Here is a 53879-nt window from a genome sequence, read left to right as displayed (position 1 = left end):
ACTGTTTTTCAGTCAGGTCGGTTGGATACTGTGTCATAACTTTATTGTTTGGTACCTTTAAAGATATAACATTTTTCCAATTGACCGGCTGATTCTGAATTGTATGTAGTCCTATAACATTATTCTTAAATCAATTCAAAACAGTTTCTGAAGAATTTTCTCTAACTTTAAAAATGAAGCAACCCTAACAACTATGAGTGCACATACTTTACAACTGATGATTGTCCTCACGGTTTTATCTTTTACAGGAAACAATATGAACCGACCGGATAAAGAAAAACAACACTACTATTGCGAATATTGCGGAAAGAAATTCCCTGATGTCCGCCAGCTCACCTCCGCCACGTGCCCCCGTCATCCCGACGGCTCGAACAAAGGTCGTCACAAGCTGTACGAAGGAAGCGAAAAGCAGGAATACACCTGCAAGTATTGTGGAAAGAAGTTCCCCAACATCATGGTGATGGTTGGCGGACAGTGCGTCAACCACCCCAAAAGCACAAACAAAGGCCCCCACGCCCCTGCATTATAACCCCTATTACCTATTATATAAAAAGGAGTAAAACTATGTTCAGAGGAATAAGCCTGTTCAAGTGCACCCGATGTGGCGAGAAGTTCAAAGCCCCCGACATCGAGTATTGCGCCACTGCATATTCGATGCCTCAACCCTGCCCGAAGTGCGGAAGCATCCGCACACGGCCAGTCAGCTTGTTCGGGAAGTTGACGGAAGAGGTTTATCGGGGGATTTGGGAGAGGATGGAAGAAAAGAAATAAATGTTTTAAAGATTTAGATATATGAATAATGTAGCAATAACACCTACCAAAGTATTGGAAATGGCAAAAAATGGCTGGGATGCCATTGTAGAAATGTATAAGCAGTCTACTCCTGAACAAAGAGAAAAAATTCTGAAGATTTTAGGAGGATTAGCCGGATTTAGTGCTCTACTGAAATATTTGAAAAGCCTATAGAATTGTTGAATATTACTATACATCATTCTTCTTTTCCTATAAATAATTCTATTTGATGAAATGTCTATACATATTTAGAATGTAGGATTTCTGTGGAAAAAGAGGAAGGAATTTGAAAAAACAAGTAAAAAAACAGTGTATTTAATAAAGAATAAATTATGGCAGTCAATTCTATTTCTACAACAAAAATTCTGAAACTTATTGCTTTAGGAATTGCGGCATTAGCTAAATGGTACAATAGCCTTTCCCCCGAAGAAAAGGCTAAAGTGATAGAGCTTCTAAAAAACTTGGGTAGCAAAGGACTCATTCCAAATGCTGCAGGAATCATTCAACAATTGAAAAAGTAATTCAATTATGAATGCTTCTTCCAATTAACAAAACAAACAACATCATGAAAGCAAATGTTACTCTTACATCGGCTAAAGTTCTAAAGAAACGGGGAAAATGGCTGGGATGCCATAGTTAAGATGCATAAGCATTCCTCTTCTGAACAAAGAACGCTAATTCCTTAAAATCTTAGCGGTATTGACTCTTTTGGTGCTTTATTAAAGTATTTGAAAAGTTTATAGTTCGATGTCAAACTAATTAAGCAGAATAAATTATGGTCACGGTTTGTACCCAAAATGAATTGCAAAATGCTTTGAAAGCAAAAGAAAGTCGCATCTTGATTAAAGGTGCATTGGCTGAAAAAATGAAATCTAAAGTAAAAAAACAGAAAACGGCCAAAAAAGTTGGACAGGCAGCAGCAGGAATTGGTATCGCAGCCATTGCAGCTGCTCCATTTACAGGCGGCACTTCATTGGCAGTTAGTACAGCAAGTATAATGGGACTAACAGCTGGTGGAGTTACTATTTCTATAGCTGAACTTGCTATTCTTACAGGATTTGGATTAGGCATAATAGGCTTGTTTAAAGGCTACAATGTGAAGTTCAATTCTGATGGCAGCATAGAACTTAACAGATAAATTCATACATCAATGAAAATACTATTTCTATCAACTGCAATTTTAATTGTTGCAATTATTATAGTAGTTATTATCTACAAGAAATCTCATACTAAGGGAAAAAATTTCTTCATGAGATTTTATCGCAGGAAACAAAGAGAATTTTATCCTGACAAAAAGCTTAAGCGGGAATATTATCTCCTAAAAGGAGTCCTTGATGGCGAAGACATCATCTATTATCCCACAGGAGAAATTAATAAACGACGATTTTGGAAAGATGGCACATTGGAAGGACCATTTACTATCTTTTTTAAAAACGGTAACGAATATATCACTGGCACATATCACAAAGGCAAATATGAAGGTGAATATGTCGTCAAATATTTAAACGGAAATATTAAAGAGAAAAAAGTCTTTTGATAATGGGAATAGGAAATTTTTTAAAGAAAATGTCAGGCATACAAGCTTATCAGGATAGGAAAAAGGCTAAAAGTACGAAAGCTGAGGCTGATGAGTTGCTGGCATATTTGCAAGAAGAAAATGAAAAAAGACGCAGTAAGTCTAATGAAATTCTCGATAAATTTGCAAGAGTAAGACTTGAAGCACTGAAAGAAACAATAGGTCCATTTCTACATTTTCTTGACTTCATGGGTCAGAACTATAAAGACAAAGAATATGAAATTTATAGTCAGATAGATATAAAGCCTGAAAAAATACAAGAATTGAAGACTCTTGATATGAATGCAGGTACGGCGTTGGGAACTGTCGCCGCATCAGGCTCTTTGGCTCTTGCTGCATTAAGCGGTGTGCCATCAGCGGTGACGTGGGGCGTAAGCACATTTGCAGCAGCAAGCACAGGCACAGCGATAAGTTCGCTTTCAGGCGCGGCCGCATGGAATGCAACATTGGCATGGCTTGGTGGAGGTTCACTTGCTGCAGGCGGTGGTGGCATGGCGGCAGGTGCAGCCGTACTAACAGGCATAACATGGGCTTCTACAGGGCTTGTAGCATTGGCATCTGCAGGTCTGATAGCTAGTGCATATTATTCAAAAAAATATACACAGGCTGTAACATACTTGGAAGAGGTGAAAGAATACAAGGCCAAACTCGAATTAGGTTGGCAACTTATGAATAACATAAACCAACGCGCGCTGGAGTTGCAGAATTTGACGTTGCAGTTGAAAGATCATATCGTTACTGCCTTGCAATATCTTGAACCTTTGGTTTACGATTTTCAGACAGACGATGAATATCAAGTTCTAACATTTCAGCAGGCGGCGTTGCTTGTAAAAGGTATGAGTGATATTGCCCAAGTTTCACTGATGGATTCTGATGGAAACCTCAATGACAATACTCTAATTGTAGCAAATAATACAAAAAAGATACTTAACAGGAATTTGTGATGAAAATAGATTATAAGAAATTGTGGTCTTTTGTCAAACCAATAGGTAAAAGAGCTACTGTTGTAATCACAACGCAAAAAGTCTCAAAATATTTAGATTCTCTTTGCAAGAAATATCAAGTACGACCAGACTATGCGCAAGAACTTGTGGACAGATTCTCATCATTGACAGACTATTTGTTAAGCGTAAAGATGAACAACAACCATATAGATTCAAACTATGTGGAGAAAACTTTGCGTGGTCCTATAGCTGAATCATTGTTGAGAGTTGTATCTTCAGCCAAGAATTCGGACAACATGATTGCTGATTTGTTAAGTAAAATCAAGGGCGAAGATATTGATAATATTGAAAATTTCTTTATAGGAATTGGTGTCAATGGTATATCAGAATATGCTGATACCCTAAGGAATGTTTTAGAACAAATTAACAGCGCCATGAATGATTGTAACAAAAGGGACTTGGATGAAATTCCTTATGTGGAAGAAGTTGATGATTGTCCACAAGTAAAAGAAAAGCCGATAAAAAAAAGAGAAGAAACTTATGTGTCTGTCTCAAATAATATGACGGCTCTGGAAGAAGACGAATTTATTAATGATTTGTCAAGTCGACTGATGAATCCTAAAGGAAGGAAAGTCTCTCCATTGGAGATGGTAGACTTAATTAACAAGTTCGTTGACGCTTCTAGGGATGTTGCAAAATTTACCGAAGTGCAAAAGACGAAAAGAGTTGCAATACGGTCTGCGGCTGAAGTCAAGATAAAAGAAATAGACACAATGCGAAATATCATTCAACTTTATTTGGAAAAGACATTCGACGAACGTAGACTTATCTTTGAAAAGCAGTTTCAATGTGTAGATAAAGCCTTAGAAACAGGTGATATTAAACTGCTTGCAATAAGTTTGAACAACATTACAGACTTGGCAAAATCTAGCCCTTTCAAAGCTTTGTCAGATATAGGGCAGGTAAAAAATATACTAGAAGATAAGAATGCTGTGTTTGATATTTAATCCCAATTGGTCCGTTCAGTCATGAGCAAGGAAAAGGCAAAAAGTGGAAATCCAAAAGCACAATATCAAATAGGGATTTGCTCCTTCAACAATTACATATAAATATTTAAAACAAATAGAGGAATTAGCTTCATAGGGCACCTTGACAGACCGTGCCAAACGTCTGTTGGAACGTGAGCGGGAGTCCCTGGGCATTTCGAAAGAAAGGGCTGCGGAGATAGAGAAATTAATGTCAAACGAATAAATAAGAAAGTTATGTCGAAAGTATTCCAAATCACCCCGAAGCGCATCAAGCGCACGAATGGTACGGTACTCACACCGGAGATGGTAGTCACCGTCACTACCCAGTCGCACACCATAACTCCATTTTATAATGGAGCCAAGGAAGTGCAGGAAGCCTACATGCGACTCTACAACTTCGATTACAAGAAAGCATGCTGCTCAGCAAATGATTTTGAGTTTAAAAAGTTAGATTAAAATTGGCTTCTCATCTGACTCTCAAAAGCCAGTATATCTTACTTTGCCGATGAAGATATACTTCATCAGTCAACGCAGTATATCTTCATTGGCAGTTGAAGTATATCTTCTTTCAGAAACCTGTTTTTTTTCATTCACTTGTGCAATGTTTTGGCACTTCCCCACCCTAACTTTGCACAAGTAAACAATAACCAAAGATGATTATATGGAAACATTCAGAAAGAAAATCCAGCAAATGACCGGTTGGTCAGACACTGTGGTCAATGCCATTCAATGTGAAGCCGAAGCACGTATCTACATCGGTGCAGGATTGAAAGAAACAACTGTCAACGGAAAACCAGCCTTAATCCAACCCCGGATAGACCCAAACTATCAGATGCCGGAATGGTGGATAAAGGAACATGGGGAAAAGTGGCGTGGATGGACAAACAGCGACTTAATGGGCGAAGGTTATCCTCCACACGATGAAAACGGAGACCCATACGAGCTGCACCATATCGGGCAACTGACCGATTCGCCTCTTGCCGAACTGACCTGGTCGCAACACCGGGAAGGGGAAAACTATGCGGTGCTGCATACTACCGAAGACTACTCGGACATTGACCGCAGAGCATTCGAGAAAGAGAAAGCTGCACACTGGAGAGCAAGATATCAAGCAAATATGTGACAATGGAAAGAAAACAACATACATTTCCGGGTGAAGAGCTGGACAAACGGGAACGGGTGTGGCGTTTTGCCGACTATGCGGCAGGAGCCTGCGTATCGCTGTTGGAAGGATTCATGCGTCACGCACAAATCCCCAACCAATTGAAACCTACGTATGAAGAAGCCGCATTTGCCTTGCACTACATACTCGACAACCAACAGGAAGAGGAAAATGTAAATCTGGAAACCTGTGCCCGTGTCTTGTTCGGGTTACATCATTTTGCCATCTGCCTGCCTTTTCTCAATGCCGAATACATAGCTGTAGACGATGAAGACTATGCTCAAACAAACCTACTGATAGCCAAGCGGATACTCCCTGTACTGAAAGACTTTGCAGCACACACCCAGTGTCCACCCAGCTACTTTAACCGCATCTACACAGACATCAAAGACCAGTGTGCCCACTGGGATGCCACCCTGCAAGAGATGATATTTGCTTTCGAGTATTTGACCGAACCTGCCAAGTACCATAACGAAAGAGACATCAAACGGATGCAGACAGGACTACACCTGTTTGCCGAATACTTACAAGAAATGTATAATTGAACCCCATGCGAAAAAGGAACACGCACATGAAATACAGAGACGGGTATTTATGCGAATACGATGACCTTACACAACTGCCGGTAGACATACTGGAAGACATCATCATCCGCATCTACCAAGATGGTTTGCACTGCACTTGGAAATCTGGGACAGGGAAGATACGGAAGAAAGATGTTATTCGGACGAAGAGTGCGATTTATGGGGAGTGCTTTGCGGAGAAGAGCGCAGATATACTCCTTTTTGGGGTGTGATGAGAGACCATGTCTACGTCAACGAAAAAGAACCGGAAGACAATAGTCAGCCCCAACAACGCCTGTACAATCCCATCTTGGAAGACAGATTAAAAGAAAAACAAGCAAACGGGTTGGGAAAAGACTTCTGCTACATGAAAGAAACATACAAGCTTTCGTGGCAGGACATGATGCAGATTTCACGCTTCAACCTGACCGTCAAGATGTATTACGATTAAATTAAACGACCAAAAACCATGACAAAAGACCTGTTTGACAAATATATATGGCTGGTAGATACTATCTACCGTGCCGGAAAAATCACTCTCGAAGAAATCAACAAACGGTGGATGCGTTCCCAGTTAAGTGAAGGGACCAGCCTGCCACACCGCACGTTCCACAACTGGCGCAACGCTATCGAGCAAGTGTTCGACATCAATATCGAATGCGACCGCAAAGCTGGTTATTATTACTACATCGAGAATGCCGACGACATGGAAAAGGGAGGCGTACGCAACTGGCTGCTCAACACGTTTGCCGTAAACAATCTCATCAATGAAAGCCATCACCTGAAACGTCGCATCTTATTCGAAAACATACCGTCAGGCAGGCAATTCCTGACTCCCATTATCGAATCGATGCGCGACGGACTGGAAGTGAACATGCTGCATCAAAGTTATTGGCGCGACACCCCCACTCTATACACCGTACAGCCCTATTGCATCAAAGTGTTCAGGCAACGCTGGTATGTCGTAGGCTTTTGCAAAGAGCGTAACGCCCTGCGTACGTTTTCGTTAGACCGGATACACCAGCTGACTACTTCAGACATACATTTCACTTACCCAAAAACTTTCGACCCGGAAGGATATTTTGCCGATTGTTTCGGCATCATTGTAGACGATGAGGATGTCGAGACTGTACGGATAAAAGTATCTGCCACACACCGGCAATACGTGCGTGCCCTGCCACTACATTCCTCCCAAACAGAAGTAGAGACAACGGATGAATACTCCATTTTCGAATACCGTATCAAACCGACTTTCGATTTCAAACAAGAAATCCTTTCGAGAGGAACCAACATGGAAGTCCTTACTCCCGAATACTTCAGAAAAGATATTGCAGACACCATTCGGGAGATGTCTGCCCATTACCTATAATCCCAAAACTTTGTCATCTGTATTCGAAACAGGGGGACGATAAAAAGAAAATTTGAATCTAACCCGATTATGAAACAGAAATTTTACCATAAATAATTATTGGTGTCCAATAAAACTTTAGAATCATAGCTGGAAATAATCCATGGCGTATTCAGTCGTGGCTTACTTCCTTTACTTTTTATCCATCCCTTCTATGTGAAAATTTCCAACGGTGTCGGTCCTTCCGATGCTGCTTTCTGTATGACCTCCCAGTCCCTTTCCGGATGGTTGAACAGGCGGTAGAAAATTAACATAATCCGGACCATCGTTGCCAGTCCGGAGAAGCTCCATGAGCGTATCAGCACTTTCCGCATGAGTGTCAGCAGAAGATTGGCGATGAGTGTCACCCAAATCTGTATTTTAATGGCATTCACGCTTTCCCCGTAAAAGAATTTGAGGGGGAATTCTGTTTATCTGCTTGAAGAGCAATTCTATTTCCAACGTTTGCGGCAAATGGCAATAATCTCCGAAACCGCAAAGTAACCACATGGGGCTGAATCTACCAAATAGAAAACAGCCTTTTTTTGACAGATTATAGTTTCATCGGACACCAATAGTTTGATAAACTAAGAGCCTGTTTAAATTTTCCAATAAAGTAATATTCTATCAGGTTCTTTTGCGTTTGTTTCCGGTCTATTTTCCCGATTTTATTCGTCAGATAGCCCGCTATCCTCCTCATAAAATCAGAAAAACATCCTCGAAAACAATTCGCAATATTAACCTGAGCAAAATTTAAACGCTCTAATTTTATAGATACTTCTTTACAGGTGGCACTATATAAGTAGACATGTCCTTAAAAATTATGCTGTTTTAGTAGTCAGATGCCCGGATATGCAAAATCCGCTCCTGTTGTTTGGCAAGACCGGATACCTGTATTGTGACGGCATATACAACATACCACACATATAGAATCAGGAAAAGCTGATGTATGGCTATGTTATACTATGGTTACAAAACAAAAAAATACCACCTTGAAAGGAAAGGACTTTCAAGGTGGCAAATGTTTATTTTAAATCTAAAAGCTATGAACGGTCTCTGTTTAACCCCAATAAAAGGGACTCATCATGCATTACGTCCATGGCAGTTCTTATACTTCAGCCCGCTACCGCAAGGACATGGATCATTACGCCCTACAGTCTTCTCTGCACGATAAGGTTCCTTTTTAGCCTCACGTGTATCTTTTTCAGCTGCCGCTTGCTGATTCGGGTCATTCAAATCTTGCTTTTCCTCACGATACTGTTGGCGGGGTTGTTGAGGTTCTGGAGCTGCCTGACGCACTTGCTGCGGTTCCTGTACCGGAATCTGTCCACGCATCAAAACAGAAATGGTATTATTATTGATTTTGTTAACCATCGAGTCAAACAAGTTCACCGATTCCAACTTAAAGATCAACAAAGGATCCTTATGTTCATAACTTGCATTTTGAACAGAATGCTTCAATTCATCCAATTCACGAAGATTCTCCTTCCATGCATCATCAATCACATGTAACAAGATTGCTTTTTCAAAAGCCTTGACGATAGCTTTGCCTTCGGTCTCGTATGCTTCTTTCAAGTTTACCGAAATGTTGTACATCCGTTTTCCATCTGTAATCGGAATCAAAATATTCTGGTAAACTTGTCCTTGATTCTCATAAACCTGCTTTATAACAGGAGTAGCAATTTGTGCCATACGGTCTGTCTTACGACGGAACAAATCCATTGCGCTTTGGAAAGTCTGCTCAGCAAGTTCATCCTTACGCTTATTACGGAAATCGTCTGAAGTGAATGGAGTATCCATAGCCAAGGTCTGCAAAATTTCCATCTTCGCATCATCGTATGTCGGTTGGTCAACCGCATTATAGCAACGATCCCAAATCATGTCAGCAATATCCATACCGATGCGTTCTCCCATCAGGGCATGACGACGTTTCGTATAGACAACTGTACGTTGCTTATTCATCACGTCATCGTATTCCAACAGACGCTTACGGATACCGAAGTTGTTTTCTTCTACCTTCTTCTGAGCACGCTCAATAGATTTCGAAATCATGCTATGCTCAATCATTTCGCCTTCCTTGAAGCCCATCTTATCCATCCAGTGAGCCAAACGGTCGGATGCAAACAGACGCATCAAATCGTCTTCCAACGAAACGAAGAACACAGAAGAGCCCGGGTCACCCTGACGTCCTGCACGACCACGCAACTGACGGTCTACACGACGCGACTCATGACGTTCTGTACCGATAATCGCCAAACCGCCTGCTGCCTTCACTTCCGGACTCAACTTGATATCGGTACCACGACCCGCCATGTTGGTAGCAATGGTCACCGTACTGCTCTGACCGGCTTTCGCAACGATTTCAGCTTCCTTCTGGTGCAATTTCGCATTCAATACATTGTGAGGAATCTTACGCAAGGTAAGCATCTTGCTCAGCATTTCGGAGATTTCTACCGATGTCGTACCCACCAATACCGGACGGCCTGCATTGACCATCTTCTCGATTTCCTCGATAACCGCCTTGTACTTTTCACGTTTGGTCTTATAGACACGGTCGTTCATATCAATACGGGCAATCGGACGATTGGTCGGGATAACCACTACATCCAGTTTATAGATGTCCCAGAACTCGCCCGCTTCGGTTTCCGCCGTACCGGTCATACCGGAGAGCTTATGATACATACGGAAATAGTTCTGCAAAGTGATTGTAGCAAATGTCTGCGTAGCGGCTTCAATCTTCACGCCTTCCTTGGCTTCTACCGCCTGATGCAATCCGTCACTCCAACGGCGTCCTTCCATGATACGTCCGGTCTGCTCATCGACAATCTTCACCTGACCGTCCATAACGACATAGTCGGTATCCTTTTCGAACATCGTATAAGCCTTCAGCAACTGGTTGATGGTGTGTACACGTTCTGCTTTAATAGCATAGTTGGTCATGAACTCGTCTTTCTTGGCAAGCCGGTCTTCATCGCTCAGCCCTTCTTCGTTTTCCAATGCGGAAAGCTGTGCGGCGATATCAGGCAATACAAACAAAGTCGGGTCTTGTGATTTACCGGTAATCAGGTCGATACCTTTATCGGTCAAATCTACACTCTTCAATTTCTCATCAATTACGAAATACAGAGGCTCTACCGCTTCGGGCATACGCTTGTTGTTCTGCTCCATGTAGATTTCCTCGGTCTTCAGCATACCAGCCTTAATACCCGGCTCGCTCAAGAACTTAATCAACGGCTTATTCTTCGGCAATGCCTTGTGGCTACGGTACAATGCCAAGAAACCTGCCTCCTGGTCTTCTTTCTTATCCGAAGCAATCAGACGCTTGGCATCCGCCAGGAATTGAGTAGCCAATTTGCGTTGTGCTTCTACCAGTCTTTCTACCAACGGGCGGAGCACTTCAAACAATTGTTCATCGCCCTTGGGTACCGGACCGGAGATAATCAACGGAGTACGCGCATCGTCAATCAAGACCGAGTCGACCTCATCGACAATGGCATAATTATGCTGGCGTTGTACCAAATCCTTCGGACTGACCGCCATGTTATCACGCAGGTAATCGAAACCAAATTCATTGTTAGTACCGAACGTAATGTCTGCCATATACGCACGGCGACGGGCTTCCGAGTTGGGCTGATGCTTATCAATGCAATCTACACTCAAACCGTGGAACATATAGAGCGGTCCCATCCATTCCGAGTCACGCTTAGCCAAATAATCGTTGACCGTTACGACATGTACACCGTTTCCGGTCAAAGCGTTAAGGAATACCGGAAGTGTTGCTACTAAGGTTTTACCTTCACCGGTCGCCATTTCGGCAATCTTACCTTGATGCAATACTACACCACCGAACAACTGTACATCGTAATGTACCATGTTCCAAGTAATTTCATTACCACCGGCTACCCAATGGTTCTTCCAAATCGCCTTATCACCTTCTACACGTACGAAGTCTCTTCCTTGTGCAGCAAGGTTACGGTCCATATCCGTAGCTGTAACCTCTATTTCTTCACTTTCGGCAAAACGGCGTGCCGTATCTTTTACAATTGAGAAAGCCGTAGGCAATACATCATTCAATGCCTTCTCATATTTTTCGAGGACTTCTTTCTCCAGCTTATCTATCTGATTGAAAATCGGCTCACGCTTTTCGATATCAGTTTCTTCGATAGTTGCTTTCAAGTCTGCGATTTTCTGAGTTTCTTCCAAAGCAGAGTCCTTAATATATTTCTTCAATTCTTCCGTTTTGGCACGCAACTCATCATTCGTCAACTTTTGGATTTCCGGATAGACTTCTTTTACCTTATTCACCCATGGCTGTATTTCCTTCATGTCGCGGGTTGCCTTGTTCCCGAAAACCTTACTTATAAATTCATTAAATCCCATTATGTTGTTGTTTTTATTATTTCTACTAATGATTAATTGATTAATTCGGTTGCAAAGATAAGAAATTCGCAAAGTATCTGAAACACCTTCCGATACAAATTTACTTGCGAATGCCCGTAAGAGGGGCTGACATGGCGGCATTAGGTGCCCTAATACGCATGAAATGAGCTACGGTAGGAGCGATTGTAGCCATCTTTACCGGTGCATATAAAATTTCCGGCTTTATATTATTACCTATGAAAACAAGCGGCACCGAAGCATACGTATCACGTACCACATGAGTCGAATGGGACGCTTCATCCACCACCGACCAGCCCGGCATGACTTCTACATAAATGTCGCCCGAGCAATTCGGATTGAATGTATTACGGATTTTATCGATGCGGGGAGTCCATGCGCCTAATAACAAGCGTTGCGATGAATAAGCCGTCCGCACACCGCTCATCTGCACAATGAAGTCGGAAGACACATTCAATATCTCCGTCAAGTTCAGTTTGCGGTCTTCTATCAGCTTATGGTTCAGATAAATCTGGCGGTCATAATACGTTTCTACATATTGTCCCGGACCATAGATTGCCATCAGATACATGTTCAGCAATGCCGCACACCGTTCGATGTGGAACTCTCCGCTGGGTATGCGGTATTGTTCCGGGTCTTTAGGGTCAGAGTCGGCATACCCCGTCGAGGTGATAAAGAACAACGTGTTGCTCAAACCCACTTTCTGGTCTATCAATTCCAATAACTCCCCTATCGCATGGTCCAGACGCACGTACACATCCTGAATTTCCATAGCATATTCCGTGTTCGGCTTATGGTCGTAGTTTCCTGCATAATAAGAGAGGGTCAGCAAATCAGGGATATTGTCTTTCCCCACCTGAGAATGAAGCAGGCAGGCACGAACCAGCCGATTCACTTCATCATTTACGTAGGGGCTGGTCTTAAACTTCCGGTATTTTGTCGCACGTTCATCCGAGAAATCATGCTTGAATGTCAATTGTTTGACATCCGAAGTCACATACCGATACGAAGTTACAGGGAGATACGGTCCCCACGTCAGGCTTCCGATACGGAAATCCAGCCCTTCACGGTCATTATACGTAGTCACCCATTCGGGGAAAGTGCCATAATAAGTAGACCCGCACCATTTACCCGTCTCATCGTTCAGCCAAAGCGCACACTTAGCCGCATGCCCAGCCGAAAATACAGCCATTTCGCGTGTAGGAGCTATCGAATAGACTTCTGCCGCCCCATGCGTCGCCACCATCAGTTCATCCGATAAGGTAGAAACTAACAGATGCTGGGGCGAAGTGCTTTCCGAGGTATAGATGCCCATATAAGCAGGGTCGTCTACGCTCTTCACCATCCGCAACGTGCTGCGGTCCATCCAGCGGTTTCCTACGATACCATTATAATAAGGTGTAGTTCCGGTATAAATAGATGCCACCGCCGAAGAGCGGTCCATATTGATAAAATCGTATTCCGCATTGCAATACACCCGCCCTTCTTTCATCAGCCGCTTGAATCCCTTCTCGCCATACAGGGCAGAGAAAGCCTCGATGTAATCGGAACGGAGCTGGTCGATAGTCAAGCCCACCACCAAACGGGGTACGGGTGACGCGGTCTGCGCCTGCAAACCGGTCAAAACTATTGCCGCTATTAAAGATGTCAAAATACGTTCTTTCATGCCTTCTTTTTCCTAATAAATATACGGCTTGCCGAATTCACAAACAAACCGAGCGCCAAAGGTAATACTGTTAAGTTAAATTCTTGCCCACAAATCGGAACTATCACCATAAATAATGTTAAATACATCACATTTATAACATGATAAGGCTCCGGCAAGCCTTTTTTCTCGTGCCAAATGAGGAAAGGAAGATAAAACAAGGGTATCGGATTGAAGAGCCCAAGCAACCAATTCGACCCTACCGTAGGATGCGTGGAGAAGAAAAAGAGGAAAGCAATCAAGCATCCGGCAAGCCCTTGCAAAAGGAGCAAGAACAAGTCCCATCCCCACCAAATGCGGCGTTTCTTCCATTGCACCCATCCCATTACGACGCATATCACCAAGAAGAGAATGCCGCACGCCATGGGCGACAAAGGGAAACCAGGCTCGAAAGGTTCAGGGTCTACATCTACAATCGTGGTTTTCTCCAATACGAGCGGACGTTTTTCTCCATTCGCTTCAAGAATATAAGCATCATCCGCATAATGCAGCATATAGAACGGGGCGAACATCTGCAAACGCTTTCCAATCGGCTTATCCGCTTCCGCGCCCAAGCACATATCAATGCCCAACTCGTCCCATTTGGCTTCGGAAGTAAACTCATGTACAATGCTACGGAACGTTTTATTCGGTATCGAGTCGGGATAAACCACCTTTCCGCGGATAGCCTCTTCTATCTTGTCGCGCGCACGGGTCGTACAATTATCATAAAAGTAATTATACCGGTAAATCCGGTTCTCCGGACGGTAATTCTCTTCGAGCAAAGCTACAAGCCTCTCCTTTTCCGCCTGAGTCAGGTTCAGCACTTGCTGGTATACCGAAGAGCCACGCATGGCATATTCCGCCCTAAAATATATATAAGGTGTAATGCCCAACTGGTAATCGGTCTCCCCTTTCACGAAACGCCATACGAAATGCGGCGCGCGGAAGTTGAACATCCCGTAATTGAAAACCAAGTCAATCTTCCGGGTATAATTCTCATAGCGGATAGCCGTATGGCCGAAGTGCGCATAGATTTCACTTCCGGGGGCGCAGGTCAGCAGACTCAAGCGTATGCTATCGGGCTTGGAGCTATATGCATTGGCAAAGCCACATAGGAGCAACGCCAAGAGCAAGTATTTGAGTTTGTATTTCATCATTCATGCCTATTTTATGCCTATTCGGGCGCAAAAATACATGGAATAATTGAAAAGTTCGAAAGAATTTCCCGTTTTTATTGCCCGACCTATTCTTTTTTTAGTTTACTTTGCATCCCAAAAAACGAGAAAAAGTGAATTTAGTTATTGACATAGGCAATACCGTAGCCAAGCTAGCGGTGTTCGACAACGAAGACATCGTAGAAATCATCCGCGGGTCAAACCACTCGCTCGATTGCTTGCCCATGCTATGCAACAAATATCCGATTGAACGGATTATCATTGCATCGGTCATCACGCTCAGCAATACGATTAAAAGACAATTAAAGAAGATAGAAATCCCTATCCTGGAGCTTACCTACAAGACTCCGGTCCCTATCCAAAACATGTACAAGACCCCTGAAACATTGGGCATGGACCGATTAGCGGCAGTAGTAGGCGCCAACTATTTATCTCCGGGCAAGAATTTGTTGGTCATAGATGCCGGTACGGCATTGACCTACGAATTTATCGATGCGCAAGGACGCTATTGGGGAGGAAACATCTCTCCGGGCATTTACATCCGGTTCAAAACCCTGAACGCATGTTGCGATAAGCTTCCTTTGATTGAAAAAGGAGGCGACTTGCCCGAATTCGGATACAGTACCGAAACGGCTATCCGGGCAGGTGTCATCAAAGGCATCGAGTTCGAAATAACAGGTTATATCCACCTGATGCAAAAAAAATATCCCGACCTTTTGGTTTTTTTAACCGGAGGAGATAAATTTTCTTTTGATACAAACTTAAAAAGTATCATCTTTGCAGACAGATTTTTAGTATTGAAAGGTTTAAACAGAATTTTGAATTATAATGTTAAGAAATAAAGCATTCATTAGCATCTTAATGCTCATAAGCGGCTACTTATCCGTAGCTGCCCAATCTAGCACTAATTCTCCTTATACACGATACGGATTGGGCGATTTGTCCGACCGAGGTTTTGCCAACAATGCCGCTATGGGAGGCATAGGTTACGGTATCCGTAACAACGGATATATCAACATGACTAATCCTGCCGCATTTTCGTCAGTCGACTCCCTCTCGTTCATGTTTGATTTGGGCATGAGCCTGAAAAGTTCTAATTTTAAGGAAAACGGTATCTCTGCCAATGCCAAGAACTCCAGTTTTGACTACATAGCAATACAGTTCCGGTTACACAAACGTTTAGGTATCGCCGTTGGATTCACTCCGTATTCAACTGTAGGATACAACTTCTCGACTACAAATTCCGTAGAAGGGAACAATGATTATACAGCTACCAACAACTTTTATGGCGATGGCGGACTGCAACAGATTACTGCCGGATTGGGTTTTAAAGTATTAGACAACTTATCGATAGGAGTAAGTGCCGGATATATGTACGGCTCGCTCAACTATCAGACAAGCATCGGATTTAATGTCGAAAGCGACCAGACATACGTATATAACAAACTGAATGTAAAAAGCTACGTTGCCGACTTCGGTTTGCAATATACACAACCGATTGGCAAAACGGATAATCTGACCTTAGGTCTGGTCTATGGCTTAGGACATACCTTAAACTCTACCGATACAGAAGGTATTCAGGTTACAGACAATCCAACTAATCCAAGCTATTCGTCAGTAAACGAAAAAGTTATCAACGACTCGTATGGCATTCCTCATACATTCGGCATTGGTTTAGCGTATTTGCACAAGAATAACCTGACTGTAGGAGCAGACTACACGTTGCAAAAATGGTCTTCGGTGAAATACCAAAATAAGACCAATATGTATGAAGACCGTCATAAGATTGCCGTAGGTGCCGAATACATTCCGAATCCCATCGGAAGAAATTATCTGCAACGCATCTGTTACCGTGTGGGAGTCAATTACACTACGCCTTATTTGAATTTGCCTCAATATGAGGGTCCGTCTGAATATAGCATCAATGCCGGATTCGGATTCCCGCTTTATTTGTTTCAGCGGAGAACAATCCTGAATTTGACCGGACAATATGTTCGTGTACGTCCTTCTGTAACCAATATGCTATCGGAGAACCGATTCGTCATCAAACTAGGACTGACCTTCAACGAACATTGGTTCATGAAATGGAAAGTCAATTAATCCGGTTATTCAAGAATACCTAAATATAAATGCCATGAAGATGAATTGGTTTACTATGCTGGTTGCGATTTCATTATGTCCAATATCTGTATTTGCTCAAAAAGGAGTGGAAGACGGATCTCGTTTTGGACATGGAGAAGACAGCATCCGTTGCCTGCAAAACATCAGCATTTATACCAAATATGTAAAAACGAATAATTTGAAAGATGCTTATACCCCATGGAAAGCAGTGTTTACTGAAGCACCATGGGCACAAACCGGCATTTATACTAACGGAGCGAAAATATTGCGTGCTTTGATTGCTGAATCAAAAGACGAGGCACAGCAAAAAGTTTATGTAGACGAACTTATGGCTGTACATGACCAATGTATTAACTATTTGGATAAACTGAATACATTGGTAAAAACTCCTAGAAGCAAAGGTGCTATTTTAGGTATGAAAACCCATGACTATATTATATTTACCGGAAGAGACTTCGATGTAAACAAAGCATACGAAATGGGGAAAGAAGCCATCGGTCTGGAAAAAGCAAACTCCAACTATTTCATGTTACAAGACATGATGGATATTTCATTACGCAAACTGAAAGCGGATGAAAATCATAAAGAACAATTCATTCAAGATTACCTGACTGTATCTGAATATGCAGATGCCGCTTTCAAAGCCGCAACCAACGAAAGAGACAAAAAACTGCTGAAAACAGCTAAAGACATCATAGACGCTTATTTCATTAATAGCGGAACAGCTACTTGCGAAAACCTTCAGGCTATCTATGGTCCGAAAGTTGAACAAAACAAAACCAATCTAGAATACCTGAAACAAGTCATTTCTGTAATGCAAATGCTGAAATGCACCAATGAAGATGTCTATTTCGCTGCTTCTGAAGCCGCTCATGCCATAGAGCCTACCTCGGAAACCGCTGCTGGATGTGGTTATATGTGTTATAAAAAAGGTGACATGGACAAGAGTATGCAATACTTTAATGAAGCAATTGAACGGGCACAAGATAATGGCAAAAAAGCGGATTATTACTATAATGCTGCGATTGTATTATTCAGCCAAAAACAATTGGCACGCGCTAAACAATATGCTTTAGAATCCATTCAAGCCAATGGCAATAACGGAAAGCCTTACATCCTGATTGCACAAATGTATGCATCAAATCCTAACTGGAACGATGAACAGGCATTGAACCAGTGTACTTACTTTGCTGTAATCGACAAATTACAAAAAGCCAAATCCGTAGACCCCAGTGTAACAGAAGAAGCCGACAAGTTGATTCATACTTATACAGCCCATACCCCGAAAGACAAAGACTTATTCTTCTTAGGATTGAAAGAAGGCGATACAGTTACTATCAACGGATGGATTGACGAAAAGACAATAATCAGATAAACAACACCTTATGTCACACAGACAAAAAAACAAACGATATATACTTTCTTTAAGCATAACAGTTTCCGTATGGATAGCGGTTATGTTTATTCTATTTCCTTCGTGCAAAAAGAAAGAAAATTTGGCAGATGCAATCACCGAAAATGATTCATTGCCCGATATGCGCACGACAGGAGTAACCACCTACATATCCGACTCAGGCATGATCCGTTATAAAGTCATTACAGCTGAATGGTTGATTTTTAGCGAAGTAGACACTCCTTATTGGGCATTTAAGAAAGGCATTTATCTAGAAAAATTTGATACATTATTCCGTATCGATGCAAGCATCAAAGCTGATACAGCATTTTATTACGAACCTAAAAAGTTATGGGAATTACGAGGGAATGTCCATATCCGTAGCCAACGGGGAGACAAATTCGATACCCAGTTAATGTTTTGGGACCAAGGCAAAGAAAAAATCTATTCCGACCAATATATCCGGATTGAACAGCCAGACAAAATCCTGACCGGATACGGATTTGAATCAAACCAGCAAATGACTGAATACCAAATATTCAACAACACAGGAATTTTTACAGTTGAAGATACGGCACCAGCAGATACGGTCAACCAACAACCTTCCAACTGATTATAAGTCCCAAAGTATGATGACAGAACTTATCCTATATTTAGTGCTATGCATGATGCTTTCCATATTCTTTTCCGGCATGGAAACTGCATTTCTTTCATCCAGCAAGCTACACTTTGAAATGAAAAGAGACAATAGCCTGTCTGCTAGGATATTATCAACATACTACCGGAATCCTAATCACTTTATTTCGACTATGCTTGTCGGAAACAGCATTTCATTGGTCATGTTCTGTATCGGAACCGCATTACTGATCGAACAATACTTCCCTTTTCCAAGCATGACAAATGATTTCCTGCTGATTGCCATTAAAATCATAGCAGCATCCTTTTTCATCATCATTACGTCCGAATTTATTCCCAAAACCATTTTTAAAATATTCCCAAGCCATACTTTGCGGTTATTTGCAATTCCGGCATTCATTTTCTATATACTGCTCTACCCCATCAGTTGGCTCGTATCATCACTCTCAGCAGGAATATTGCGCATATCCGGACATAAAGTAACCCCAAAAGATACAGACAAAGCTTTCTCTAAAGTCGATTTGGACATGTTTATCCAAAACAGCTTGAAAAATTCAAACAACCAGGAAAATGCCAATACCGAAATTGAGTTATTCCGTAACGCATTGGACTTTTCTAATATTAAAGTACGCGATTGTATGATTCCGCGAACTGAAATCATCGCCGTAGAACAGAATACTTCCTTGGAAAAGCTGAAAGAAGAATTTATAGCAAACGGAATCAGCAAAATCATCGTATATAAAGAAAATATTGACAACATTATAGGATACATCCATTCTTCTGAGATGTTCAAGCCACTGACCGACTGGCATAAAAACATACGCCGCATTCCCATTGTACCCGAATCAATGAGTACTCATAAACTCATGCAACTACTTATGCAACAAAAACGGTCGTTAGCTGTAGTGGTAGATGAATTCGGAGGAACATCGGGCATCGTAGCCATGGAAGACCTGGTAGAAGAAATCTTAGGAGACATCGAAGACGAACACGACACCAATTCTACCATAGGGAAAGCCATAGGAGACCATGAATACATCTTCTCCGGAAGGTTCAAAATAGAAAAAGCCAATGAGGAATTCGGTCTTGAATTGCCCGAAAACGATGAATACCAAACCATAGGCGGACTCATTCTTCATGAATACCAAAGCATCCCCAAAGCATGTGAAACAATAGTTATCGACCGGTTCCATTTTAAGATTATCAAGGTCACAGCGACCAAAATTGAGCTGGTAAAACTGAAAGTTATGACATAAACACAAGGAAAACATCATTTTTTTGCTGAAAAACAACACGGCTAAGCACATTTTTTGTATCTTCGTGCGCTAAAAGAAAAACAATAAACAAAATAATAACATTAAAGAATGGCAACTTTACAATCAATCAGAAGCAAAGGACCACTTTTGGTCATTGTTATCGGTCTTGCCCTTTTTGCTTTTATAGCAGGTGACGCTTGGAAAGTACTCCAACCGCACCAAGGTAGACAAGACGTGGGAGAAGTAAACGGAGAAAAGCTCTCCGCACAAGAGTATCAGCAAATGGTAGATGAATTCAGCGAAGTCATCAAACTGACAAACGGTCTGAATTCATTGGGTGAAGACGACCTGAATAGAATTAAAGATCAGGTATGGAACACCTATGTCACCAACCAGCTGATAGCAAATGAAGCCGAAAAATTAGGTTTGAAAGTAACAGATAAAGAACTTCAAGCCATTATCGACGAAGGTACAAACCCGTTGCTGATGCAGACTCCGTTCCGCAATCCGCAAACCGGTGCGTTCGATAAGGATATGCTGAAAAAGTTCTTGGTGGAATATGCAAACCTGAGTTCTTCACAGATGCCTGCGCAATATGTAGAATATTACCAAAAAATGGGTAATTTCTGGAAATTTGTAGAAAAGACACTGAAAGAATCAACCTTGGCTTCCAAATACCAAAACCTAATAGCTAAATCATTGATTTCAAATCCTGTCGCTGCAGAAGATGCATTCAAAGGCCGTACGGCACAATCAGACTTGCTCTTGGCTGGAGTTCCTTATGCCAGCATCAGCGATTCGACCATTACCGTATCGGATAGCGAAATCAAAGATTTATACAACGAACGGAAAGAATCTTATAAACAACCCGTAGAAACACGTGACATCCAATTCATTGATGTACATGTGGTTCCGTCTGATGCAGACCGTGCTGCCGTTTTGCAAGAAGCAACGGAATACAGCAACCAATTGGATAAGACCACCAGTGATTATGCTGCATTCATCCGTTCAACCGGCTCGGCTGTCAATTATGCCGATTTTGCTATCAACAAGACATCATTGCCACAAGATGTTGTAGCCCGTTTGGATTCTACTTCTATCAATGAAGTATATGGACCTTACTACAACCAAAGCGATGATTCATACAATGCATTCAAAATTCTTGCCAAAGCAACAGCTCCCGATTCTATCCAGTTCCGCCAAATTCAAGTAATGGCAGATACCGAAGATAAGAGAATCGCTCTTGCAGACAGTATTTTCGATGCTATCAAAGGAGGTGCAGATTTTGCAGAAATAGCTAAAGCATACGGACAAACCGGAGAAGCTGCATGGGTAGACGCTAGAAGCTGGGAAGGTGCAGCACTTGATGCAGAAAACACCACTTACATCAAAACTCTCATCAACCAGCCTGTTAACGAACTGAAGAACCTGCAATTGGGACAAGTGAACTTGATTCTTCAAGTGATGAACAAAAAAGCAATGAAACCTAAATATCAGGTAGCTATTATCAAATTGCCGATTGAATTCAGCAAAGAAACTTATAGCGATGCATATAACAAGTTCAGCCAATTCGTTGCTCAAAATACAACACTGGAAGACATGAAGAAAAATGCAGAAGAAGCAGGCTATACCGTAATTCCGCGCAGCGATTTCCGTAGCGATGAACATTATGTAGGCGGTATACGTTCTACACAAGACGCATTAAGATGGATTTTCGATGCTAAAGAAGGTGAAGTTTCCCCTCTCTACGAATGTGGAGAAAATGACCACATGATGGTAGTAGGGCTGGAAGCAATCAACAAAAAAGGTTATGTCAACATCAACAAAGTAGCCAATGTTTTGAAAGCAGAAATCATCCGTGATAAGAAAGCTGAACAACTGATGAGCCAAATGCAAGGATTTAACAGCTTAGACCAAGTAAAGGGCATGAATGATGCAGTCAGCGATAGCGTAAAACACGTAACATTCGGTGCTCCGGCTTATATTTCGGTTACTCATGCCAGCGAACCGGCTATCAGCGCATACGCTTCTAAGGCTGAAGTAAACAAAATATCAGCTCCTATCAAAGGCAATGCAGGTGTTTACATGATTCAGGCATACGCAAAAGACAACGGTACCGAAGAATTTGATGCAAAGAAAGAAGAAACAAGCCTTTCTTCCATGGCTCCGCGCTATGCAGACCAATGCATTTACGAATTGCGTGAAAAAGCAAAGGTTACCGACCAACGCTACTTATATTTCTAAAGATTCATAATAGAAAATTAGAAAAAGAGGCTGCATCAAAATGAAAGTGAATTTTTATTTTGATACAGCCTCTTTTTTCCTTTCAGCTTGCATCAATTAATGCATACGGCTTAAATCAGAATCTCATCCAGATAAAAATGCAATTTCATTAGGCTAAAACTGCAATTTCATCTAGATGCAATTACAACATCATTATTCAATCAGCACATACACTTGATAACGGGTATTTTCCCGCACAGGCGTAAGCGATAAATAACCGTTTGTTAATTTTCCGTCTTTTAACATGACCGGATTCGCTTCCCGCATTTTCCGATGAAACAATAAAGCCTCATCAGATACAGAATAATGTTCGACACAAAAACGGCCTTCCGAAACAGGATGCACATAACGGTCGAAAAAAATACGGGAAAGCACTCCCATATTCATCCGCAAATTTACTTCCACACACGGCTGAATGCAATAATCCGACTCCCGACAAACCATCATATCCACACCTAAATATCCAATGTAATGTCCCCCTAGCCATTGGGGTAAAAACTCAAGTAAATGCCGGCGGATTTCATGCAAGATTTCAAGCGGGACATAGCTGCAAATCCGTTGCTCTATCCGCACATCAGAAAGAAGAAGATTCGATTTATAATTACCAAAAACATCTGTTTCAAAAAGAGAATAACCTACAAAACTGACATTTCCGCCCTCTTCTGCATGAAACTCCATAGCAAAATCACACACCTTATTATATATAGGCTCTGCCATTACGCCTCCTTGAACACGAAAAACACGTGACGTCCATCCTACAACTGAATCCGTCCACGTTGTCCGGTTTACGAAAACCAATCCTCTCCCACTCCCCGACCACGGAGCTTTCAAAACACATCTTCCCCATAGTTCCAGTTGCGTCTTGACCTCTTCCAAACTACGGCAAATACATGCTTCACCACATATTCTTTTCATACCTGCAAAACTTCTCAAGACCTCAATGCCGCTCATCCTTCCCGATAAACGTCTTAACTCAGCCATCGCTTCCGCAGAGGGGAAAGAAGACGCTTTTATTCCTGCTTGAACCAATGTATGAATAAATGCCGGATTCCACCCCCACGGAACATAAACGCCAGGCATCCAATGTACAGTCCATTCCACATCCGGGAAAGGAATCTCCCCCCGACACAAGTCGGTCCAACACGGAATATCCGTATCCTGTTCTACTTTAATTGTACTTCCTTTCGGCGCATACCAAGCAGGCAATGCAGCCAAATCGTTTGCCATGCGCACAATCTCAGCTGGAGCTTTGTAATAAGGAGTAAAATTGGCTAATGCCATATCGTTCTCCGGATTGAAATAGTAAATTGTTCTCTTCATACATTATCGTGATTAAAACACAAAGAACTTTTAAAAAAGAGGCCGCAAAGTCTTTTTCGCATTCCCTATTCGCATTCTCTGTCTTCTTAAAATAAAAACTTTGCGTTTTTGCGTCTCTGCATTTGACAATCTCCACACAAAGTTACAAGAAAAAATAATATTTTGATAACTCCAGTTTGCAAATTAATGAACTATTAGTATATTTGCACCGAAGAAATCGAAATTCATGGAAGCATTTTACAGAACACATAATTACTTGGTCGAACACACAGATGCACCTGTGCGCCGTGACTTGATGGATGAAATAGACTGGAGCAACCGCCTTATCGGAATCAAAGGCACACGCGGTGTAGGAAAAACCACTTTTCTTCTGCAATATGCAAAAGAAAAATTCGGTTATGACCGTTCATGTTTGTTTGTGAACATGAATAATTTCTATTTCTCTCAATATAGTTTGGTTGATTTCGCCGGTGAATTCGTCAAACGAGGCGGAAAAGTGCTGCTAATTGACCAAGTCTTCAAATTGCCGAACTGGAGCCATGACCTCCGCACGTGCTATGAACGTTATCCCAATTTGAAAATTGTTTTCACCGGTTCGTCGGTTATGCGTCTGAAAGATGAAAATCCAGAACTGAACGGCATTGTACAATCGTATAACTTACGCGGTTTCTCTTTCCGTGAGTTCCTGAATCTCCAGACAGGAAATCACTTTTCTCCTTACACCTTGGATGAAATCTTAACGAACCACGAACATATTGCGAAGACCATCCTCCCGCACATTAATCCGCTCAATTACCTTCAAGACTACATCCATCATGGCTTTTATCCTTTCTTCCTCGAAAAACGCAATTTTTCGGAAAACTTGCTGAAGACCATGAACATGATGATTGAAGTAGATATTCTTTTGATTAAACAAATTGAGCTGAAATATCTCTCGAAAATAAAAAAATTATTATATTTGTTGGCAGTTGACGGACCTGTTGCACCCAACATCAGCCAATTGGCTTCTGATATACAGACTTCACGTGCTACGGTTATGAATTACATCAAATATCTTGCCGATGCACGCTTGATAAATATGGTATATCCCAAAGGAGAAGTATTCCCTAAAAAGCCAGCGAAAATCATGATGCACAACACCAACCTGATGTATAGCATCTATCCGGTAAAAGTGGAAGAACAAGATGTATTGGAAACATTTTTCGTCAATTCTTTATGGAAAGACCATAAAGTGAACAAAGGAGAAAAAGGCACATCCTTTTTAGTCGATGGGCATTTGAACTTCCGTATTTGCAACGAAGGATATAAAATAAAAAGCAATCCGGAAGTTTATTACGCCTTACACCGGACTGAATTAGGACATGGAAACCAAATTCCATTGTGGCTGTTCGGATTTTTGTATTAAATAAGGAAACGATATTTTATTACCTAATATAATGAGTAATTGTATGACTAAACAAAAAAAATTCATCACGTGTGATGGTAACGAAGCTGCTGCTCATATCTCGTATATGTTTACAGAAGTAGCTGCTATCTACCCTATCACTCCGTCGTCTACTATGGCTGAACACGTAGACGAATGGGCTGCCGCAGGTCGTAAAAACATCTTCGGCGAAACAGTTTTGGTTCAAGAAATGCAATCTGAAGGCGGTGCTGCAGGTGCAGTACACGGCTCACTTCAGGCTGGTGCATTGACTACTACTTATACTGCATCTCAGGGTCTGTTGCTGATGATCCCGAACATGTACAAAATCGCAGGTGAATTGTTGCCTTGCGTATTCCATGTATCGGCACGTACATTGGCTTCTCACGCTCTGTGTATCTTCGGCGACCACCAAGATGTGATGTCTACCCGTCAGACCGGTTTCGCTATGTTGTGCGAAGGTTCTGTACAGGAAGTAATGGACTTGGCAGGTGTAGCTCACTTGGCTACTATCAAAGCACGTGTTCCGTTCGTTAACTTCTTCGACGGTTTCCGTACTTCTCACGAAATCCAGAAGATTGAAAAGCTGGACAACGAAGACCTTGCTCCGCTTATCGACCGTGAAGCTTTGGCCGAATTCCGCAACCGTGCGCTGACTCCGAACAAACCGGTGGCACGCGGTATGGCTGAGAACCCCGACCACTTCTTCCAACACAGAGAATCATGCAATCCTTACTATGAAGCTGTTCCGGCTATCGTAGAAGAATACATGAACGAAATCAACAAGATTACGGGACGTAACTACGGCCTGTTCGATTACTATGGTGCTGAAGATGCAGAAAACATCATCATCGCCATGGGTTCGGTAACAGAAGCTACACGTGAAGCTATCGACTACCTGACCGCTCAAGGCAAGAAGGTAGGTATGATTGCCGTTCACTTGTATCGTCCGTTCTCGGCTAAACACTTCCTGGCAAAGATGCCTAAGACGGTGAAACGTATCGCTGTGCTCGACCGTACCAAAGAACCGGGCTCAAACGGCGAACCGTTGTATCTGGACATCAAGGACGTATTCTACGGACAGGAAAATGCCCCGCTTATCGTAGGCGGACGCTACGGTCTGGGTTCAAAAGACACTACTCCGGCTCAAATCTTGTCGGTATACGAAAATCTGGAACTCCCGATGCCGAAAGACCACTTCACTATCGGTATTGTGGATGACGTTACCTTTACTTCTCTGCCTCAGAAAGAAGAAATCGCTCTCGGTGCAGAAGGCGTATTCGAAGCTAAATTCTACGGTTTGGGTGCAGACGGTACGGTAGGTGCCAACAAGAACTCTGTAAAGATTATCGGTGACAATACCGACAAGTATTGCCAGGCTTACTTCTCTTACGACTCGAAGAAGTCGGGAGGTTTCACCTGCTCTCACCTGCGTTTCGGCGACCACCCGATTCACTCTACTTACCTGGTAACTACCCCGAACTTCGTAGCTTGCCACGTTCAGGCTTACCTGCACATGTATGACGTGACCCGCGGTCTGCGCAAGAACGGAACCTTCTTGCTGAACACCATTTGGGAAGGCGAAGAACTGGCTAAGAACTTGCCGAACAAAGTAAAGAAATACTTTGCTGAAAACAACATCACCGTTTACTATATCAACGCAACCCAGATTGCACAGGAAATCGGATTGGGCAACCGTACCAATACCATCCTTCAGTCTGCATTCTTCCGTATCACAGGCGTTATCCCTGTAGACTTGGCTGTAGAACAAATGAAGAAATTCATCGTGAAGTCTTACGGTAAGAAGGGTGAAGACGTTGTCAACAAGAACTATGCAGCTGTTGACCGTGGCGGTGAATACAAACAATTGACTATCGACCCGGCATGGGCTAACTTAGAAGTTGAACCGGCTGCCGCTAACAACGACCCGGCATTCATCAACGAAGTTGTTCGTCCGATTAATGCACAAGACGGCGACTTGTTGCCGGTATCTGCATTCAAGGGCATCGAAGACGGTACTTGGTATCAGGGAACAGCCAAATACGAAAAACGTGGTGTGGCTGCTTTCGTTCCGGAATGGAATGCTGAAAACTGTATCCAGTGTAACAAGTGTGCATACGTTTGTCCTCACGCTGCTATCCGTCCGTTCGTTCTCGATGCAGAAGAACAGAAGGGTGCAAACTTCACTACCCTGAAGGCTGTAGGCAAGCAATTCGACGGCATGACCTTCCGTATGCAGGTTGACGTACTCGACTGCTTGGGCTGTGGTAACTGTGCCGATGTTTGTCCGGGCAACCCGAAGAAGGGTGGCAAGGCACTGACCATGAAACACCTGGAAAGCCAATTGGCAGAAGCAGACAACTGGACTTACTGCACGGAAAACGTGAAGAGCAAACAAGACTTGGTAGACATCAAGTCGAACGTGAAGAACTCTCAGTTCGCTACTCCGCTCTTCGAGTTCTCTGGTGCTTGCTCAGGTTGTGGCGAAACTCCGTATGTAAAACTGATTTCTCAGTTGTTTGGCGACCGCGAAATGGTATCTAACGCTACCGGATGTTCTTCAATCTACTCAGGTTCTGTACCTTCTACTCCGTACACAACTAACGAAAAGGGTCAGGGTCCGGCATGGGCTAACTCCTTGTTCGAAGACTTCTGCGAATTCGGTTTGGGTATGGAATTGGCTAACAAGAAACTGCGCAACCGCATCGAAGACGCTATGAAAGCTGCTATCGCTTCGGAAGAAACTCCGGCTGAATATAAAGAAGCATTCCAAGAATGGATTGACGGACGCAACGATGCCGACAAAAGCAAAGCTGCAGCCGCTAAGATTATCCCGTTGGTAGAAGCTGCTAAGGACAAATGCCCGAGTTGCGCTACTATCTACGAATTCAAAGATTACCTCATCAAACGTTCTCAGTGGATTATCGGTGGTGACGGTGCTTCTTACGATATCGGTTACGGAGGTCTCGACCATGTAATCGCTTCAGGCGAAGACGTGAATATCCTCGTATTGGATACCGAAGTTTACTCGAACACAGGCGGTCAGTCTTCTAAGGCTACTCCGCTGGGTGCTATCGCTAAATTTGCCGCTTCTGGTAAACGTGTACGCAAGAAAGACCTTGGTCTGATTGCCACTACTTACGGTTATGTATATGTAGCTCAGATTGCAATGGGTGCTGACCAAGCTCAGACTTTGAAGGCTATCCGCGAAGCTGAAGCATATCCTGGTCCGTCATTGGTTATCGCATACGCTCCGTGTATCAACCACGGTTTGAAAGCAGGTATGGGCAAGAGTCAGGCAGAAGAAGCTAAAGCCGTTGAATGCGGTTACTGGCATCTGTGGCGCTTCAACCCGGCTTTGGAAGACGAAGGCAAGAATCCGTTCTCACTCGACTCGAAAGAACCGAACTGGGCTAACTTCCAAGACTACCTGAAGGGTGAAGTACGTTTCGCTTCTGTAATGAAACAATATCCGACAGAAGCAGCCGACTTGTTCGCAGCTTGCGAAAAGATGGCTAAGAAACGTTACGATTCATACAAGCGTATGGCTGCTATGGATTGGAGCAATGAAAAAGCCGAATAATCGGGATTTGATTTGACATTAGTGTGAGGCCGCTGGTTCCTGTGAAGGAATCAGCGGTTGTTTTATTGTACAACTGAAAAAAATCACCTATCTTTGTAAGATACCCTGCAATGTTATTTCGAAGGGCAGAAAGAATTCTGAAAGGCTTGCCATCGAAAAGTTGAAGACAGAATGGAAATCTATCCTGTGCTGCATTTCGACATGAGTACGGCAAAAAGCCTAAGCAAGGAAGGGCTGGAAAACCAATTCATGGGAAAACTGTATGCCGCCAGTCGGAAAGAACCTCTATATTTGTTCTTTTCGCCAGCGGCATACTCCCATAACGGCCATAGCTGTTGATACAAAGGATATACGACCAGACCATGTAAGGAATACGACCTGATGCCCTCTGATCGTATTCCTTTTATGATGCTATTTGAATGCCTCCCGATAATTGGCGACAAGCATCCGCTCGATGTCCGATTCCTTGTAAAGAATCTTTCCGCCCAACTGGTAGTAGGCTATCATCCCGTTGTCACGCAGCGTCTGCAAGGTTCGCGGACTGATGTTGAGCTGTCGGCATACCTCTTGGTTGTCCATCCACCCGTTTAATGACTTGCCGTCCAGCTTTGCAAGAAGGGCACCCACCCGCTCCGTGAAACGGTTGAACTTCGCCGCCATTTCCTCTAACACTTCTTTCTGAATAATCAAAACTTCCATAGTCGATACTGTTTTAATGTTAATACTCGGTTTCGTCTACAAAGTAAAGTGGTATCGGGCATCAAACAATGGGTTGGCAGTTTCGTGGAAACATTTGGCAACGATTGGCGTTTTTCGTAATCTAAGAGATATGGATTTTTACCCAAATTTGAATGTCCGCATTTTACCAAATTATCTGTAGGGGCAGGGTCTGCCTGCCCGAATGTGCCCACAGATATATCAGTTGATGTATTCGAGCGGGCAGACCCCGCCCCTACAGGTTGGCATTTTGCGGATATTCATATTATCCCAATATCCTACATCATATAAGTCTGAACTTACTATAGCACAGCAACATTACTATCTATTTGAAATCTATATCCGACTTATGCCTTTATATTTCAATCAGGTTCGGAAGATTAAAGTTTGTATAATCTCCATTCATAATAGCCCCATTTGAGAAAATGGTTAAACCGTCTTCCTTCACTCCGTGTCGTTTATGAATATGCCCAAACAGATGTAAACGGGGCTTTATTTCTTTTACTCTCGTCAAAAGCTCTGTCGAACCATAGTTTATCCCATCGTCAAAATCAAGAACGCCATAGGGCGGACAATGGGTAATCAATACATCTGTGTCGGCAGGTATGGCTGCATAGTTACGGGCCTGACGGTCAGAAATGCAATCTTCCATGAACATGGGGACACCATAGAATTTAACTCCATCAATTACCACGCCAGAATTGCATAGATAATGCACATTCTTATCCAACCCGCCTATCTTGGCTCCATACAGACAGGCATCGTGATTGCCACAGATAAAAATCTTATGCAAATAAGGAAGGTCGCAATACCAATTCATGAAATCAATGGCTTCCTGCTCGCTCCCATTCATGGTGAAATCTCCCGAATGTATAAGGATGTCAGCATCAGGCAGCTGTGTGAGCCGCCGATGCTGACTGTGGGTGTCGGAGAGGTGAAGGATGTTAATTGGGTTGGTCGGCATTTCTTTTTGCATTCATATAACGGTCTATACATTGATTCATTTTCTCAATTAAATCGACTTCATCTTTTATATCACTGCCATTAATCGTTAGTTTGTAAGACTTTAGATTTTCATCTTTGCAAAGACGTTTATCTCCATCATACATATCAATCCAATTCAAACTTTGCCACTTGAATGAATATGATGTGTTGCCTTTTTTATATTCGAAAGATATATGAAGCCCTTTGGGTGGCATAGATTCATTATCCAGCCAGTTACTCTGTTGGCCATTTATAGTAACTCCATCAATCTCTTTTAGGAAAGCCAGCCTCTCTCTTATAAAAGATGTACCAATAAAAAACGATCGGGAACTGTAATCTCCGCTTCTGTATGCATAGTTTGATAAAACATCCATACCACACATCCATTGCTTATGAATCCAGAATGTAGGATATTTTTCGCATAAAGCCCTTAAGTCCGTTTGTAGCAGACTTAATTCTTGACTACTATTTTCATTCATGAGGAAATTATGCATTTTTGAAGCGTATTTTACGAATATCCCCCGTAAGTTATTATCGTCATTCGACAAATCGTAACCGGTAAAAATCGTTTTTATATCCTCGTCATTAAAAAACGAAATCATGTGATATATAACATTCCTATCTTCTTTCGTTGATGTTACGCTCTTTTTTAGATTCTTCCATTTTGTATCAAAATCAGACCAATCCCATTCCCCACTATTGTTAAGGAACAGAAAGCGTATAGCACCTTTGAAGAACGCATATTTTTCAGCCTCACTGATAACATCTTCCCATGTTTTTCCATTAAATTCTTCAATATTGCCACTATAATCTTTTTTGAGGATCTGTTTTGCTTTCTCGGTTTCTTCAGCTAATTGCTCTTTTGCCGCATCTGACTTTACAATGGTATTATTGTCCGCTAAGAAAGCATAAACATCATGACAATGTTCGCCTATTTCATCAATGAGCTTCAAACATCCAATCAGGGTTGCATTTGAATTTTCAACAATATTCCAAACTACACGCATCCAGCGTTTAAAACTACTCTCATCATACGTGCCAATTTCAAAATATTTGCATACTGCGTGGAATACAACCCGCTGATCCCGTTTCAAAGTCGTAATGGTGTATTCTTTATATTGGGGGATAAAATAAAAATCATCGTTCTCTTTCCATGACGGGAGGGAGGCCGCTTTGATTTTATCGAACTTATTTCCCGATATTTTACTGTTTTCACAACAAGATGCGGCAAAATGGTTTAAAGTTTCTGTTAAATGGTTCAATACATCATATAGCTCCTCAAATTTATAAATGTCAAAAGAGCCATATATCAGTTTTGAATCATTGCTATCATCTCCATATAAATATTTGTACGTTTTATCCGTTTCGATATTTTTTTCGGAAGAATTTCTTAGCATTATCCAGTTTAGAAAGAACCTGTTCAGAAACGCGAAATAAATTTCATCTATCTTATTATCCCTGCTTTCTTGCCAAAACAAATCTGTCCATGTAGTATCCAATTTGATTGCGATGCCGTTTTCTGGATCTAAGAATTTCTCCCATTTTTTATCTTCTTCTGCTTGACTCGCAATATATCCTAATAAATCCGCCTTGAAGTTTTCAAAACTTGTCAATTGCTTTCCACGAGCGTTCATCTTGACATAAAGATCGTCTGAAAGGCCGAAATCGTTCAAAGGTAAATAATAGAATATTATCGGGGAACAATCTGAAGATAACGAATCCCAGTATTCGTCAAATTTGTCTGTGCCATCAAACAATTCCTCCATTCCGTCTGTTATGTCTTCTCCAGCCTTATTGTTGATTTTCGTTCCTCCTAACATTCTTAACATGGACTGTATGGTTGGGTCTTGTTTCCATACCGAGTAAAACCAGGTTTGTGAAGTAATAAAGCCAACAATGTCTTTCCCATCAAATGTTTTAAAGTTATCCGCATTGCAAAGGCATCCACAAAACTCACGGGATGAAATCCTTGTCTCGTAAGTGAAATTTCTCAAAACATCACAGATCCTTTCTTGGCCTTTCACCACCTCATCCAACTTTCCTGCTCTTAAGGCAACGTACCAGTGCAAAAGCCACAATGTGGTCAATCGTTGCTGACCGTCTAAAGGTTGAAGTTTTCCGTTTTCCTTTGAGCCATAGACAAAATCGAGCTTTAAGGCTTCCCTTCCCTCATCCAATGCCTGCTTGAGGCTTTCAAGAAATGTTTTACGCAAATATTCTTTGCCGAGTCGTCCTTGGGCATAATCGCGCTGTATGATAGGTATTTCAACTGTGTGTTCTTGTATAAAATGCCAAAAAGAAATGGCTTTATTAGCCTTTGTTTCCTTGTATTCCATTATGCTTATCTCCTTATTTTTAGTCCAACTTTTCCAAACAAGACTTGATGTCTTTTTTATATGCTTCGGCATCATTTTTTGTCCAATAATTATTGTTTCCTGCTGTTGCGGAATAATATTTCAAGAAAACATGCTTTGTAACTGGCGGAACGAATGATGAAACAGCATCTTTTTCTTCCGACAATACCAGCTTGCCGTCTTTTGAAAGTTTTGGAACGGGAATTAGCTTGCCTTTGTCTTTCCCTATAATAACCCTTCGTTTACCAGAGAAAATGGCATTGCCATAACTTCGGTTCGTCGAAGAATCAAGTAATGTGTAATTCTCTATTTTGTTCTTTTCTTCCTGTGTCCATTTTTCCGGTATGGAAACTTCAGATTTTACCTCCTCCTTTATCTCGTTGAACAACTCCTTTTTATCCTCTATTTCATCGAGGCTAAAGTATTGTTTTATTTTATCCTGCAACGTTTCATTTACACCCATGTAAATATTCAGCAGCCACTCTTTTTGTGTTTCCTCATCATCCTCCACATTGTCCGTGTTAGAATTTATATGTTCCACATCCCAACTTTCGAGTTTGTAAAGATGAAAGGGAAATTTATAAAAAACTCCTAATTGGTATTTTTCGTTACTTCTTTGTGTTAAGTTTTGGTTTATCACTGTTTGTATATTGTGAAACAACAGAATAGGTTTACATTTAACTTTACCGCTTCCGTCTTCCTTAAACTGAAAGTTTAAATCTGGACAACTGTTTATAACTGTCTTTATTTGCCCTTTCAAATATTCAAGGAACGAAGTTTTACTTTCATTCCATTTGTTTATGAAATCAACAAGGCGATCGTTTTGGCATATTACCAAATACCCGATATAATGGTATATTTCCAAATTGTTATACCACTCCTGGAAAATTTGAAAGTATTTTTTTACGGCTTTCCAACAGAATTCCACATCGGCGTTTCCCGTTTTAAAATACTCGTAGAAATACCGGAACGTGTGGTATTGATCTGTTCCGATATTATCTTTATTTATATGGAGTTCATTTTGTTCACATACCAAATCGAAAATAAAATCAATACGGGTTGGCTTTTGGTAACCGGGGTTATTAAGAAACAACCAAAACTCTTCGTTTTGCAGGGTGTATTCCATATTGTCCCATTCAGAAGCAATTTCCTGTTGGCACAATCTTACGCTTTCATCTTTGCTGAAATTGGAACGGTTCAGAAATAACGCTTTAATAAGTTCTGCATTTGTGAGGGGTATTTTACCTATGTTCAAACGGGTAAACACCTTTATCGGGTCAGGCTCATCGATTTCGTACCAGATGAATTTGACATTATTTTTTAATTTGTTCTTGAAATTGTCTCTTTGTTTTTGATCTTTTTGTTCTAAAAAAGTCTTCACAGTTTCGTATGCTTTACCCATATAGGAAAAGTCAATATAAACCTGAGTAAGACTCTCGTTTTGAGTTGTTATATTTCTCAAAAACTCTTTACTGTCTTTCCTCGTTTCGTACTCAATGTCAAATATGTTTGTTGCTCCAAAATATGAAAGAATGATAAATATTGTCGTTAACCGTTGCTGGCCGTCAATCACTTCATACCTGATTTGTCTATTCAAAGCAACTATTATTTCCTGTAATTCAGTCTTGCTTTCTATCTCTTGTTTGAATTGGTCTATATCCAAAATCGTTTTTTTTACCACCAATGGTTGCAAGCAGTACCAGTTATCGCCTTCTTGCTTGAACTCATCAATGTCGTTTAACAAGTCTTTCACTTGCTGTTCCGTCCAGCGATAACCGCGTTGATAACTTGGAATGTAGAAATTCATTCCAAGAAGTTCATTTGTTTTTTTTAATTCAATCTTACTTTCCATGATATAATAATTTACAGTTTGCCATTACAATACCCCATTTCACCCAATTTGCATAACCCTGCATCCCTAATCTCTCTCATAAACAGCCGCGCGCACATCTCTGCATCATCCCCTGCCCGATGGTGCTGTCCATAAGGTATCTTGAACTGGTCGCAAAGATAGTCCAGACTGTTGCAGCCGAAGTTGTATAGCCTGCGTGCCGCACGGAGGGAACAATAATAAGTGATGTTAGGCTTCTCCATGCCGTATAGTTCCAATGAATGACGGATGCAGCCGATGTCGAAAGCGGCATTGTGAGCCACAAGCACGGGAATGTCTTTCAAATATTCGCTGATTTCTGCCCAAACTTCCGGGAATTCCGGTGAATTGACGGTATTATTCGGTCGGATACCGTGTATCTGCATGTTCCAATAGCTGTACATGTTGCCTTGCGGACGGACGAGCCACGAACGGGTTTCTACTATCTTTCCGTCACGCACCACACAAATCCCGGCTTCACAGATGGAAGCACGTTTGCCCGTGGCTGTCTCAAAATCAATGGCGATGAAATTTATTCCTTGCATGGTTTATCCTCCTCTTTCCAAGTGTAATAGTCCAACATGTTTTTTGCAAAATTGCGCATCTCATTGCGCACGGATTCCGGCTCCAGTACTTCCACCTGGTCGCCTTGAGCGAGAACCAACTGATAGAAGTCGAAAGTCGGTTTCAGATGGTACTCAAAGAGCGTGGACTCATCATCACCCTCTATCTCCTTTTGTGATTCATGCAAGGGCAAGGTGCGCAGATAATCGGCAAAGCCACCGTATGCCAAAAGTACAATGCGTTGTATGGGTTCATCCGATGTGATTACTCCGCAGCATCCTTCAAAATAGTGGTTGACATCGAAGTTCTTTTTCATCTTGAATGTCTTGCCCGTGTCCTGAATGTCTGAAATACGGTCGAGGGCATACACTCGGTAGACATCGGCAGGCTTGATGCCTTTCTCTTTGTTCCGCTCCGAATAGTACGGGCTACGCGCCACCACGTACCAACGGCGCTTCACGACTTTCAGACAATATGGTTCAATTTCAAACGTATTGACTTCCGGCTTGCCGAATCCTTGGTGTGTGATGCTCAACACACGATTGCGCCGCATGGCTTCGGCGATAGGCGTGAGCCAGGTTTGTCCCGACGGAATATCCTCAAAGATAATCCGGTCTTCCAGCTTGTTGTCCGCCTGAATTTGGTTCAAGGTGGCATAGGAACTTATCAGCCAACTTTGCAGATTATTTCCTTCCAACCGTTCAGGCTCATCTATGTAATACCGGTAACCGTCTTTCCTATCACATTCAATGTACACGTCAAAGATGTCTTTGATAGCCTTCTGGTGATTATGGAATGTGCGCAAAGGCAATTCTTCACCGTAGCCCAGTCCACTTTCCTGCCAAAGCTCACTGATTTCTTGAAACGTCAGGCGTTTGTATCTGAGCAGGGTATCTATCAACCAGACATACCGTCCAAAGAGATTTGCTGCCATACTGTTATTTATTAAATGTTCTGCTACAAAGTTACTTGTTTACTTGTGAAAAATCGCGGCACATTCTTATTTTTTCTACTTTTCAATTTATTTTTTCCTTGTTATGCCTCGTTTTGGCACTTGACAATCCTTACTTTGCAGCAGAATTGATGTTAAATCCTTTAATAATAATTTGTAATATGGCAACAAAGAATTGGAACAACGATTTTATGGCTAAAGTATTGGAAGAAGCCGCATGGAAAGAACTGTCAAGCGAGTTCGCTTGGAACGAACAACTGCTGGAAAAGTACAAGGACAAGGTGGTGTGGAAAGAGATCTCCAACAATCGAAACATCCTTTGGACCGTATCCATGATAGAGAAGTTCAAAAATAAAGTAGATTGGGAGGAGCTTTCCGGTTCCGATAACAAGCATCTGTTTACGGCAGAGAATCTGGGAAGATACAAGAATTATTGGAATTAGTCTAAATTGTCGGGGAATTCCAATGTGGAATTGACTCCCGTGCTCTTGGAGCAATTTGCCGAGTATTGGGATTGGAACGAAATCATAGACTGCTATCACCGGGACGAATTGTATAGCATGGAGTTTCTGGAGAAATACCAGGATTATATTCCAGCATCCGCTTTGCAACGTTCACGCCTGTGGGACAAATTGGTTGAAGACGAGAAGAAACAACTGAAGATACGTATCCTTTCATAAAACAATTTCAAAGCAGCGGAATAATATGGACGAATCCAAAGAATTAACAGGGCTAAATCAAGACAATTATGACTATCCCTTGGCCGACGTGTCTCATTTGTCGCCAAAGGAGAAAAAGGACTTGTTAAGACGAGGAATGCACATACCGAAAGAATTGCATTCTGACGAGGAGTTTGAACAATGGGTAACGGTGTTTGCAGAATGGAACACATACAACTACAGTAACGGACATAAACCTACGGAAGAAGAAAGGAACGTCGAAAAAATGGCTGCTGCAAGTTATGAACGTGGTTTGTGGTATCACCACAAGCGTTTCAACGAATGGAAAAAAGAACACCTGCAACCGCTCGTTGACGAGTTAGTGGAACACGCTGCCCATGACCCGCAATATGACTGGCAATACCTATACGAATTGGAGTACGCCAAACTGCGCTGCATGAGGGCTTACTTCTCACATTCGCTGATAGCGGACGAGAATGGAAACTTCGGGTTCAACCGTTGGATTGACATTTGCATCAACCTGCTGCAGCATATCAAAGATGACGGCTTAAACATTTCCCGGAAGCAAATCGAGCGAATGAACATCCGAAATGTCGGCGATGTAGTGACATCCTCAATGGTCTGCGATTACATGGAAGCCCCAATATCGGTGGATGAAGAAAACAGTTCTCTCGACAAGTTCTTTTATGGAAAGCAAATCTATGTCCGCAAGATGGAGCGGCTGTATTATCGGATACGTCTTTACAAGATGAAGGAATGGTGGGAATAAATGTTATAGTCCATAACCATCAGAAAGGGCAAAATACCCTTTCTGATGGTACGAATCACCTCTTGTACAATAACAGCGTAACTCTTATTTCCACTTCTTCATGCCCCTCTACCAACGTACCAAATAGTATGTCGGAGTAGCCAAAACATTGCATCACGGATTTACGGAACGCTTCAAGCTCTATCTCATTCTGTGGGTAGCAAGCAGGGTAACGGACGAAAACAACGGCTTCATCGTATCTCGTAAGGTCTAGTTGCTGGTAACGGGTCATTGACTCAAGGATATAATCCAACCGGGCATCGACATCCTTCGTCACTGAACGGTAATCATACCGTGTGCCATACTCAATGCCCAATAGGAAATCTACATCGCCCCGCCGGAAGCTGCTTCCTTCGGCGGAAAGCATTCTTACCAAGTTCTCGCGGGCAGCCATCTTGCGCAGGTACTCCTCCCGCTTGTCCTGACGGTATTCCCGCTTCCGCTTGGAGCGGTTCTTGCGGTTATCCCCCCACTTTAACGGGAATTCGACGCGGGTGCATCTTTCACCTTCAGGACCTTTACAGCGCAATCGCTGCGGAGTCTGATGCCGCCAGATGCTTTCTTCCAGTTTATCCAAAGCCACTTCGTAGGGATTGACAGGTTGCTTGTGCCCCAAGCGTTCTTGCCAACCTTCTCTGATTTCCGCCGGAGAAAATCCCCAATACGTGATTTCCCAAAGACAATGCATGGCCAGTTCTGCAAGGGACAGATGCACGTCATCGGCCACGATGATTTCTTTGGCCAATTCCTTTTCCCAGACATTGTCATCCAGATGATGCACGCCAATCCATTTCTGTTCACCTTCATACACTCCGCCCGACCATTCCACGCGGGCTTCCCCTTTGAAATCCTTGTCCGGCTCCATGCCGAGGAGGATGTCGTACGCCTCGCGAAAGGAGTAAATGTCATCAAGATGTTCCGGCTCGTGTTTTTTCAGATACGGAAGAAGTTCATCGAAGCCGACTTGTGTCAATAGTTCTTTTAGTGTCATGACTGCTTATTTATTAATATGTTATTATATAAGTTGGTTTTGTTGTCCCAATGTTACTTTTTGATTGAGGTTGATCGGTATGGCAAGGTTGTAATCAAACAAGAACTTGTTTCCGGAGTTCAGTTCATTCTGCGTGTCATATCGGACGGCATAAATATTGTTTTCCCATCCGAAGCAGTCACCGTCATACTCTTGGGCGAACCGCACGGCATACATCGTACCGCTGATGATAGGACATTGCGCCACAATGATTGAGTCAAGGCGACCTGCATGCGACAACGTGTCACTAACCTCGTTATATTTCATAAACGGCATTATTATTTTGTCACAAAGGTAGCGATATCATGTGCTGAATTGAAGCACAGGTAAATAGTTTTTCGCTTACTACAAAAAAATTCAACTTATGCTTCGATTTGGCACTTTCGCGACTGAACTTTGCAGCATCAAACCAAATGGAGGTATACAATGAAACTGGCAGAAGCATTAAGCATCCGCGCCGATTTGCAAAACAGAATCGACCAATTGAAGAGTCGGTTGAAGTACAGCGCGAAAGTACAGGAAGGTGACCAACCTTCTGAGAACGTAAACGAATTATATAAAGAACTGGATGAATGCCTTTCGCAATTCGAGGAAATAGTCTATCGAATTAACCGCACCAACATGCAAACCTTGCACGATGGTGAAACCCTCACTCAAATGATTGCCCGTAAGGATGCGCTGAAGTTGCGCCTGTCGGTTATGCGCGACCTCTTGAAACATGTAGTCGAGAACGAGCGTTACGCACGACTGGAGATAAAATATGTCCGCACGGTGGACGTAGGAGAACTGAGGAAAACCACGGACAACTATTCCAAACAGCTTCGGAACTTGGATATGAGGCTGCAAAGCTTGAACTGGGCGGTAGACTTAATTTAATATAAAAGGTGTAGTCTTTCTTTGTATCAGACAATGGCGGCACTTCCTTGTCGCATGACATGGGCAACAAACCAAGGTGGCAGCTGGTAGAAGCATGGTTATTATCGCGCATCTCCGGCACAACGTACAAACGAATAGCGTACACGACCCTTGGGGGAAGATTATTGTGCATTACCTTGTGCCGATTGTCTTAATAGAAGAACGAGGGTGGGTTGAGGGAATTTATTACTCTAAAGATAGACATTATGACATTCAAGGAATTATTTTCGCAATTCGGTTTTGCCGAAATAAGGTCGGCATTCCTGAATTTATGGAAGACCAACGAACCGAAGTTGGTGGAACAACTTGATTTGGACAAGTGGGAAAGAATTTATCAGAAAGTGCAAGCATTGGAGGTGAAACCATCCCCATATTACATCCGTTTGGGATGGCGTTGGGAAACCTGTAGCCCGATGATAGATATGAATTGCTCTGTATACGACAAAGCGGACAATCACCTTAACTGTCCTATGGCCTGCTATCCTTCGTGGTCGGAAATAGCTGGCATGGAAGTGGTGGTAGAGAAAGACATCGTGATTACGCCGCAAGAGCTTGTCGCAGGCTTGCTGTGGGAAATCACTTACTTTGGCGGAACGGAAGAGATTGCACAAAAAAATATGAATAGGACATTTCACGGAGGAATAAAATGAAACGAGAAAATATTGTCATGTTCATTTGGGAATGTCTTATTTCTGCCTTCATGGACATGAAACGGAAAAAGGTTGCCGCAATCATTTGGGCATGTATTGTTTTTACCCTTATTTTTTTCCTGCTTGTCTCGCTTAACGGAGAAATGTCGGAAGAGCGGTGGGTAAGAATAGGTTTTTAATAGTAAATAGAAATGAAAGAATCAAGTAGAGAAGATTTGATACGAGTTATCAAGGATGAACAGGAAATAACAAAAGATTATTTCATCAATGTAGCCCAAGCAAAAGGATTGATTAATTTAGATCTGAATGATTTCAGAAAATTCGCTGATAAGTATAAACTCGTAATGCAGATAACCGTTGATGCCCGCATCTCGGTTTCCGCTCAAATTGAAACTGCTATGGAGGAAATAAGGAAACAAGAGACAACTGTGATGTCAGCCATAATTCTGTCTGTCTCGTTCAATCCTTCATATCCGTTTATGATGGAAGAACTTGAGGGCATGGCTGATTGTTTGAACAATTTAACAAAACAGGATATAGAGGTGATATGGGGAATACAAGAACGTGCCAATATTTTAAATCAATGCAGTGTATCTTTGTTTGTCTTCGTATAATCAAACTCACTAATTAATAAAACGGCATGAATAATATTAATGAAATATTCTTTGACAATCACGGGCTGACTTCCACATCGGCATCGCATTTGGCGGATTTGGCACAAGAAGTCATAGCTGGGAATGAGGCAAAGTTGAAAAACATGACTTTTTTGACTACGAAAGTTGATATTGTAGGCTCACCTTCTGAATCGGGAAAAACTATATGTGTCGGTTATGACGGGAATATGCTGGACCAGGTACGTCCTATTTTAGAAGAAATAGCATCGATGAATGCCTTTTGCGCTTGGATGAGGGAAGCAGTCAAGGCTAAAGACAAGGAATTGAAACGGGCGGCGAACCTGACGTTTGAAGAATGGTGTGCGCTTCAAGGAGTTGAAACACCTTCCAATCCATCATATCCGAAGGAAACGACAGAAGCGGATATAATCGCTCAGATGAATATCAAAGAGCGTAACCGCTACCTGCAACTGGAAGCCATAGCTGCTACCATTGGGAAATACATCCATCCCGGAGGCCAATTCTCTTCAGCTCGTGAGGAACTTCAAAACGGAATGATAAAGCCTTACAGCACCAATGGCAATGGAAAAGACACACTGATTTACGCTCATGTCCCTTCCGTTGACCCGCAAAAAGCAGAAGATGTGTTTTTCGAACTTCAAAAATGGCATCGCCAGGCTGAACGGGAACTGAACAAAATGAAGTTCACCATAAAAAAACAAGCCGAGAAACAGACTTTAGAAAACACCCATTGGTTCAAGCAGGAACTGGAACGTGAAAAACAATGCCACATGACGCTTTTCACCCAATACAAGGAATGGCAACTGAAAGAACAGGAACGTATTTCTAAGCTAAAAATCAATGTGCCGGAAGCCTTACAAACGCCTAAACCGGCTTGAAGAATAGAAAACAAGGTGTCGTGAACTTGCGTCTCAATGGATGCTAATCACGGCTTTGATGGGACAGGGGTTGTCGTTTGTTATTGATGAGAATTAGAATAAGGCATGTCAAACTAACAAACGGCGAATGTTGCGTATATATGAAAACATCCGGTCTTGGACTTTGGCTTTACCTGTGTCTTGGCCTTGGTATTCCTGCAAAAGGGAATGCCGTATTGACAATCCCTGTCTCTAACTTAAAATTAGAAGGAATGGAACATTTGAGAAATATATTAGACCAGCCGAAAAGAAAATTCACATTGGGGGAGAAAGTTTATATTGGTTCTATGACTATTGTTTTATCGTGCAGAATAGCATTATATATCTTATTGCGGATAACAGGATGCGTCAAAAGACTAATCTGACATAAGTTAGAAAAACTCTCAACAACGTAACTTCAATCATAATTATTGTACAACTGGAAAAAATAACCTACCTTTGTAAAGTATCAATATAAATCATGCGTATGAAACCACTCGAACGAAGAAAATACCCGTATGGCATCCAGGTATTCTCGATTATCCGCCGGGAAAACTATATGTATGTCGACAAAACCGAATACGTCTACCGCATGACGCATTCCGACAACAAATACATGTTCCTGAACCGTCCGCGCCGTTTCGGCAAGTCATTGCTTACCGATACCTTGCAATGCTATTTCGAAGGACGGAAAGAACTCTTCGAAGGGCTTGCCATCGAAAAGTTGGAAACGGAATGGACTGCCTATCCTGTGTTGCACTTCGATATGAGTTTGGGTAAGCATTTGGACAAGGATGCCTTAATCCGGTACCTTCACCATCTTCTTCAAATAAATGAGGAAAGTTTAGGAATCAATCCGCAAAATACTACGGACCCCAATATCCGGCTTACGGACTTGATAATGAACGCGTATGCGAAGTACAATTGTGAAGTCGTAGTCCTAATTGACGAATACGATGCACCATTGTTGGACGTGATGCACGAAGAAGAAGATTTGCCTGTCCTGCGCAACGTGATGCGCAACTTCTACAGCCCGCTCAAAGCGTGCGGCAAATACCTGCGTTACGTCTTCCTGACCGGTATCACCAAGTTCTCGCAACTCAGCATCTTCAGCGAACTGAATAACATCGAAAACATCAGCATGGACGCAAACTATGCTGCCATTTGCGGCATCACGGAAGAAGAAATGCGAACGCAGATGGATGCCGACATCGCATTGTTCGCCGACAGATTGGAGACTACAAAGGAAGATGCCTTGCAACAATTGAAATCGTATTATGACGGATATCATTTCGCCTGGCCATCGCCCGACATATATAACCCGTTCAGCCTGATGGCTGCACTAAGCAAAGGGAAAATAGAATCATTCTGGTTCGGAAGCGGAACACCGACCTACCTGATAGAAATGCTGAACAAATACAAGGTAATCCCGCAGGAGATAGGCGGACGGAAGTGTGAAGCAGCGGATTTTGATGCACCTACCGAACGAATGACCGACATCACCCCACTATTCTATCAAAGCGGATACCTGACCATCAAGAATTATTCCGCTTTCTCCGGATTATACCAACTGGATATTCCCAATAAGGAAGTACGCATCGGGCTGATGAAAAGCCTGCTCATCAACTATGTGCAACGTCCCGCCCAATTGAACACGTTAGTGGGCGAAATGGCGGAATGCATCCATTTCGATGATATGGACGGGGCACTCCGGCTGATGCAGACTGTACTGTCTACCGTACCCTATTGCGAAAACACCCGCTACGAAGGGCACTACCAGCAAATGATTTACCTGATTTTTACGCTGTTAGGAAACTTTACAGACGTGGAAGTGCGTACCCCACAAGGCAGAGTCGATGTAGTAATGCGCACACATTCTACCTTATATATTATCGAACTGAAGCTCGACAAGAATGCCGATGAAGCCATCCGGCAAATCGACTTAAAACAATATCCCGAACGCTTTGCGCTCTGCGGGCTTCCGATAGTAAAGGTAGGCATCAACTTCGACAGCGAGAAGCATACGCTGACCGACTGGGAAATCAGAAAGGAATCATTCACTTCAAAAACATCAACTATATGAAAAAGCTAACACAACTCGCTATTGCAATCGGATTTACTGGAATGTGCCTAAGTGCCTGCTCCAGCTACAGCACACAGGACTACGTGAACGACATGAAAAATCTGACTGAAGAAACCCTTCAGAATGCCTCAACCTACACGGAAGAAGACTGGAAACGAGTAGGAGAAGAATACCGTGAAATCAACCAAAAAGGGAAAAAGGTATTGAAAGAAATGACCGAAGACCAAAAGAAAGAATTGGAAAAATTCGCGGAAGAAATGGGAGACAAAGCAGCCGAATTCAACCACGATGAATTGAAAGAACAATTCAATGACTTAATGGAACAAGCGGATGACTTTATCAACGACATCAAGGAACAAATCCAGAATTTAGAAGAAGAAAATCTTTAAATCTTTCTATTTTGCAAGAAAACAAACACTTTAGTACTTCCTATATGTAATGAAATATTTAATTATATCCGACATTCATGGCTCTTTGCCACGCCTACAGCAGGTTTTAGATTTTTACGAGAAAGCACAATGCAACATGCTTTGCATCTTAGGCGACATTCTGAACTACGGTCCGCGAAACGGTTTACCGGACGGGTTAAATCCCAAAGGCATAGCAGAACTCCTAAACCACTTTACCGACCCTATCATTGCAGTCCGCGGGAATTGCGATTCTGAAGTAGATCAAATGCTGCTGGATTTTCCAATAATGGCTGATTATGCTTTGATTGCAGACAACGGAAAAACATTGTTCCTTACCCACGGACATATCTATAATGAAAACAACCTGCCTAAAGGAAAATTTGATGCTTTCTTTTACGGACATACCCATTTATGGAAACTGGAAAAACAGGAAATGTCCCTTTGCAATACCGGTTCTATCACCTTTCCCAAAGGAGGCAATCCCCCCACTTTTGCCACTTACGAAAATAAAAACATTTCCATATATCAACTAAATGGGACATTGTTGAAATCCATACAATTGACATAAAAAAAGAAAGACTACACTTAAAAAAAACAACTATAAAATATAAGACAGACAAGACATAACGTTGCTATTTTAAGTGAGTCTTTCCTATTTTAAAACTTACTAAAACTTGATATTTATCCTATGTGAATCAAATATCCGTACTTCTGCTCTTACCTAATGGAATAGATAAACCAAGGAAAGCATTTACAGCCTTCGAACTGTTTCCGAAAAACATATAATCTGTACCTAAGAACAAAGGTCCCAACTTCAAAGCAACACCAAACGACTTTCCGCCTGCCTGAATAGGAGAATAACTGCCGGCAATGTTAAACCAATTCTTCGGACGATATGTTGCCGAAAGAGTCAACTCATTCAATGCCTTAGGCTGAACAAAACGTACCGTATACATGGCGCCGAGACTTAATTTATTATCCAACAAAGCGTATTCACCTGCCAATAAAAGAGTAGATGACAATTTCGTAGTTTCTGAACCAGCAGCCTCAGGATTTTCTTTCAAATTAAAACGCTCCAGGCTCAAGAAATCATCATTCAGATATTGGTCGTAATTATCAGCGTTAATCACTACATTATTAGACTCTTCAACCGAAGCCACACGGGTAGAACCACTTTTCCATTTAATAAATCCCAAATCCAATACAGCAGCCGATAACGTTACATTGTCCAATAATTTATAACTTGCACCTAAGTCAATGCCGAAGCCCATACCAGAAATGCCAAATCCGCCATCGAAATCAAATCCACTGATATTTCCATTTTCATCAAAATCCAAACCTCCTCCTTTAAATGAAGTGGTCACATGAGCCTGCACATCATAGCCGTAATGCCTGCCATACCAATCTTCCGGACTAATGTATTCTGCACTGGCTGCCGGAATATCCATATCCACATCAAACCGCTCGATTTCCATTTCAGCATGAGCCAAACCTAACAAAACCTTTGCACGCCCACCTACAGACAATTTGTCGGTTATCTGACGAGAATACCCTAAACCTATTTCGCCATAGGCATTAACATGAAAGCTCTCATTACCTATAGTATAATTTTGAATTCCGGTTGCCAAAGAAAATCCATTAGCATCACGCATGTACTCAAACATCGACTTCGGAATGGAAGCACCCACATCTGCCCGAAGACCTACATTGACACTCCAAAAACCTTTGCCGGCATACCAACCAAAGGACAAGATTTCTGTATTCCCTGTCAGATTCAAACGGTTATTCCCTTTCAAACGCCCATATAAATCATCATTCGCAAAAAGGTCTTCGCCCGAATCCAATACATCAATAATATCAGAAAAGCCTAATACATTCGAAGATACGCTTCCATTCAATCCTCCCAACACAGGAACATTAAAATATCCTCTTGTCGGTTGTAATCCTGGATTTAACTGCAAACTCGAACTTGTTCCCTCCATAAAATAAGAAGTACGGAGATACTGAGCATGTGCAACTGTTCCTAAAAAAACAGCACACACAATCACGAATACCTTTTTATTCCAAAAACTTTCCATTTATGTTCACCGTTAATTATTGATACAAATATAACCAATTCCTAAATATCACACACATGACTAAGACGGATGTTTATTACTAAAGCATTAGTTTTACGAACCAAATGTTCTAATTTAGCGACTATACGGTTAAAACTTACAATTGATAGAAACGTTCCACCATCTGCTTCTTATATTTTTTCGACACCATCAGCTCGTCTACAGTATTAAATGGCGGATACATGATGCAACGGTTATCCTGCACCATCATCAGATAATGCATATTAATGATAAACGACTGATGTATTTGTACGAAAGACGAATCGTATGCACATAATTGCTCTGCCGTCGTATTGCGCCGTAAAGGCAAAAACGTACCGTCTGCCAAAGCCGCTTCCCATATTTTACGATTCGACAAATACCGGAAGAAACCTATTTCAGACGAATGGAGGAAACGTAAATCTCCCGTAGGTGTCACGACCATAAAAGGGCGTTCGGCAAACAAAGCATTGATATTCCCTACATCCCCGCTCCTTCCCTGTTCGCATAAACGTGACATAATCGTCTGAAGCTCGTTCGAATCAATCGGTTTTTGCAAGAAATCAAACGCGGCACTACGCAAGGCTTCTATTACATATTTATTATACGCCGTATAAAAAATGACCCGCATGTTCCACGATATGTGGTCACGCAACTTCGCCACAACATCCATTCCCGACATATCCGGCAATTCCACATCTAAAAACAACAAGTCAGGCTTGACCTTTTCTATCAACTTGACTCCCATGACTCCAGTCCGTGCGGTACCTTTTACCGTAATATTAGCATAACGCCGCAGTTCGAAGCACAAATTATCGATTGCACTTTCTTCATCGTCTATAATGACCGTCCTAATCAGTTGTTCCATAAAAAGACTTTTTTTGTTTTCTCAATTCATACGAATAATCTAAGGGCAATTTAAAATAAACTTCACATCCTGCCTCATCCTTTATCATCACATTATTTATCTTCATTACAATCGGAGAACGGTTATATGCGTTCAGCAATTGCAATGTACGGGTAATCACTTTCATCCCTGTGCCTGTACCTGCCGAAGCAGATGCATGGCTTCCTGTGCTTCGGTAGCCTCCCCCATTGTCCCAAATGACTATTTCGATATCCTTTTCTCCTTTCCTTATCCGGATATTCAAACGCTTGGCACCCGATTTTCCCCGCAAACCGTGTTTGATTGCATTCTCTACCGGAATCTGCAACAACATTGCCGGAATCTGTATACCAGACAAATCAATGGAAGAATCAACATCCAATGTATAAACAAAATCGGGCTTCAACGTCTCGCTTTCCAAATCAATATAAGTCTGTACAAAATCCAGTTCGTCACATAACGTCACCGCAAGACTATCTGCCAATTCCAGATTACGCCGAATCAATTTCACCAGTCCTTTCATGTAAGTCTCCCCTTCCGGCTCCCGCTTCAGAGACATTTCCCGATTCAATACGTTAAAGATAAAATGAGGCGAAATGCGGTTTCGGATATTAGCCAAACGCAACGAGTTGATAGACATCTTCAAATCCCGCTCTGCCTCAAGGCGTTTTTTCTTCCGGTAAAGGAAGAAAAACAATCCGAACATCGCCGCAAGAAGCACGACCAACGCGCCTCCATAGAGCCATTGGTTCAAGCGCAACACTTTATTCTTATTTTGCTGGATAAGCATCTCTTTATTCATCAAAGTACTGTCTTGACGGTACTGGAGAGCAATCATCGCCGCACGCATCTTAATACGTTCGTTCCGTATCGAATCGTCAATGCGGTTATTTTCCTTTAAATAAACATACGCCTGCCTGAAATCTCCACTTTCCTCAAAATAATGCTGCAAATAGCGGTTCCGAATGTGAAGCATATTCGGGTCTACCACATCAGGCTTTACCGCATCCCGCAAACGTTTTCTAGCCAAAGGCAGATTGTTCTTTTTCAAAGCCAACTCTATCAATTGCGTGTCAATATAATACAACGCCGAAATGTTTCCTATCTCTTGAAAATAAGGATAACACTGGTTCAAGTAATAGGTAGCAGAGTCAGTTTCGTTCATCAAGAGAAAAACCTCCCCCAAATTGACCATTGTCAGATTACGTTCAAACTTCATTTCAGGATACTGGCTCAAGAAAGCCAGCAAACGCCGGAAATAAGACAAAGCAGACGGATAATCTTCCCGATAATAATACGAATTTCCACGGTTGTTCAGATAAATATGCTTTTCGTAAGGCTTCATCTGCCCGTAGTATTTCCCTGCAAGGTCAAAATAATAATCACACATCCCGAAATCACGCAAATTCATATTGACCTGAGCCAAGCCATAATACACAGGGAAACGATATTCATCAGACAAATTCAAGGAATCAGCAAGCCTTAACGCTTTACGATACCAGAATGCCCCTTTGTCGTACTGGCCTTCGAAGACATGCGCATCTGCCAAATTTAATGAGATATTGAACAAATCATTCCGATTTCCGGTTTTCTCACAAAAATGATAAGCATCGGTAAAAGCCTTCCTTGCCGAATCATAAGCAGCTGTACGGGCATACAGATTGCCTTTCATATTAGCCACATCTGCCGATAAACCCCACAAGGCCTCCTCTGGCACCGAACGGGATGAGCAGAAACGCCCGATAGCATCCAACAGATATTCCGCCGAATCAATCTCGGACATAAACATCTTCGCTTTCGACTTCAACACGAATGCCTGATAATACACAATGCTATCCTTCACATGAGGAAGCAGGCTATCAACTTGCATACAAACGTATGCCGGATCATTGCTCAAAGTGTCCGTCAATTGTCCGAACAAAGACTGGTAAGAAATCATTTCATCTCCTACGTCCTTTTGCCTGGCACACCCTCCTATCAAAACCCCTAAAAGGCAAACAAATCCACTTATTATAATTTTCCGATACATTGGTTTCTTTTATTGGCTATCACAAATGTATGTAAAAATTGTATACACTGCAAAAATAACTTCAATATTTTATACCGACAAGCGAAGAAAATTATTACTTTTGAAACAAAAATACAACCAATCGAAAAGAAAACGACATAAAAAACAAACACATGAAAACACTTTCAAACGACAAAATCAGCATCCAGATTGCCGACCATGGAGCTGAATTGACCAGCATCGTAGCCAATGAAACCGAATACTTATGGCAAGCCGACCCGAAATATTGGGGACGCCATTCGCCTGTACTCTTTCCCATTGTGGGCAGAGTATGGAATAATGTCTACCACTGCAAAGGGAAAAAATATGAACTGGGACAACACGGATTTGCCCGTGACATGGACTTCCAGCTTTCGTATGAAGAAGAGAATGCACTGATTTATAGTTTAGAAAGCAATGAGGAAACCCTGCAAAAATACCCGTTCCCGTTCGTTCTTGAAATAGGATACCGCCTGAAAGGAAACCGCATCGAAGTGATGTGGAGCGTACAGAATACCGGAAACAAGACCATGTATTTCCAAATCGGGGCACATCCGGCATTTTATTACCGTGATTTAGACCCGGCAACAAGCGAAAGAGGATTCCTCGACTTCGGCAAAGACAAGAAAACATTGGAATATACATCGCCTACAGAAAAAGGATGCACATCGAATAAACGGGAGACCCTTACGCTGAATGAAGGTTTGTTGGAACTGACTCCCGCCACGTTCCAATGCGACACGTATATCTTCGACAACAGCCAACTGAAGAAAATCACCCTTATGGACAAATCGAAGACTCCTTACCTCAGCCTGGAATTCGATAGTCCGCTCGTTGCGGTATGGTCGCCCAGCGCAGCCCATCCTGATGTCCCCTTCGTCTGTATCGAACCTTGGTACGGACGGTGTGACACCGTAGGTTATCACGGGGAATTCAAAGACCGCCAATGGATGCAATCGCTCCAGCCTGACAAGAGTTTCGAAGCCAGCTATTCCATCATATTGGAAGACGTTGAATAAGCCTCCGAAGAATGATTATTTTCACCTACGACCGGACATTCGAAGGATTGCTTACGGCTCTGTTTGATGCGTATGCACGGAGAACATTCCCCGACAACTTGTTGCATGAAACAGAGCCTTTGCCCTTGTTCTATGACGAAGCGCATCATGTCGTGACCGACCTTAGCAAATCCGAACGGGTATGGAAAGCACTCTGCCGGAAACTTCCGCATCGCAATTCTACCCTACTTACCTACTGCTGGCTCTCCGAATCGCCCGAAGCCCCGATGCTCTTGTTGCGGTATATGAAAAAAGTGATTGACTCACCCACTCCAATTAATACCGATTTTGCCGACCCCGTAATTCTCGCCGTAACCCAACTGGGCAGGAAAGTAAGCGGAGAACGGTACCGCATCCTTCAATTCATGCGTTTCCAAAAACTGGCAGACGGCACTTATTTCGGAATCATGGAGCCGCTTTACGATGTCATTCCGCTTACTATCGGACACTTCCAAGACCGTTTCGCCGACCAGCCTTGGATTATCTACGACGCCAAGCGCAAATACGGATATTTTTATAATGGTACGCAAGTGAACGAAATCACTTTCACCAATACCGCTCAACGCGCATTAATCACAGGGAAAGTAGACGAAAACTTGCTGGATAAAAACGAAAAGCTCTACCAGGCTTTATGGAAAAACTATTTCGACTCCATTTGCATCCGCGAACGGCTCAATCCCGTGAAACACAAAAAAGACATGCCCGTCCGCTACTGGAAGTTCCTGACCGAAAAAAACGAATAACTCCCGGCTGACTTTCCCGCCTGCCCCGCCCGCTCCAGCCGTATACACCACTTATTTCATGCTAGTCCTTCTCTAATCCTACTAGGGTAGGACTGCAATCCTACCCTAGTAAAACAGCAGTACTGACCAGGGAAAAACTCCAGTCCTTCCCTAGTAGGACTGACACTTTAATTAGCAGAACGGCTGGCTGCATTAAAAAGTTTTTCCCCAGACACTAGTTTGTGAAACCGGATTTTCGTACATTTGCGGCTTGGAAAAAAACAGATAAGAATAAAAAAGACATGAACCAACAATATCCGTCCGTTTTATTGGAAAAGGCGGTAGACGAATTCGCCAAACTGCCCGGCATAGGCAGAAAAACCGCTATGAGGCTGGTGCTCTACCTGTTAAGGCAAGACACACAAGCGGTAGAATCGTTCGGCAATGCCCTTATCCGACTGAAACATGAAGTGAAATATTGCAAAGTATGCCACAACATTTCGGATACAGACGTATGTCAGATTTGTTCCAATTCCTCGCGCGACGCTTCTACCATTTGCGTTGTAGAAAACATACGCGATGTTATGGCGATTGAAAACACCCAACAATACCGGGGTTTGTATCATGTATTAGGAGGAGTCATTTCGCCCATGGACGGCATCGGGCCTTCCGACCTGCAAATAGAAAGCCTGGTGGAACGGGTCAAGACGGGAACAATATCAGAAGTGATTCTGGCACTCAGTTCTACAATGGAAGGAGATACGACCAACTTCTATATTTTCCGCAAACTGGCTCCCTACAATGTGAAGCTGACCATTATTGCCCGAGGCATTTCTATCGGCGACGAACTGGAATATACCGATGAAATAACCCTAGGAAGGTCTATCGCCAACCGGATTGTATTTACAGGGACCACGATATGATTTCATTTACAATTTAACAACTTACAATTTTCGCTTATGGAAAAAGAACTGAAACGCTTGGTACGGATTTTAAAAGGAGAATACGCACTGTTGTGGATACTCACCCTATTATTGGCAGGACTGTATGAATGCGAGATTTTGCCGCAAGGCCTTCTTGCCGGAAATGCCCAGGCAGAATACATCATGCAAGTGGCAAGCATCCTGCTCACCGTCTGCCTGATTCCTTTATCATTACGCATATTCAGCCTCTCGCTGACCCGCTATGTCACCGGTCTTCCCCTTCCAAAGGCTCTGAAAAGCTACCGCCGCTGGAGCGAAGTCCGTATCGCCTTATTGCTGACCGCATCCCTGATAAACCTCTCAGCCTACTATTGGACCATGGACACAACCGGATTATTATGTGCCGGAATGGTCATTATCGCTTCCCTCTTCTGCATACCAAGCAAAGAACGGCTATTGAACGAACTTCATTTATCAGACATTTCGAATCCCGATGAATAAACCGGCATCTTTACATACAGAAACAATCCGCCTCCGGGCTCCCGAACCGGAGGATATTGATGAAATGCTCTTCTATGAAAACGACGAAGATTTATGGGAAAACAGTTGCGCAACAGGTCCTTATTCCCGCTACCAACTGAAAAAATACATTGCCGAAAACCAAAACAATCTCTTTGCCGACGGACAGCTCCGCTTCATGATTGAACATGTATCCGGGAAGATAGCCGGCATCGTTGATGTATTCTCTTTCGATGCCCGTCACCAACGGGCAGAAATCGGCATCGTCATCAAAAAGGAATTCCGCCGGCAAGGCATAGCTCGTGACGCTTTATGCTTGCTGGAACGTCATTGTTTCCAGCTGTTAGGCATCCACCAGCTTTATGCCTACATCCGGACAGACAATGCCCCTTGCCTGCACTTATTCACGAAACTAGGATATACTTTTAGCGCCACGCTGAAAGACTGGATATATACAGGCAAAGGGTACAAAGACATTTGCATCGCACAAAAGATACGCAATGCCCGTCAATTGCAAGACGGGTATTGAGGATAAGTAGCCCACAGACGGTAAGGATTCCCTAACTCATTCATACTATTAAACCAAAGGTCCCGGTAGTTCTCGTCCAGCAAATGCTGTTTATTGGTCTCGCCTACCATCCAAGAGTCATCTTCAATTTCCTTTTCCAGCTGATTATGTTCCCAACCGGCATATCCGGCAAAGAAACGGATATATCCGTCAATCGGATTCCCGTTCAATATGTATTGCTGGACCGCCGTAAAGTCACCGTTCAGATAAAGTCCGTTGCCTAGATTAAGGGCTCCATCCAAATTACTCAACACGTGCAGAAAGAAAATCGTATCCCGATCCACAGGACCTCCCTTGAATACAGGAATAACAGGAACAGAAGCCAATTTCGGCACCAACTGGTTCAACGACACATGATACCTGAAGTTCTTGTTCATCACAATACCCATACTTCCTTCAATATTGTGTGTAACCATTAAAATGACAGAACGTGCAAAATGATAGTCATACAATAGTGGAGAAGCAATAAGAATACTTCCCACATGTGGAAGCGCCTTATTTGAATGTACTTGGAAAATGCGCATATCCATACAACTTCCTTTTTTAATGCCTAAATATAACTCTTATTCTTAGAATATAAAAACTTTCTCACTTTTTTCCTAAAAATAATCTTCAAATATTTGGTAATTCCGAATTTTGTAGTACCTTTGCACCGCAATCGAGAGAGAAAGCAACAAAACAAACAAAATGGTGCGTTAGTTCAGTTGGTTAGAATACATGCCTGTCACGCATGGGGTCACGGGTTCGAGTCCCGTACGCACCGCAATAAACATTGAAAATCAATG

General features: G+C 42.4%; 55 protein-coding genes and 1 tRNA gene. 39 read left to right on the top strand and 17 right to left on the bottom strand.

Annotation, left to right across the window (positions count from 1 at the left end; translation table 11 throughout):
- Window positions 1-193: 193 nt before the first annotated feature.
- The 14 genes from B5F91_RS11795 (at window position 194) to B5F91_RS11740 (ending at window position 7434) form a co-directional block, all read left to right on the top strand.
- Window positions 194-529, top strand: coding sequence for a hypothetical protein (locus B5F91_RS11795; RefSeq protein ID WP_239416419.1), 336 nt, complete (start codon window positions 194-196; stop codon window positions 527-529).
- A 35-nt stretch (window positions 530-564) separates the two neighbouring features.
- Window positions 565-771, top strand: coding sequence for a hypothetical protein (locus tag B5F91_RS14965; protein WP_144025112.1), 207 nt, complete (start codon window positions 565-567; stop codon window positions 769-771).
- Between the two features lie 21 nt (window positions 772-792).
- Window positions 793-966 carry a hypothetical protein gene (locus tag B5F91_RS15215; RefSeq protein ID WP_158099916.1) on the top strand — a complete coding sequence of 58 codons (174 nt, stop codon included), beginning with the start codon at window positions 793-795 and terminating at the stop codon, window positions 964-966.
- Between the two features lie 158 nt (window positions 967-1124).
- Window positions 1125-1313 carry a hypothetical protein gene (locus tag B5F91_RS11790; RefSeq protein WP_087429277.1) on the top strand — a complete coding sequence of 63 codons (189 nt, stop codon included), beginning with the start codon at window positions 1125-1127 and terminating at the stop codon, window positions 1311-1313.
- A 293-nt stretch (window positions 1314-1606) separates the two neighbouring features.
- The gene (locus B5F91_RS11785; protein WP_144025111.1) at window positions 1607-1930 is read left to right on the top strand and encodes a hypothetical protein; all 324 of its coding nucleotides are present in this window, start codon (window positions 1607-1609) and stop codon (window positions 1928-1930) included.
- Between the two features lie 12 nt (window positions 1931-1942).
- Entirely contained in the window at window positions 1943-2329 is a 387-nt protein-coding gene (locus B5F91_RS11780; protein ID WP_087429275.1) for a hypothetical protein, read from the top strand.
- Window positions 2330-2331: 2 nt separating this feature from the next.
- Window positions 2332-3312 carry a hypothetical protein gene (locus B5F91_RS11775; RefSeq protein WP_087429274.1) on the top strand — a complete coding sequence of 327 codons (981 nt, stop codon included), beginning with the start codon at window positions 2332-2334 and terminating at the stop codon, window positions 3310-3312.
- Window positions 3312-4319 carry a hypothetical protein gene (locus B5F91_RS11770; protein WP_087429273.1) on the top strand — a complete coding sequence of 336 codons (1008 nt, stop codon included), beginning with the start codon at window positions 3312-3314 and terminating at the stop codon, window positions 4317-4319. The genes B5F91_RS11775 and B5F91_RS11770 overlap by 1 nt, the downstream gene beginning before the upstream one ends.
- Window positions 4320-4574: 255 nt before the next feature.
- A complete protein-coding gene (locus B5F91_RS11765; RefSeq protein ID WP_087429272.1) occupies window positions 4575-4796 on the top strand; it encodes a DUF6140 family protein in 222 nt (73 codons plus the stop codon).
- Window positions 4797-5001: 205 nt separating this feature from the next.
- A complete protein-coding gene (locus B5F91_RS11760) occupies window positions 5002-5463 on the top strand; it encodes an HNH/ENDO VII family nuclease (RefSeq protein WP_087396344.1) in 462 nt (153 codons plus the stop codon).
- Between the two features lie 2 nt (window positions 5464-5465).
- Window positions 5466-6047, top strand: a complete 582-nt coding sequence (locus B5F91_RS11755) for a hypothetical protein (protein ID WP_087429271.1) — start codon at window positions 5466-5468, stop codon at window positions 6045-6047.
- A 26-nt stretch (window positions 6048-6073) separates the two neighbouring features.
- On the top strand, window positions 6074-6298 hold the full coding sequence (locus B5F91_RS11750) for a hypothetical protein (RefSeq protein ID WP_144025110.1): 225 nt from the start codon (window positions 6074-6076) through the stop codon (window positions 6296-6298).
- The gene (locus B5F91_RS11745; protein ID WP_022040807.1) at window positions 6298-6516 is read left to right on the top strand and encodes a hypothetical protein; all 219 of its coding nucleotides are present in this window, start codon (window positions 6298-6300) and stop codon (window positions 6514-6516) included. Before B5F91_RS11750 ends, B5F91_RS11745 begins: the two co-directional genes overlap by 1 nt.
- Before the next feature lie 18 nt (window positions 6517-6534).
- Window positions 6535-7434, top strand: a complete 900-nt coding sequence (locus B5F91_RS11740; protein WP_087429268.1) for a WYL domain-containing protein — start codon at window positions 6535-6537, stop codon at window positions 7432-7434.
- Between the two features lie 191 nt (window positions 7435-7625).
- On the opposite strand, the gene B5F91_RS11735 is transcribed toward B5F91_RS11740, so the two are convergent.
- The 4 genes from B5F91_RS11735 to B5F91_RS11720 all read right to left on the bottom strand — a co-directional run bounded on the left by B5F91_RS11735 (window position 7626) and on the right by B5F91_RS11720 (window position 14691).
- The gene (locus B5F91_RS11735) at window positions 7626-7847 is read right to left on the bottom strand and encodes a hypothetical protein (RefSeq protein ID WP_204244687.1); all 222 of its coding nucleotides are present in this window, start codon (window positions 7845-7847) and stop codon (window positions 7626-7628) included.
- 688 nt (window positions 7848-8535) lie between these two features.
- Complete coding sequence (gene secA / locus B5F91_RS11730; RefSeq protein ID WP_087429267.1) at window positions 8536-11832, bottom strand: preprotein translocase subunit SecA; 3297 nt, start codon at window positions 11830-11832, stop codon at window positions 8536-8538.
- A 100-nt stretch (window positions 11833-11932) separates the two neighbouring features.
- Window positions 11933-13516, bottom strand: a complete 1584-nt coding sequence (locus tag B5F91_RS11725; protein WP_087429266.1) for an alkaline phosphatase family protein — start codon at window positions 13514-13516, stop codon at window positions 11933-11935.
- On the bottom strand, window positions 13513-14691 hold the full coding sequence (locus tag B5F91_RS11720) for a DUF4105 domain-containing protein (protein WP_087429281.1): 1179 nt from the start codon (window positions 14689-14691) through the stop codon (window positions 13513-13515). Before B5F91_RS11720 ends, B5F91_RS11725 begins: the two co-directional genes overlap by 4 nt.
- A gap of 134 nt (window positions 14692-14825) precedes the next feature.
- On the opposite strand from B5F91_RS11720, the gene B5F91_RS11715 reads away from it, so the two are divergent.
- The 6 genes from B5F91_RS11715 (at window position 14826) to B5F91_RS11690 (ending at window position 22362) form a co-directional block, all read left to right on the top strand.
- Window positions 14826-15554 (top strand): type III pantothenate kinase, encoded by a 729-nt coding sequence (locus B5F91_RS11715; protein ID WP_087429265.1) that lies wholly within the window; start codon window positions 14826-14828, stop codon window positions 15552-15554.
- Entirely contained in the window at window positions 15541-16812 is a 1272-nt protein-coding gene (locus B5F91_RS11710) for a hypothetical protein (RefSeq protein ID WP_087429264.1), read from the top strand. The genes B5F91_RS11715 and B5F91_RS11710 overlap by 14 nt, the downstream gene beginning before the upstream one ends.
- 34 nt (window positions 16813-16846) lie before the next feature.
- A complete protein-coding gene (locus B5F91_RS11705; RefSeq protein ID WP_087429263.1) occupies window positions 16847-18208 on the top strand; it encodes a hypothetical protein in 1362 nt (453 codons plus the stop codon).
- A gap of 10 nt (window positions 18209-18218) precedes the next feature.
- The gene (gene lptC, locus B5F91_RS11700; protein ID WP_087429262.1) at window positions 18219-18839 is read left to right on the top strand and encodes an LPS export ABC transporter periplasmic protein LptC; all 621 of its coding nucleotides are present in this window, start codon (window positions 18219-18221) and stop codon (window positions 18837-18839) included.
- A 19-nt stretch (window positions 18840-18858) separates the two neighbouring features.
- The gene (locus tag B5F91_RS11695; RefSeq protein ID WP_204244688.1) at window positions 18859-20118 is read left to right on the top strand and encodes a hemolysin family protein; all 1260 of its coding nucleotides are present in this window, start codon (window positions 18859-18861) and stop codon (window positions 20116-20118) included.
- A gap of 108 nt (window positions 20119-20226) precedes the next feature.
- Complete coding sequence (locus tag B5F91_RS11690; protein WP_087429260.1) at window positions 20227-22362, top strand: peptidylprolyl isomerase; 2136 nt, start codon at window positions 20227-20229, stop codon at window positions 22360-22362.
- A gap of 192 nt (window positions 22363-22554) precedes the next feature.
- On the opposite strand, the gene B5F91_RS11685 is transcribed toward B5F91_RS11690, so the two are convergent.
- On the bottom strand, window positions 22555-23721 hold the full coding sequence (locus tag B5F91_RS11685; RefSeq protein WP_087429259.1) for a hypothetical protein: 1167 nt from the start codon (window positions 23719-23721) through the stop codon (window positions 22555-22557).
- A gap of 226 nt (window positions 23722-23947) precedes the next feature.
- On the opposite strand from B5F91_RS11685, the gene B5F91_RS11680 reads away from it, so the two are divergent.
- The 3 genes from B5F91_RS11680 to B5F91_RS15420 all read left to right on the top strand — a co-directional run bounded on the left by B5F91_RS11680 (window position 23948) and on the right by B5F91_RS15420 (window position 29066).
- Window positions 23948-25126: an AAA family ATPase gene (locus B5F91_RS11680; RefSeq protein WP_087429258.1), complete on the top strand. Its 1179-nt coding sequence runs from the start codon at window positions 23948-23950 to the stop codon at window positions 25124-25126.
- 43 nt (window positions 25127-25169) lie between these two features.
- On the top strand, window positions 25170-28727 hold the full coding sequence (gene nifJ, locus B5F91_RS11675; RefSeq protein WP_087429257.1) for a pyruvate:ferredoxin (flavodoxin) oxidoreductase: 3558 nt from the start codon (window positions 25170-25172) through the stop codon (window positions 28725-28727).
- Between the two features lie 171 nt (window positions 28728-28898).
- On the top strand, window positions 28899-29066 hold the full coding sequence (locus B5F91_RS15420; protein ID WP_239416418.1) for a hypothetical protein: 168 nt from the start codon (window positions 28899-28901) through the stop codon (window positions 29064-29066).
- Window positions 29067-29138: 72 nt separating this feature from the next.
- On the opposite strand, the gene B5F91_RS11665 is transcribed toward B5F91_RS15420, so the two are convergent.
- The 6 genes from B5F91_RS11665 to B5F91_RS11640 all read right to left on the bottom strand — a co-directional run bounded on the left by B5F91_RS11665 (window position 29139) and on the right by B5F91_RS11640 (window position 36150).
- Window positions 29139-29426, bottom strand: coding sequence for a helix-turn-helix domain-containing protein (locus tag B5F91_RS11665; RefSeq protein ID WP_087429256.1), 288 nt, complete (start codon window positions 29424-29426; stop codon window positions 29139-29141).
- Window positions 29427-29799: 373 nt separating this feature from the next.
- On the bottom strand, window positions 29800-30408 hold the full coding sequence (locus B5F91_RS11660) for a metallophosphatase domain-containing protein (RefSeq protein WP_239416417.1): 609 nt from the start codon (window positions 30406-30408) through the stop codon (window positions 29800-29802).
- Entirely contained in the window at window positions 30389-32764 is a 2376-nt protein-coding gene (locus B5F91_RS11655) for a DUF262 domain-containing protein (RefSeq protein ID WP_158099915.1), read from the bottom strand. Before B5F91_RS11655 ends, B5F91_RS11660 begins: the two co-directional genes overlap by 20 nt.
- A 19-nt stretch (window positions 32765-32783) precedes the next feature.
- Window positions 32784-34634, bottom strand: a complete 1851-nt coding sequence (locus B5F91_RS11650) for a DUF262 domain-containing protein (protein ID WP_087429254.1) — start codon at window positions 34632-34634, stop codon at window positions 32784-32786.
- Window positions 34635-34645: 11 nt separating this feature from the next.
- Entirely contained in the window at window positions 34646-35197 is a 552-nt protein-coding gene (locus B5F91_RS11645) for a 3'-5' exonuclease (protein WP_087429253.1), read from the bottom strand.
- Window positions 35185-36150 (bottom strand): WYL domain-containing protein, encoded by a 966-nt coding sequence (locus B5F91_RS11640; protein ID WP_087429252.1) that lies wholly within the window; start codon window positions 36148-36150, stop codon window positions 35185-35187. The genes B5F91_RS11645 and B5F91_RS11640 overlap by 13 nt, the downstream gene beginning before the upstream one ends.
- Window positions 36151-36329: 179 nt before the next feature.
- Between B5F91_RS11640 and B5F91_RS15415 the strand changes: the two genes are divergently transcribed.
- Genes B5F91_RS15415 through B5F91_RS11630 form a run of 3 tightly spaced genes read left to right on the top strand, consistent with a single transcriptional unit; the run spans window position 36330 to window position 37617 of the window.
- Window positions 36330-36611 carry a hypothetical protein gene (locus tag B5F91_RS15415; RefSeq protein ID WP_239416416.1) on the top strand — a complete coding sequence of 94 codons (282 nt, stop codon included), beginning with the start codon at window positions 36330-36332 and terminating at the stop codon, window positions 36609-36611.
- A 24-nt stretch (window positions 36612-36635) separates the two neighbouring features.
- Entirely contained in the window at window positions 36636-36848 is a 213-nt protein-coding gene (locus tag B5F91_RS15410; protein ID WP_239416415.1) for a hypothetical protein, read from the top strand.
- A 25-nt stretch (window positions 36849-36873) separates the two neighbouring features.
- Entirely contained in the window at window positions 36874-37617 is a 744-nt protein-coding gene (locus B5F91_RS11630) for a hypothetical protein (protein WP_087429251.1), read from the top strand.
- A gap of 55 nt (window positions 37618-37672) precedes the next feature.
- Here B5F91_RS11630 and B5F91_RS11625 read toward each other — a convergent pair whose 3' ends face one another.
- On the bottom strand, window positions 37673-38647 hold the full coding sequence (locus tag B5F91_RS11625) for a hypothetical protein (RefSeq protein WP_087429250.1): 975 nt from the start codon (window positions 38645-38647) through the stop codon (window positions 37673-37675).
- Window positions 38648-38671: 24 nt separating this feature from the next.
- Complete coding sequence (locus tag B5F91_RS11620; protein ID WP_239416414.1) at window positions 38672-38953, bottom strand: hypothetical protein; 282 nt, start codon at window positions 38951-38953, stop codon at window positions 38672-38674.
- 159 nt (window positions 38954-39112) lie between these two features.
- On the opposite strand from B5F91_RS11620, the gene B5F91_RS11615 reads away from it, so the two are divergent.
- The 7 genes from B5F91_RS11615 to yfcE all read left to right on the top strand — a co-directional run bounded on the left by B5F91_RS11615 (window position 39113) and on the right by yfcE (window position 44843).
- Window positions 39113-39562, top strand: coding sequence for a DIP1984 family protein (locus B5F91_RS11615; protein WP_087429249.1), 450 nt, complete (start codon window positions 39113-39115; stop codon window positions 39560-39562).
- A gap of 245 nt (window positions 39563-39807) precedes the next feature.
- A complete protein-coding gene (locus B5F91_RS11610) occupies window positions 39808-40251 on the top strand; it encodes a DUF6557 family protein (protein ID WP_087429248.1) in 444 nt (147 codons plus the stop codon).
- 191 nt (window positions 40252-40442) lie between these two features.
- Entirely contained in the window at window positions 40443-40865 is a 423-nt protein-coding gene (locus B5F91_RS11600) for a hypothetical protein (protein ID WP_087396107.1), read from the top strand.
- Window positions 40866-40891: 26 nt separating this feature from the next.
- Entirely contained in the window at window positions 40892-41764 is an 873-nt protein-coding gene (locus B5F91_RS11595; protein ID WP_239416413.1) for a hypothetical protein, read from the top strand.
- 505 nt (window positions 41765-42269) lie between these two features.
- Window positions 42270-43865, top strand: a complete 1596-nt coding sequence (locus tag B5F91_RS11585; RefSeq protein ID WP_087429279.1) for an ATP-binding protein — start codon at window positions 42270-42272, stop codon at window positions 43863-43865.
- The gene (locus tag B5F91_RS11580) at window positions 43862-44254 is read left to right on the top strand and encodes a hypothetical protein (RefSeq protein ID WP_144025109.1); all 393 of its coding nucleotides are present in this window, start codon (window positions 43862-43864) and stop codon (window positions 44252-44254) included. Before B5F91_RS11585 ends, B5F91_RS11580 begins: the two co-directional genes overlap by 4 nt.
- A 49-nt stretch (window positions 44255-44303) precedes the next feature.
- Window positions 44304-44843, top strand: coding sequence for a phosphodiesterase (gene yfcE, locus B5F91_RS11575; RefSeq protein ID WP_087429245.1), 540 nt, complete (start codon window positions 44304-44306; stop codon window positions 44841-44843).
- 127 nt (window positions 44844-44970) lie between these two features.
- Here yfcE and B5F91_RS11570 read toward each other — a convergent pair whose 3' ends face one another.
- The 3 genes from B5F91_RS11570 to B5F91_RS11560 all read right to left on the bottom strand — a co-directional run bounded on the left by B5F91_RS11570 (window position 44971) and on the right by B5F91_RS11560 (window position 49286).
- Entirely contained in the window at window positions 44971-46353 is a 1383-nt protein-coding gene (locus B5F91_RS11570; RefSeq protein ID WP_087429244.1) for a DUF5723 family protein, read from the bottom strand.
- A gap of 136 nt (window positions 46354-46489) precedes the next feature.
- A complete protein-coding gene (locus B5F91_RS11565; RefSeq protein WP_087429243.1) occupies window positions 46490-47239 on the bottom strand; it encodes a response regulator in 750 nt (249 codons plus the stop codon).
- On the bottom strand, window positions 47223-49286 hold the full coding sequence (locus B5F91_RS11560) for a histidine kinase (RefSeq protein WP_087429242.1): 2064 nt from the start codon (window positions 49284-49286) through the stop codon (window positions 47223-47225). The genes B5F91_RS11565 and B5F91_RS11560 overlap by 17 nt, the downstream gene beginning before the upstream one ends.
- Window positions 49287-49438: 152 nt before the next feature.
- Between B5F91_RS11560 and B5F91_RS11555 the strand changes: the two genes are divergently transcribed.
- The 5 genes from B5F91_RS11555 (at window position 49439) to B5F91_RS11535 (ending at window position 53055) form a co-directional block, all read left to right on the top strand.
- Window positions 49439-50323 carry an aldose 1-epimerase family protein gene (locus B5F91_RS11555; protein WP_087429241.1) on the top strand — a complete coding sequence of 295 codons (885 nt, stop codon included), beginning with the start codon at window positions 49439-49441 and terminating at the stop codon, window positions 50321-50323.
- An 11-nt stretch (window positions 50324-50334) separates the two neighbouring features.
- On the top strand, window positions 50335-51105 hold the full coding sequence (locus B5F91_RS11550) for a TIGR03915 family putative DNA repair protein (RefSeq protein WP_087429240.1): 771 nt from the start codon (window positions 50335-50337) through the stop codon (window positions 51103-51105).
- A 281-nt stretch (window positions 51106-51386) separates the two neighbouring features.
- Window positions 51387-52007, top strand: coding sequence for a recombination mediator RecR (recR, locus tag B5F91_RS11545; protein WP_087429278.1), 621 nt, complete (start codon window positions 51387-51389; stop codon window positions 52005-52007).
- Window positions 52008-52043: 36 nt separating this feature from the next.
- Entirely contained in the window at window positions 52044-52508 is a 465-nt protein-coding gene (locus B5F91_RS11540; RefSeq protein WP_087429239.1) for a hypothetical protein, read from the top strand.
- A complete protein-coding gene (locus B5F91_RS11535; protein WP_087429238.1) occupies window positions 52501-53055 on the top strand; it encodes a GNAT family N-acetyltransferase in 555 nt (184 codons plus the stop codon). The genes B5F91_RS11540 and B5F91_RS11535 overlap by 8 nt, the downstream gene beginning before the upstream one ends.
- Here the strand turns inward: B5F91_RS11535 and B5F91_RS11530 are convergent.
- Window positions 53034-53624 (bottom strand): YqgE/AlgH family protein, encoded by a 591-nt coding sequence (locus B5F91_RS11530; protein ID WP_087429237.1) that lies wholly within the window; start codon window positions 53622-53624, stop codon window positions 53034-53036. The two genes, B5F91_RS11535 and B5F91_RS11530, sit on opposite strands and share 22 nt — an antisense overlap.
- 159 nt (window positions 53625-53783) lie before the next feature.
- On the opposite strand from B5F91_RS11530, the gene B5F91_RS11525 reads away from it, so the two are divergent.
- A tRNA-Asp gene (locus B5F91_RS11525) sits at window positions 53784-53857 on the top strand.
- The last annotated feature ends 22 nt before the right edge of the window (window positions 53858-53879 follow it).

The organism is Bacteroides sp. An322 (genome assembly GCF_002161765.1).
Taxonomy (GTDB): Bacteria; Bacteroidota; Bacteroidia; order Bacteroidales; family Bacteroidaceae; genus Phocaeicola; species Phocaeicola merdavium.
The sequence above is the reverse complement of the archived record's forward strand: the minus strand, read 5'-3'. Positions and strand labels throughout refer to the sequence as shown.

What these genes read in the sequence shown, in the direction of transcription:
- B5F91_RS11795 (WP_239416419.1), top strand. Translation starts at nt 194, where the DNA reads ATGAGTGCACATACTTTACAACTGATGATTGTCCTCACGGTTTTATCT.
- B5F91_RS14965 (WP_144025112.1), top strand. Translation starts at nt 565, where the DNA reads ATGTTCAGAGGAATAAGCCTGTTCAAGTGCACCCGATGTGGCGAGAAG.
- B5F91_RS15215 (WP_158099916.1), top strand. Translation starts at nt 793, where the DNA reads ATGAATAATGTAGCAATAACACCTACCAAAGTATTGGAAATGGCAAAA.
- B5F91_RS11790 (WP_087429277.1), top strand. Translation starts at nt 1,125, where the DNA reads ATGGCAGTCAATTCTATTTCTACAACAAAAATTCTGAAACTTATTGCT.
- B5F91_RS11780 (WP_087429275.1), top strand. Translation starts at nt 1,943, where the DNA reads ATGAAAATACTATTTCTATCAACTGCAATTTTAATTGTTGCAATTATT.
- B5F91_RS11775 (WP_087429274.1), top strand. Translation starts at nt 2,332, where the DNA reads ATGGGAATAGGAAATTTTTTAAAGAAAATGTCAGGCATACAAGCTTAT.
- B5F91_RS11770 (WP_087429273.1), top strand. Translation starts at nt 3,312, where the DNA reads ATGAAAATAGATTATAAGAAATTGTGGTCTTTTGTCAAACCAATAGGT.
- B5F91_RS11765 (WP_087429272.1), top strand. Translation starts at nt 4,575, where the DNA reads ATGTCGAAAGTATTCCAAATCACCCCGAAGCGCATCAAGCGCACGAAT.
- B5F91_RS11760 (WP_087396344.1), top strand. Translation starts at nt 5,002, where the DNA reads ATGGAAACATTCAGAAAGAAAATCCAGCAAATGACCGGTTGGTCAGAC.
- B5F91_RS11755 (WP_087429271.1), top strand. Translation starts at nt 5,466, where the DNA reads ATGGAAAGAAAACAACATACATTTCCGGGTGAAGAGCTGGACAAACGG.
- B5F91_RS11750 (WP_144025110.1), top strand. Translation starts at nt 6,074, where the DNA reads ATGAAATACAGAGACGGGTATTTATGCGAATACGATGACCTTACACAA.
- B5F91_RS11745 (WP_022040807.1), top strand. Translation starts at nt 6,298, where the DNA reads ATGAGAGACCATGTCTACGTCAACGAAAAAGAACCGGAAGACAATAGT.
- B5F91_RS11740 (WP_087429268.1), top strand. Translation starts at nt 6,535, where the DNA reads ATGACAAAAGACCTGTTTGACAAATATATATGGCTGGTAGATACTATC.
- secA (WP_087429267.1), bottom strand. Translation starts at nt 11,832, where the DNA reads ATGGGATTTAATGAATTTATAAGTAAGGTTTTCGGGAACAAGGCAACC.
- B5F91_RS11725 (WP_087429266.1), bottom strand. Translation starts at nt 13,516, where the DNA reads ATGAAAGAACGTATTTTGACATCTTTAATAGCGGCAATAGTTTTGACC.
- B5F91_RS11720 (WP_087429281.1), bottom strand. Translation starts at nt 14,691, where the DNA reads ATGAAATACAAACTCAAATACTTGCTCTTGGCGTTGCTCCTATGTGGC.
- B5F91_RS11710 (WP_087429264.1), top strand. Translation starts at nt 15,541, where the DNA reads ATGTTAAGAAATAAAGCATTCATTAGCATCTTAATGCTCATAAGCGGC.
- B5F91_RS11705 (WP_087429263.1), top strand. Translation starts at nt 16,847, where the DNA reads ATGAAGATGAATTGGTTTACTATGCTGGTTGCGATTTCATTATGTCCA.
- lptC (WP_087429262.1), top strand. Translation starts at nt 18,219, where the DNA reads ATGTCACACAGACAAAAAAACAAACGATATATACTTTCTTTAAGCATA.
- B5F91_RS11695 (WP_204244688.1), top strand. Translation starts at nt 18,859, where the DNA reads ATGACAGAACTTATCCTATATTTAGTGCTATGCATGATGCTTTCCATA.
- B5F91_RS11690 (WP_087429260.1), top strand. Translation starts at nt 20,227, where the DNA reads ATGGCAACTTTACAATCAATCAGAAGCAAAGGACCACTTTTGGTCATT.
- B5F91_RS11685 (WP_087429259.1), bottom strand. Translation starts at nt 23,721, where the DNA reads ATGAAGAGAACAATTTACTATTTCAATCCGGAGAACGATATGGCATTA.
- B5F91_RS11680 (WP_087429258.1), top strand. Translation starts at nt 23,948, where the DNA reads ATGGAAGCATTTTACAGAACACATAATTACTTGGTCGAACACACAGAT.
- nifJ (WP_087429257.1), top strand. Translation starts at nt 25,170, where the DNA reads ATGACTAAACAAAAAAAATTCATCACGTGTGATGGTAACGAAGCTGCT.
- B5F91_RS15420 (WP_239416418.1), top strand. Translation starts at nt 28,899, where the DNA reads ATGGAAATCTATCCTGTGCTGCATTTCGACATGAGTACGGCAAAAAGC.
- B5F91_RS11665 (WP_087429256.1), bottom strand. Translation starts at nt 29,426, where the DNA reads ATGGAAGTTTTGATTATTCAGAAAGAAGTGTTAGAGGAAATGGCGGCG.
- B5F91_RS11660 (WP_239416417.1), bottom strand. Translation starts at nt 30,408, where the DNA reads ATGCCGACCAACCCAATTAACATCCTTCACCTCTCCGACACCCACAGT.
- B5F91_RS11655 (WP_158099915.1), bottom strand. Translation starts at nt 32,764, where the DNA reads ATGGAATACAAGGAAACAAAGGCTAATAAAGCCATTTCTTTTTGGCAT.
- B5F91_RS11650 (WP_087429254.1), bottom strand. Translation starts at nt 34,634, where the DNA reads ATGGAAAGTAAGATTGAATTAAAAAAAACAAATGAACTTCTTGGAATG.
- B5F91_RS11645 (WP_087429253.1), bottom strand. Translation starts at nt 35,197, where the DNA reads ATGCAAGGAATAAATTTCATCGCCATTGATTTTGAGACAGCCACGGGC.
- B5F91_RS11640 (WP_087429252.1), bottom strand. Translation starts at nt 36,150, where the DNA reads ATGGCAGCAAATCTCTTTGGACGGTATGTCTGGTTGATAGATACCCTG.
- B5F91_RS15415 (WP_239416416.1), top strand. Translation starts at nt 36,330, where the DNA reads ATGGCAACAAAGAATTGGAACAACGATTTTATGGCTAAAGTATTGGAA.
- B5F91_RS11630 (WP_087429251.1), top strand. Translation starts at nt 36,874, where the DNA reads ATGGACGAATCCAAAGAATTAACAGGGCTAAATCAAGACAATTATGAC.
- B5F91_RS11625 (WP_087429250.1), bottom strand. Translation starts at nt 38,647, where the DNA reads ATGACACTAAAAGAACTATTGACACAAGTCGGCTTCGATGAACTTCTT.
- B5F91_RS11620 (WP_239416414.1), bottom strand. Translation starts at nt 38,953, where the DNA reads ATGAAATATAACGAGGTTAGTGACACGTTGTCGCATGCAGGTCGCCTT.
- B5F91_RS11615 (WP_087429249.1), top strand. Translation starts at nt 39,113, where the DNA reads ATGAAACTGGCAGAAGCATTAAGCATCCGCGCCGATTTGCAAAACAGA.
- B5F91_RS11610 (WP_087429248.1), top strand. Translation starts at nt 39,808, where the DNA reads ATGACATTCAAGGAATTATTTTCGCAATTCGGTTTTGCCGAAATAAGG.
- B5F91_RS11600 (WP_087396107.1), top strand. Translation starts at nt 40,443, where the DNA reads ATGAAAGAATCAAGTAGAGAAGATTTGATACGAGTTATCAAGGATGAA.
- B5F91_RS11595 (WP_239416413.1), top strand. Translation starts at nt 40,892, where the DNA reads ATGAATAATATTAATGAAATATTCTTTGACAATCACGGGCTGACTTCC.
- B5F91_RS11585 (WP_087429279.1), top strand. Translation starts at nt 42,270, where the DNA reads ATGAAACCACTCGAACGAAGAAAATACCCGTATGGCATCCAGGTATTC.
- B5F91_RS11580 (WP_144025109.1), top strand. Translation starts at nt 43,862, where the DNA reads ATGAAAAAGCTAACACAACTCGCTATTGCAATCGGATTTACTGGAATG.
- yfcE (WP_087429245.1), top strand. Translation starts at nt 44,304, where the DNA reads ATGAAATATTTAATTATATCCGACATTCATGGCTCTTTGCCACGCCTA.
- B5F91_RS11570 (WP_087429244.1), bottom strand. Translation starts at nt 46,353, where the DNA reads ATGGAAAGTTTTTGGAATAAAAAGGTATTCGTGATTGTGTGTGCTGTT.
- B5F91_RS11565 (WP_087429243.1), bottom strand. Translation starts at nt 47,239, where the DNA reads ATGGAACAACTGATTAGGACGGTCATTATAGACGATGAAGAAAGTGCA.
- B5F91_RS11560 (WP_087429242.1), bottom strand. Translation starts at nt 49,286, where the DNA reads ATGTATCGGAAAATTATAATAAGTGGATTTGTTTGCCTTTTAGGGGTT.
- B5F91_RS11555 (WP_087429241.1), top strand. Translation starts at nt 49,439, where the DNA reads ATGAAAACACTTTCAAACGACAAAATCAGCATCCAGATTGCCGACCAT.
- B5F91_RS11550 (WP_087429240.1), top strand. Translation starts at nt 50,335, where the DNA reads ATGATTATTTTCACCTACGACCGGACATTCGAAGGATTGCTTACGGCT.
- recR (WP_087429278.1), top strand. Translation starts at nt 51,387, where the DNA reads ATGAACCAACAATATCCGTCCGTTTTATTGGAAAAGGCGGTAGACGAA.
- B5F91_RS11540 (WP_087429239.1), top strand. Translation starts at nt 52,044, where the DNA reads ATGGAAAAAGAACTGAAACGCTTGGTACGGATTTTAAAAGGAGAATAC.
- B5F91_RS11535 (WP_087429238.1), top strand. Translation starts at nt 52,501, where the DNA reads ATGAATAAACCGGCATCTTTACATACAGAAACAATCCGCCTCCGGGCT.
- B5F91_RS11530 (WP_087429237.1), bottom strand. Translation starts at nt 53,624, where the DNA reads ATGGATATGCGCATTTTCCAAGTACATTCAAATAAGGCGCTTCCACAT.